Annotated in this window: 32 protein-coding genes; 28 read left to right on the forward strand and 4 right to left on the reverse strand. The window is 58.9% G+C overall.

The features are described from left to right. The first annotated feature begins 213 nt into the window (after positions 1-213). Genes coaE through uvrB form a run of 3 tightly spaced genes read left to right on the forward strand, consistent with a single transcriptional unit; the run spans position 214 to position 3,721 of the window. The gene (coaE, locus tag DW029_RS08960) at positions 214-855 is read left to right on the forward strand and encodes a dephospho-CoA kinase (RefSeq protein ID WP_118345856.1); all 642 of its coding nucleotides are present in this window, start codon (positions 214-216) and stop codon (positions 853-855) included. After that, a complete protein-coding gene (locus DW029_RS08965) occupies positions 848-1,429 on the forward strand; it encodes a lytic transglycosylase domain-containing protein (RefSeq protein WP_117799003.1) in 582 nt (193 codons plus the stop codon). The genes coaE and DW029_RS08965 overlap by 8 nt, the downstream gene beginning before the upstream one ends. Positions 1,430-1,480: 51 nt before the next feature. After that, entirely contained in the window at positions 1,481-3,721 is a 2,241-nt protein-coding gene (gene uvrB / locus DW029_RS08970; RefSeq protein WP_118345857.1) for an excinuclease ABC subunit UvrB, read from the forward strand. Between the two features lie 65 nt (positions 3,722-3,786). Here the strand turns inward: uvrB and DW029_RS08975 are convergent, their stop codons facing one another. The 4 genes from DW029_RS08975 to DW029_RS08990 all read right to left on the reverse strand — a co-directional run bounded on the left by DW029_RS08975 (position 3,787) and on the right by DW029_RS08990 (position 9,909). Then, positions 3,787-5,427, reverse strand: coding sequence for an NAD(P)/FAD-dependent oxidoreductase (locus DW029_RS08975; RefSeq protein WP_118345858.1), 1,641 nt, complete (start codon positions 5,425-5,427; stop codon positions 3,787-3,789). An 80-nt stretch (positions 5,428-5,507) separates the two neighbouring features. Beyond that, a complete protein-coding gene (locus tag DW029_RS08980) occupies positions 5,508-6,779 on the reverse strand; it encodes an NAD(P)/FAD-dependent oxidoreductase (protein ID WP_118345859.1) in 1,272 nt (423 codons plus the stop codon). Next, the gene (locus DW029_RS08985) at positions 6,780-7,610 is read right to left on the reverse strand and encodes an Mrp/NBP35 family ATP-binding protein (RefSeq protein WP_022094864.1); all 831 of its coding nucleotides are present in this window, start codon (positions 7,608-7,610) and stop codon (positions 6,780-6,782) included. Positions 7,611-7,755: 145 nt separating this feature from the next. Continuing rightward, a complete protein-coding gene (locus DW029_RS08990) occupies positions 7,756-9,909 on the reverse strand; it encodes an LTA synthase family protein (protein ID WP_158572654.1) in 2,154 nt (717 codons plus the stop codon). 193 nt (positions 9,910-10,102) lie between these two features. Here DW029_RS08990 and uvrA point away from each other — a divergent pair, with 193 nt between their 5' ends. The 25 genes from uvrA (at position 10,103) to DW029_RS09115 (ending at position 42,064) form a co-directional block, all read left to right on the forward strand. Beyond that, positions 10,103-12,982, forward strand: a complete 2,880-nt coding sequence (gene uvrA, locus DW029_RS08995) for an excinuclease ABC subunit UvrA (protein WP_118345861.1) — start codon at positions 10,103-10,105, stop codon at positions 12,980-12,982. 134 nt (positions 12,983-13,116) lie between these two features. Next, complete coding sequence (ybaK, locus tag DW029_RS09000) at positions 13,117-13,617, forward strand: Cys-tRNA(Pro) deacylase (protein ID WP_117735354.1); 501 nt, start codon at positions 13,117-13,119, stop codon at positions 13,615-13,617. Between the two features lie 3 nt (positions 13,618-13,620). Further along, positions 13,621-15,924: a murein biosynthesis integral membrane protein MurJ gene (gene murJ / locus DW029_RS09005; protein WP_233543846.1), complete on the forward strand. Its 2,304-nt coding sequence runs from the start codon at positions 13,621-13,623 to the stop codon at positions 15,922-15,924. 6 nt (positions 15,925-15,930) lie between these two features. Continuing rightward, the gene (gene uvrC / locus DW029_RS09010) at positions 15,931-17,871 is read left to right on the forward strand and encodes an excinuclease ABC subunit UvrC (RefSeq protein ID WP_370220290.1); all 1,941 of its coding nucleotides are present in this window, start codon (positions 15,931-15,933) and stop codon (positions 17,869-17,871) included. A 364-nt stretch (positions 17,872-18,235) separates the two neighbouring features. Beyond that, positions 18,236-19,849, forward strand: a complete 1,614-nt coding sequence (locus DW029_RS09015; protein WP_117735352.1) for an ABC transporter substrate-binding protein — start codon at positions 18,236-18,238, stop codon at positions 19,847-19,849. A gap of 157 nt (positions 19,850-20,006) precedes the next feature. Next, positions 20,007-20,963, forward strand: coding sequence for an ABC transporter permease (locus DW029_RS09020; protein WP_022094871.1), 957 nt, complete (start codon positions 20,007-20,009; stop codon positions 20,961-20,963). Positions 20,964-20,966: 3 nt separating this feature from the next. Beyond that, on the forward strand, positions 20,967-22,982 hold the full coding sequence (locus tag DW029_RS09025) for a dipeptide/oligopeptide/nickel ABC transporter permease/ATP-binding protein (RefSeq protein ID WP_117735351.1): 2,016 nt from the start codon (positions 20,967-20,969) through the stop codon (positions 22,980-22,982). Continuing rightward, on the forward strand, positions 22,983-23,810 hold the full coding sequence (locus DW029_RS09030) for an ABC transporter ATP-binding protein (RefSeq protein WP_006236159.1): 828 nt from the start codon (positions 22,983-22,985) through the stop codon (positions 23,808-23,810). It begins immediately after the preceding gene. An 80-nt stretch (positions 23,811-23,890) separates the two neighbouring features. After that, the gene (locus DW029_RS09035; protein WP_117763871.1) at positions 23,891-24,868 is read left to right on the forward strand and encodes an acetylxylan esterase; all 978 of its coding nucleotides are present in this window, start codon (positions 23,891-23,893) and stop codon (positions 24,866-24,868) included. Then, complete coding sequence (locus DW029_RS09040; RefSeq protein WP_117743839.1) at positions 24,861-25,712, forward strand: acetylxylan esterase; 852 nt, start codon at positions 24,861-24,863, stop codon at positions 25,710-25,712. The genes DW029_RS09035 and DW029_RS09040 overlap by 8 nt, the downstream gene beginning before the upstream one ends. A 68-nt stretch (positions 25,713-25,780) precedes the next feature. Continuing rightward, positions 25,781-26,701 carry a dihydrodipicolinate synthase family protein gene (locus DW029_RS09045; RefSeq protein WP_117735348.1) on the forward strand — a complete coding sequence of 307 codons (921 nt, stop codon included), beginning with the start codon at positions 25,781-25,783 and terminating at the stop codon, positions 26,699-26,701. Positions 26,702-26,871: 170 nt separating this feature from the next. Further along, positions 26,872-27,837: an ROK family protein gene (locus tag DW029_RS09050; RefSeq protein ID WP_006236155.1), complete on the forward strand. Its 966-nt coding sequence runs from the start codon at positions 26,872-26,874 to the stop codon at positions 27,835-27,837. Between the two features lie 70 nt (positions 27,838-27,907). Continuing rightward, the gene (locus DW029_RS09055) at positions 27,908-28,594 is read left to right on the forward strand and encodes an N-acetylmannosamine-6-phosphate 2-epimerase (RefSeq protein WP_022094877.1); all 687 of its coding nucleotides are present in this window, start codon (positions 27,908-27,910) and stop codon (positions 28,592-28,594) included. A 101-nt stretch (positions 28,595-28,695) separates the two neighbouring features. Then, positions 28,696-29,616: an RNase adapter RapZ gene (gene rapZ / locus DW029_RS09060; protein WP_022094878.1), complete on the forward strand. Its 921-nt coding sequence runs from the start codon at positions 28,696-28,698 to the stop codon at positions 29,614-29,616. A 6-nt stretch (positions 29,617-29,622) separates the two neighbouring features. Beyond that, the gene (gene whiA, locus DW029_RS09065) at positions 29,623-30,552 is read left to right on the forward strand and encodes a DNA-binding protein WhiA (protein WP_117735345.1); all 930 of its coding nucleotides are present in this window, start codon (positions 29,623-29,625) and stop codon (positions 30,550-30,552) included. A 193-nt stretch (positions 30,553-30,745) separates the two neighbouring features. After that, complete coding sequence (gene gap / locus DW029_RS09070) at positions 30,746-31,771, forward strand: type I glyceraldehyde-3-phosphate dehydrogenase (protein WP_117735344.1); 1,026 nt, start codon at positions 30,746-30,748, stop codon at positions 31,769-31,771. A gap of 140 nt (positions 31,772-31,911) precedes the next feature. Further along, positions 31,912-33,102: a phosphoglycerate kinase gene (pgk, locus tag DW029_RS09075; protein WP_117735343.1), complete on the forward strand. Its 1,191-nt coding sequence runs from the start codon at positions 31,912-31,914 to the stop codon at positions 33,100-33,102. Beyond that, positions 33,095-33,862: a triose-phosphate isomerase gene (gene tpiA, locus DW029_RS09080; protein ID WP_118345863.1), complete on the forward strand. Its 768-nt coding sequence runs from the start codon at positions 33,095-33,097 to the stop codon at positions 33,860-33,862. The genes pgk and tpiA overlap by 8 nt, the downstream gene beginning before the upstream one ends. Before the next feature lie 5 nt (positions 33,863-33,867). Next, on the forward strand, positions 33,868-35,421 hold the full coding sequence (gpmI, locus tag DW029_RS09085; protein WP_118345864.1) for a 2,3-bisphosphoglycerate-independent phosphoglycerate mutase: 1,554 nt from the start codon (positions 33,868-33,870) through the stop codon (positions 35,419-35,421). Between the two features lie 156 nt (positions 35,422-35,577). After that, complete coding sequence (gene secG / locus DW029_RS09090; protein WP_117735340.1) at positions 35,578-35,832, forward strand: preprotein translocase subunit SecG; 255 nt, start codon at positions 35,578-35,580, stop codon at positions 35,830-35,832. 290 nt (positions 35,833-36,122) lie between these two features. Next, the gene (locus DW029_RS09095) at positions 36,123-37,799 is read left to right on the forward strand and encodes an ABC transporter substrate-binding protein (RefSeq protein WP_117735339.1); all 1,677 of its coding nucleotides are present in this window, start codon (positions 36,123-36,125) and stop codon (positions 37,797-37,799) included. 155 nt (positions 37,800-37,954) lie between these two features. Then, positions 37,955-38,992, forward strand: a complete 1,038-nt coding sequence (locus tag DW029_RS09100) for an ABC transporter permease (protein ID WP_117735338.1) — start codon at positions 37,955-37,957, stop codon at positions 38,990-38,992. A gap of 14 nt (positions 38,993-39,006) precedes the next feature. After that, a complete protein-coding gene (locus DW029_RS09105; protein WP_117735337.1) occupies positions 39,007-39,942 on the forward strand; it encodes an ABC transporter permease in 936 nt (311 codons plus the stop codon). A 2-nt stretch (positions 39,943-39,944) separates the two neighbouring features. Continuing rightward, entirely contained in the window at positions 39,945-41,036 is a 1,092-nt protein-coding gene (locus DW029_RS09110; RefSeq protein WP_118345865.1) for an ABC transporter ATP-binding protein, read from the forward strand. Further along, entirely contained in the window at positions 41,036-42,064 is a 1,029-nt protein-coding gene (locus DW029_RS09115) for an ABC transporter ATP-binding protein (protein WP_022094888.1), read from the forward strand. Before DW029_RS09110 ends, DW029_RS09115 begins: the two co-directional genes overlap by 1 nt. Positions 42,065-42,198: the final 134 nt, after the last annotated feature.

Consider the following 42,198-nt stretch of genomic DNA (forward strand, 5'->3'; position numbering starts at 1 on the left):
AGGCCAGGGCGCCGCTGACCGGTGGACGGCACCGAGCCGTACGCTTGAACTGAAGAAGGGGGAGGCCTCGCGGCCTCCCTCTTTTTTGCGTTAAAGACACGTTGTGCTTTGGGACCTAGCTCCCTCTTATGCGCTCTTACTGTTTGGCTGTATTTTGAGCCCTTCTAGTGTATTTGAGCGATAATTACTCGCATTGGCGTTAGGGAGGGCTTGATGTTTACCGTATTTGTCTTGGGCAATATTGCTTCGGGTAAGTCGACTGCCTGCCGCTATTTCGAATCTCGTGGCGCTATGCTTATCGATCTGGATGAGCTTGCAAAATCGCTGTATGTTCCGGGCTCTGATATCGTCAATGCTCTCGCGGATGAATTCGGTTGGGACATTTTGGATGAGGAAGGCGCCATTCGCCGCAGCATCCTCGCTTCTCGAGCTTTCGCTTCTCCTGATTCGGCCGCACGGCTCAATGGTATCGTGCATCCCGTTCTCATTGAACAGCTTTCGCTTAGGATTCTCGATCCGGTTTGTTGTACGGTTTCGTCTCCCCGTTATCCCTTTGCGGTAGTCGAGGTTTCTGCTCCGACTGGTTTTGAGGATGCATTTGGCTTGGCTGATGAAATTCTGGTTATCAGCGCTCCTTTGTCAGTTCGTCGCGAGCGTGCTATACAACGTGGCATGGAGCCATCTGATTTCGATGCCCGTTCTGCTTGCCAGCCCGATGAGTCTGCGCTGTGCAATCTTGCTACAACGGTTATTGATAATGCGGCAGGCGATAACTCGCTCTTTGAACAACTGGATGCATGGCTTGCGCGCCATGGGTTCGTGGATGTTGTGGATAAGGAGGAGGCCGATGCCTAAGACACGTTTCCTTACTTGGTATCGCCTTATACCGCTGGCTGCCGTTTTTGTCTTTGGCCTTATCTCATTCGTTTACTCGTATGCTCCTGCTGCTTTCTTTAAACCGCTGTATCCGATTGACTACGAGGCGTATGTAAAGCAATCCAGCATTTCGCATAATTTGGATCCGTATTTGGTGTGTGCTGTCATTAAGTCTGAATCGAATTGGGATCCCGAGGCCGAGTCGAATCAAGGTGCTCAGGGATTGATGCAGCTGATGCCCGAGACTGCTCAGGATATGATCGCCAAGGGCCTTGTCGACGGTGGCGAGTATTCGGCCGACAACCTTAACGATCCGGCTACAAATATCGAGTTTGGCTGTGCGTATCTTTCGTATCTTCTAGCGTATTTTAACGGGTCGACCGACAGTGCCATTGCCGCCTATAACGCTGGCATGGGCAATGTCGACGGATGGGCGCAGCAAAGTACGTCGCTTCATAATGCAATCACCTTTCCCGAGACGCAGGCGTATCTGATTCGTGTCAATAATGCCTGGGTTCGCTATAAGACCCTCTATCCCGATCGGTTCGTATAGGACTATGCCTGCCGCCTGCGTATACTGCAGATATATGAGTTAGGAGTATCCATGGCGGAATTTGAAGTTGAGCGTGTTGGAGGAGAGCTCAAACGTTTTGGCGTTGAGGGCTCTGAGGTGCCGTTTGAGGTCGTGTCTCCATACGAGCCCGCTGGTTCCCAGCCTAAGGCCATTGAGTCGCTTGTGCAGGGTGTGAGGGACGGAGATCGCTATCAGGTTTTGCTGGGCGTGACTGGTTCGGGCAAGACCTTCACGATGGCTAAGACTATTGAGGCCCTGGGGAAGCCGACGCTGGTCATGGCTCCCAATAAAACGCTCGCCGCTCAGCTTGCGAGCGAGCTCAAAGAGTTCTTTCCCAACAACGCTGTGGTCTACTTTGTCTCGTACTACGACTACTATCAGCCCGAGGCGTATGTGCCGCAAAGCGATACATATATCGAGAAAGACTCCTCGATTAACGAAGAGGTCGAGATGCTGCGCCATCAGGCGACCGCGTCACTGCTCTCTCGACGCGATGTGATCGTTGTCGCATCGGTCTCGTGTATCTATGGCATTGGCTCTCCTGAGGACTATGCGGGTCTGGCTCCAAACGTCGACAAGAAGGTGCCGCTCGAGCGCGATGACTTTATCCATGCACTTATCGACATTCAATATGATCGCAATGACTATGACCTGGCGCGTGGCACGTTCCGCGTGCGCGGCGATGTTGTCGACGTGTATCCGCCTTATGCTGAGCATCCGTTGCGGTTTGAGTTCTTTGGCGACGAGGTCGAGCTGATTGCCGAGATCGATGAGGTTACCGGTGAGATGCTTCGTGAGTACGAGGCCATCCCCGTATGGCCGGCATCACACTATGTGACCGAGAAGCCGAAGGTCAAGGCGGCTCTGAAATCGATCAGCGAAGAGTGCGAGAAGCGCGTGGCGGAGCTCAAGGCGACCGACAAGTTGCTCGAGGCGCAGCGTCTGCAGCAGCGCACCGATTATGATCTTGAGATGCTCGAGACGATGGGCTTTTGCAACGGCATCGAGAACTACTCGCGTCATCTGGACGGTCGCAAGCCGGGTGAGCCGCCGTTTACCCTAATCGATTACTTTCCCAAGGATATGCTCTGCATCATCGATGAGAGCCATGTGACGGTGCCGCAGATTCGCGGCATGCACGAAGGTGACCGCTCGCGTAAGGTGACGCTGGTGGAACACGGTTTTCGCCTGCCCTCGGCGCTCGATAACCGCCCGCTTCGTTTCGATGAGTTTGAGGCAAGGATACCCCAGTTCATCTACGTTTCGGCAACACCGGGCGACTATGAGCTGCGGGTTAGCCAGAACGACGTTGAGCAGATTATTCGTCCGACCGGTCTGCTCGATCCCAAGATCGATGTGCGTCCGGTTCGCGGTCAGATTGACGATCTTGAGGACGAGATTCGCGAGCGCGTTGCCCGCAAGGAGCGCGTGCTGGTGACCACGTTGACCAAGCGCATGGCCGAGGACCTGACCGACCATCTGCTCGATGCGGGCATTAAGGTCAATTACATGCATTCTGATACGGCGACAATGGACCGTGTCGAGATCCTGCGAACGCTGCGCGAGGGCAAGATCGATGTTCTCGTTGGCATCAACCTGCTTCGCGAGGGCTTGGATCTTCCCGAGGTCTCACTGGTGGCAATTCTCGATGCCGATAAGGAAGGATTCTTGCGCAACCGCCGTTCGCTGATTCAGACGATTGGCCGCGCGGCCCGTAACGCCGATGGCGAAGTCATCATGTATGCGGACGTTGTGACCGATTCGATGAAAGAGGCCATCGAGGAGACGCAGCGCCGTCGCGAGATTCAGATGGCATATAACGAAGAGCATGGCATTGTGCCCAAGACAGTGCGCAAGGCCATCAACGACATCTCAAGTTTTATTGCCGAGGCCGAAAAAACTGTGGGTTCCAAGGGGCGCTCGAAGGGCGACTCTCTTGGTCATGGCGCATTCTATACGCCCGATGAGTCGGGCGAGGGCGGCGTGCCGGAAACGGTGGCGCCCGAGCAGACACTTGCGGAGCAGTTGGAAGAACTGCCGCATGACGAGCTTGTGCGGATCGTCGAAACCATGGAAGAGGATATGCGCAACGCTTCTGCCGCCATGGACTTTGAGGAGGCGGCGCGCCTGCGCGATGCCGTCGTTCAGATTCGGGCGATGCTCGAGGGCGCGTCTGAGGACGAGACGATCGAGCGCTTACGTTCGCAGGCCCGCAAGGGTTCCACGTTCGCATCGGGCAGAAAACGCCAGGGTACACGGTTTAAGAAATAGCGAACAGGCCCCGAGTTCCCTGTGGAGCTCGGGGCCTGTGTCTTTTGCGCGCAGAAATTCGTGCGTTAGAGGTCCGCGATCAGGGCTTCGGCACAACGGATGCCGTCGGTGGCCGCGCTCATGATGCCGCCGGCATATCCAGCTCCCTCGCCACAAGGGTAGAGGCCCGGGGTCGACACGGCATGGCACGTTCGGTCTCGGGTGACAGTGACCGGTGAGCTCGAACGAGTCTCCACGCCGGTAAGAACGGCATCGGGACGGTCGTAGCCTCGTAGCTTTTTTCCGAGTAGGGGAAGTCCCAGGCGGAGCGACTCGACGATATGCTGCGGTAGGGCTTCGTCAATTGCCGTCCAGGTCACACCGAGCGGATAGGTGGGCTTTACCTTTCCGGGCGCCTTGCTGGCGCGTCCTGCGAGGAAATCTCCGACGAGTTGTGCCGGTGCGTTCCAGTTGGAACCGCCCAGGCGATAGGCGGCCGCCTCGCAGGCACGCTGGAGCTCGATGCCGGCGAGCGGGTCATCGTTGGGAAGGTCCTCAGGCGTGACGTTAACGAGCAGGGCGGCATTTGCGTTGCGTCCGTCGCGGGCATTGAGACTAGCCCCGTTGACGCACAGATGGCACGGTTCTGAAGAGGCGGCAACAACCTGTCCGCCGGGGCACATGCAAAACGAGAACACGCTGCGGCCGTTGGGAAGATGGGCAACAAGTTTGTAGGGGGCCGCCCCGAGCGCTGGATGTCCCGCCGAGGCTCCATATTGGGCTCTGTCGATGTCGCGTTGCGGATGCTCGATGCGAACGCCCATGGCAAAGGTCTTTTGTGTGAGGGCCACGTTGTGGTCCTTAAGGAGCTCAAAAATATCGCGAGCAGAATGCCCGCAGGCGAGGATGAGGTGCTTTGTCTCGATTGGCTCGTAAGCGGCGTCTTGGGACGATTGGACATCAATACCGGTGATGGCGCCAGACGCGTCGATGCGAATGTCGACGAGCTTCGTTCGATAACGGACGACACCTCCGAGCTGCTCGATGCGCTGGGATATAGCGGTGACAACCTTGGGAAGGATGTCGGAGCCAATGTGCGGCTTGGCATCCCACAGAATATCGCGGGGCGCACCCGCCTCGACGAAGGTTTCGAGGATAAGGCGATGGGCGGGATTTTTTGTTCCCGTATTGAGCTTGCCGTCCGAGAAGGTCCCCGCGCCGCCCAGACCAAACTGAATATTGCTCTCGGGGTCGAGGATGCGCTCCTTTAGAAAGAGGTCGATCGTCTGCGAGCGGCGAAATGCCGGGTCGCCGCGCTCGATAAGCAAGGGCTTAAGACCTGCTTTGGCGAGCGTGAGCGCAGCGAAAAGGCCGGCGCATCCGGCGCCGACAACGACAGGGCGTTCTTGAGGTGCGTCGGAGACGGGGGAGGGGAATGAAGGCTCATCGTCTTCTATCGCGCGTACGCGCGAGCGGTCACGCTCGGCAACGCTGTCGACCGCTTCTCGCTCGAGGTGGGGACTAGTCAGCTCAACACGAAAGCTCAGGATAAAATGGACGTCTCGTTTTTTGCGAGCGTCGATTGACTTGCGGTGGAGTTCGATGGACTTGATCTCGGAGTCCTTGCAACGTAGGATGCGCTTGGCGACTCGCTTGCCAACAATGAGGCAGGTATTTTCATCGCCGGCTTCATCGAGCGACGCGTTGACTTGGGTGATTTCGATCATCGAGGTCTCCTTAGAGGCAAGAAAGAGGCCGTCCGGTATCCCAGACGGCCCGAATGCGTTTTTGATTATAGACTGCGCGGCTACAGGCTGCTTGCAGCGCGAATGCCCGAGAGCCAGGCCCACGCAAGGTTAAAGCCTCCGCAATCGGCGTCGATGTCGAGCGCTTCGCCGCAGACGTAAAGCGGGGCGTCGACAACGCTGCGCGCGCGTAGACTGGGTGTTGAGATGCTCTCGACAGATACGCCACCACGCGTGACCTGCGCCGAGCGCTCCTCGGCTGTTCCCTCGACGAGCAACTTAAAGTGCTTGAGGATCGAGACCAGGTGGATGACATCGTTGGAGCCTGGATGGCACTGCTCGAACGCTGTACAGACGACGCGGGAGAGTTGCGGGGCGAGCATGCCGTCGAGCCAACGGGGATCGCGGGGCGAAAAGCCGCCGAGCAGCTCAACGCGCCGGTTGAGCATATCGAGCAGCTCGTCTTTGGAGAGGTCGGGGAAAACGTCGAGCAGGATCGTATCGCCGCGCTGGATACGACGGGAGAGGTTGAAGACAGCGACGCCCGAGATGCCGAAGGCTCGAAACAGTACTTCACCGTCTTCGTGCCAGAGCTCACTATGGTTACGGGTGAGCGTCAAGCGGGCGCGGACGCGCAGACCATCCAACGTCTTGAGTGCCGCCCGATCGCCAACGACCGTTGCCGATACGGGGCAGAGGATGGGGCGCAGCGAAGTGAGGGGGAGGCTAAACGTATCGGCGATACCGGTGGGGTTGCCGCCCGTGGCGATAATTACGGCATGCGCCTGCAGGGCCTCGTTCTTGCGAGGGACATCGGCGAGCGTTTTCCGAAGCGAGCGGAGCTCCGATTTTCGGTCGTCGTGCCTTTTTGCCTTGAGCGCCCGCGCTGGACGGTCTATTTGGAGTGCCCAGCCTTCGGAAACTTTGTGCGCCGAGGCAACGTTGGCTCCGCAGATTAAGGTGATACCTAGGCGGTTGCAAACGTTGAGAAGCGCGTCGCGCACCGATTCGGCGCGAAGGGAGCGCGGGTACAGCCGGCCTTCCTCGGAGGTTGTCATGATGCCCAGCGAGGAGAAGAAACCCATAAGCTCTTGTTCGGGCTGGGGGCCCATGACGGATTCGACGAATGCGGGGTGGTTATACCGCTGAGGATCAATCGATTCGTTGGAGAGGTTGCAGCGGCCGTTACCGGTCGCAAGGAGCTTAAGGCCGCAGGCGACATCGCGCTCAACGATGCAGACGCTTTTGCCAGCACGTGCGGCCGTAATGGCGGCGGCGAGGCCTGAAGCCCCGCCGCCGATTACCAAGACGTCATAGAGGGCGCTCGCGTTCACTTAGGCCTCGTCGGTCTCGTGCGGGGTAATAGCCTCGACGGCAGAGACTGCCTTGGGCAACATGCCATCGGGCAGCGCGGTCTCGACCTCGCCCTTATCGCAGGCCTCGGCGAGTGCCGGATTAATGGGAAGCTGGCCCAAGATGTCGAGGTTATAGCGCTCTGCGACCTCGGGGAGCTTGCTCTTGCCAAAGACCTCGATCTTCTTGCCGCAGTCGGGGCACTCAATATAGCTCATGTTCTCGACAATGCCCAGAATGGGGACGTTCATCTTCTCGGCCATGTTGACCGCCTTGGCGACGATCATCGAGACCAGATCCTGCGGGCTCGTGACGATGACGATGCCGTCGACCGGCAGCGACTGGAAGACGGTGAGCGCGACGTCGCCTGTTCCCGGAGGCATGTCGACCAGTAGGTAGTCGATGGGGCCCCACGAGGTCTCGCTCCAGAACTGCCTAATGGCGCCTGCGATGACCGGACCGCGCCAAAGGACGGGGTCGGTCTCGTTTTGGAGCAGCAGGTTGGAGCTCATGACCTTGACGCCGTGCTCGGAGATTTCGGGCAGCATAAGGTTGCCAAGGGCATGGACGTGGCGTCCACTCATACCGAACATCTTGGGGATAGAGGGACCGGTGATGTCGGCATCGAGGACGCCGACCTTGTGGCCGTGACGGGCAAGCTCGGTGGCGATGGCACCGGTGACAAATGACTTGCCGACACCGCCCTTGCCGGAAAGCACGGCGATGACGCGCTTGACCTCGGACAGCGTGTTCTCCTCAAATTGCGACGGCGACGTTTGTCCGCCGGCGGCCTGTGCGTGTTCGCAACCCATGTATGACTCCTTTGTATATGCTGGGGCCGGGGCCCCGCGATGTGACACGAGCGTCATTGTACCCTCGTTTGCGAGCGGGAGTCATTTGCGATGCGTTTGGGCCGAGCGTGCTTGCAATACGATGGGCCCAAGCGAATGGGCGGGCTTACTGAACTTTGCTGGCGAACTCGAGGTATTGCATGCGCTGCAGCTTGTCGATCGTCGAGGCGTAGGGGCTGTCTTTCGATTCCAAGTCGTAGCGCAGCCCGTCGGCACCGAGATAGCCGGCGACATTGATGGTGGGCACATCTGACCTTGTCGCAAGCAGGGCCTTTTGGTAATTGGTGAGCGGGGCGCCGATCTTATTAAGGGTAATGGCTGCAATCTCGTTTGCCCCGACGGTGTCGTAGACGTTGAGCTCGGTATTGCCGGCGATCTCATAGTTAGCCCAGACGAGATATGTCGACTGATAGATACGGAAAGCGTGGCTTGCCGTATCTTCCTGAGGGTACAGCTCGTCGTTGAGAGTCGTTGCGGCGCTCGGCTGATGGTCGCCAAAAAAGACAAGAACAACCGGTCTGCCGATGTTGCGGAGCTCGTTGATAAAGTACTCGAGGTCCCGGTCGGATGCGTTGATGCAGGTGAGATAGGTGTTGAGCGCGCTGTTGGCGCCTTCGCTGGCTCCCTCGACCCAATAGTTTGTCAGCTCTTCGGCGGGAACGGTGCCATAGTCGTAGCCGCCGTGATTTTGCATCGTGACGTCAAAGATGAACTGCGGCGCTTCGTCGGTTCTAAGCAGGTCGAGTATCTTGTCGTAGGTGACGTAGTCGCATACGCCGGCATGGTAATAGGGCGCACCTTCGAAATCGCCGATTGAAAGAAAGTCTCCAAAGCCCAGCTGCTGATAGATTTTATCTCGATGGTAGTTGACGGGGTTTTGCGGGTGCATAGCGGTAGTGGTATACCCAAGCTCTTTAAGGTCCTTTGCCAGGCTGTTTACGCCATTCATCTGATACAGCTGATAGGGGATCTTGCCTAATCCGACAAAGGCCGTTGTCGCTCCGGTCAAAAATTCGAATTCGGAGTTCGCCGTTCCGCCACCGGCGACCGAAGCGAGCATGGTGCCGCGAACAAGTGTGTCGGGAAGCGAGTTGTAGAATGCGGGGCCGGTGTACCCGGCCGCCTGGAGCTGCTCAAAGCACGAAAGGTCGCTAAAACTCTCATTCATGACGGCAACAATCGTCGGCTTGATTTCATTGAACTGGGCAACGGCCGCCGCGCGCTGCTCGCTCGAGCCATATGTGCTGTCGTAGGCGGCGGCGAGCTTCTGCTCGATGCTCTGCGCCTCATCGGGCGTATAGTCTTCGGGCTTCTCAATGGGCAACTCGTTGACCATTTCGGTGAACGAAGTGATAAAACCCTGAGACGCATACGTGGTGATGGGCTGCCAACGGTCAAATCCAAAATCCAGCGCCTGCTCCAAGTCGATGTTGGAAAAGCCTGAGAGCCCCACAACGGTCACTAGCAGAAAAGCACAGAGGTTAGCGGCGATAGCGGGGAAGACATGGGTGGGCGTACGGAGCTTTCGCGGTCGGATGAGCGAAAGAAGCCCCAGGGAAATCTCCAGCAGGGCGAGAGAGGTTACGATTCCGGCGGTAAAGGTAAACTCGTATCCCTCGCTCACTTCCATTGCGGTGCCAAGGGCCAAGATATCGCTTGGCAGGATGGCTTCGCCTTTAAACGTTATGACGAAGTGCTCGGCAATGCCAAGGATGCAGCAGACGACGGGCACGAGAGCCATGACGCCTCCATGACGCTGTCCCAGCAAATAAAGGGAGAGCAGAACCGTCGCGAGCAGCCCGACGGAAAACCCGAATGAGTTGGCGGGAATGCGATAGAACGTTTCGTTGCAGGCAATTTCGAGTGAAACGAACGAGAGCGCTGAAACAGCGGCGATGACAAGGATGTCACGGCAAATACAGGCAACCGTTCCCGTCGCAAGGTCGGTTTGGTCGATAAGTCCCGAAACCAAGGGCTCGACAAGAAGCATGACGGCGGCAGCACCGAGCGCCGAATAAGAAAGGACCCATAGGGAGCTGCCCTCATTTACGAGCAATTGATTCGTAACCCATGCAGCTACCACGCCGAGCGGGATGAGGAGCGTCGCGCACCAAAAGACGCGGGCAATGGGTGGCTTTTCGTTGCGTTTGATTGAAAAATACACGCGCACGACGACGGCGGCCACGATAAGGACGGCGATGAATATGGGCAGATTGGCCATGTCGCTCGAAGTGATTTCAAGGGGGATATCTTCGGTCATGGACGTTCCTCTGGTACAGCAAATTAAGTTCAGTATTAGATTACTGTAACCTTTCCACGGCATTTCGAGAAACAAAGCGCCCGATACGCAAAGCTAAAGGTCTGCGAATCTTGTATTACGAACATCTGTGCGCGTCGAGTGCGCTAAACTCATCGGCAGTATGATTCGATGCAATAGGAGGCAAGGAGCTTCCATGTCTGATTCTTCTATCGTTATTCGCGGCGCTCGTGAGCACAACCTCCGTGATATCGATGTTTCCATTCCGCGTGACCAACTCGTGGTCATTACCGGTCTTTCTGGCTCGGGCAAGAGTTCGCTGGCATTCGACACTATCTATGCCGAGGGCCAGCGTCGATACGTCGAGAGCCTTTCGAGCTATGCGCGCCAGTTCTTGGGCCAGATGGACAAACCCGACTTGGATTCAATCGACGGCCTTTCGCCGGCGGTGTCGATCGACCAAAAGACGACGTCTAAAAACCCTCGCTCGACGGTTGGCACCGTAACCGAGATTTACGACTATCTGCGCCTGCTGTTCGCCCGTGTGGGCACCCCTCACTGTCCCGAATGCGGCCGCGTCATTGAGCGCCAGACGACCGACCAGGTTGCCGACAAGGTCTTGGCCGCGGGGGAGGGTCGCCGCGCGTTTGTGCTGGCACCGGTGGTGCGCGGGCGAAAAGGCGAGTACACTAAACTGTTTGAGGACCTTCGCGCCGAGGGCTTTAGCCGCGTGCGTGTCGACGGTGAAGTGCGCTCGCTCGACGATCCGATCGATCTGGACAAGAAGTTTAAGCACGATATCGAGGTCGTGGTCGATCGCATCGTGATCCGCGAGAACTCTCTGGGCCGTATCGCCGAGTCTGTTGAGCAGGCGACCGCGCTGGCTCACGGCAATGTAAACGTGTACATGCTGCCCGATCGTGATGCTCCCGAGGGGACCGAGGGCGAGCTGCTGGAGTATTCGTTGGCCTTGGCGTGCCCGGAGCATGGACACTCCATTGACGATCTTCAGCCGCGTGATTTTTCGTTCAACGCGCCCTATGGCGCGTGCCCCGAGTGCGATGGCCTGGGCTTTAAGAAGACGGTCGATGCCGAAGCGCTAATCGAAGACCCCTCGAAGTCGATCGCCGACGGGGTCTTTGGCAGCCTGTTTGGCAACTCTAACTACTATCCGCAGATTTTCGCTGCGGTCTGCAAACACTTTAAGGTGAGCGTCGGTACGCCGTGGGAGGATCTGCCTCCGCGGGTGCGTCGCGCGTTTTTAGACGGCATGGGCGACCAGAAGATTTCGGTCGACTATCAAAAGCTCGATGGGCGTCGCAGCCAGTGGGACACCAAGTTCTCGGGCGTGCGCAATATCCTGTACGAGCGCTATAACGAGACGACGAATGAGAACGCCAGGGCGCGCTTGGAGAAGTACATTCGCGAGGAGCCGTGCTCGAGTTGCCATGGTGCTCGTCTGCGCCCCGAGATGCTCGCTGTTACCGTAGGCGGTAAGTCCATTTACGAGGTCTGCTGCCTGTCGTGCCGCGAGTCGCTCGAGTTTTTTGAGGGCCTGGAGCTTACCGAGCGCCAACAATTTATCGGCGGGCGCATTGTTAAGGAAATCCTGGAGCGCCTGCGCTTTCTGGTCGATGTCGGACTCGACTATCTGACCCTCGACCGTGCCTCGGCGACGCTTTCCGGAGGCGAGGCCCAGCGCATTCGCCTGGCAACGCAGATCGGCGCCGGTCTCATGGGTGTCCTGTACATTTTGGACGAGCCATCGATCGGCCTTCATCAGCGCGATAACGAGCGCCTGATCAAGACACTTGAGCGCCTGCGCGATATCGGCAACACCGTCATCGTCGTCGAGCATGATGAGGATACGATTCGTGCTGCCGACTATGTGATCGACATGGGCCCCGGCGCGGGCGTGAACGGCGGACACGTGGTCGCCGCGGGAACGCCTGCCGATATCATGGCGTGCCCCGATTCGATGACGGGTGCCTACCTGACTGGCAAGCGAATGATTCGGGTTCCCGACAAGCGCCGCAAGCCCGGTCGCGGCTGCCTTAAGATCACGGGCGCCCGTGCCAACAACCTCAAAAACGTTACCGCCAAGATTGAGTTCGGTACGCTTACGGTCGTTACCGGCGTGTCGGGATCGGGCAAGAGCTCCCTGGTTACCGACACCATCGCGCCTGCCCTTACGAATGCCATTCATCGCTCGACGCGTCCCGTGGGCCCGTACAAAAAGCTCGAGGGTATCGAGTGCATCGATAAGGTGATCGACATTGACCAGTCGCCGATCGGCCGCACACCGCGTTCCAATCCCGCTACGTACATTGGCCTGTGGGATGATCTGCGCGCGCTGTTTGCGAGCACACCGGAGTCGAAGGCGCGCGGCTACTCGCCCGGACGTTTCTCCTTTAACGTGAGCGGCGGCCGCTGCGAAGCATGCAAGGGCGACGGACAAATCAAGATCGAGATGCACTTCCTTCCCGATATCTATGTCCCCTGCGAGGTCTGCGGCGGCAAGCGCTATAATCGCGAGACGCTTGAGGTCACCTACCGTGGTAAGACCATCTCTGACGTGCTCGACATGAGCGTCACCGAGGCGCTGGCTTTCTTTGGCAATATTCCTCAGATTAAGCGTAAGCTCCAGACTCTGTATGATGTGGGCTTGGGTTATGTGAGCTTGGGCCAGCCGGCAACGACGCTTTCGGGTGGCGAGGCACAGCGCGTAAAGCTCGCCAAGGAACTCCACCGCCGTCAGACGGGTAAGACGTTCTACATTCTGGATGAGCCGACGACCGGTCTCCATTTTGAGGATGTCCGCCAGCTGCTCGACGTGCTGCAGCGCCTGGTCGATGCGGGCAACACGGTTCTGGTGATCGAGCACAATCTCGATGTCATCAAGGTTGCCGACCGTCTGATCGATATGGGCCCCGAGGGCGGCAATGGCGGCGGAACTGTCGTGGTCTCGGGTACGCCAGAGCAGGTCGCGGCATGTTCACAGAGTTACACGGGCAAGTTCTTGGCCCCGCTGCTCGAGCGCGACCGCGAGCGTCAAGCACAACTCGACGCCCAGTAAAGAGACGCCGTCATGCGAGAAGCGCCACCGATTCCTTTCGATTCGGTGGCGCTTCTGTGTGTCGAGATGACGTATGCGGCTACATTGGACATATACTTAGGCGTTACGTTCGAATGCGAGGGAAGGGACATGCCATGGCAAAGGCTGCAAAGACGCCGAAAACCAATGCGATGCGCGAGCTGGAAAACGCCGGCATCTCCTATATTCTCCATACGTATGAAGACGATGGCGATGAGTCGGCGGGTTTAGGCGTTGCAATTTCGGAACAACTTGGCGAGGAGCCTGGCCAGGGTTTTAAGACCTTGGTTTGCGTGGCGCCGTCCAATGAACACGTTGTGTGCTGTATTCCCGTTGCCGACGAGCTTGACCTAAAGGCCGCCGCGCGCGCCGCTGGCGAAAAGTCGCTGACCATGATGCATGTTAAGGACTTGCTTGCCGCGACGGGGTATGTCCGGGGCGGCTGCAGTCCAGTCGGCATGAAAAAACGCTTTCGGACGCTGATCGATGAGACATGCGTCCTTTGGGATACCATTTTTATCTCAGGCGGTAAGCGTGGCTATCAGCTTGAGCTTGCCCCCGACGACTTAGTTGCATTTTGCGGGGCGACGGTTGCCCCGATCACGAGAGAGGACTGAACGATGCCGCAGGAAGAATCAAAGCGCGGAGCTCACTTTGCAAAAGGGTCGGCTCCTCAGACGCCCGCGCCCGAGGCCGTTTCGTTCGATAACGAGATTCGAAACGCCTGGTCCGCTGCCGCCGACCCGGGCGAGACGGCCGTGTACTTGCGTGCCGCCGGTGCCGGCACGGCACTTCCCCGTGCGGTTCTTTCTTCGGCTCGTCCCGATGAGACGGCTGTCTTTTTGGCCGCCGCTCAATCGAGCGCCAGCGTGATGCCGATCGCCTCCGAGGCTCCTCGTGCGCCGCGTCCCGATGAGACGGCGGTGTTTTTGATGGCAGCCCAGGGAAAGAGCACGCCGCAGATCGCTCCTGCCGCTCGTTCCGCCAAGCCCGCGGCTCATGATGATGGCGAACCGCTTCTTTCGGATGACGAATGGTCGCCGCTTGGTTCGACCGATCCCGTCGAGGGTGTGGCCATCGATGGCGATGACGACTGGGACCCTCTGTCGTTTTCTGCCCGAACCGCCGCCGCCAAAGAAGTTGACACGGTGTTTGGCAACCATGCCATATTCGAAGATGATGCCGTATCCGGCAACAACATGCCGAACAGCGATGACGCCGCACCTGCCGATGAGGCCGTTTTGGTTGACGATCCCTTTGCGATGACCGGCTCCTTTGTCGTCGTGGACGATTTGCTGCCACAAGATGAGGCTCATGAGGACTCTCAGGACGACGTAGACGATATGGGTTCGTCGGACTACTCCACGGTTGGTCGTTCCGCCGGGCTTATGACCATCCTGACCATCGTGTCTCGCGTCACCGGTTTTATCCGCACGTGGGCAATGGCGGCCGCTATCGGCATGTCGCTACTCTCGTCCTCCTATCAGGTCGCCAACAACCTGCCCAATATGCTCTACGAACTCGTGATGGGCGGCATGCTCGTGACGGCTTTTTTGCCCGTGTACATGGGCGTGAGGCGTGAGCAGGGTCGCGAGGCCTCGAACGAGTACGTGGGCAACCTGCTTGGCATTCTGCTTTTGGTGCTGGGTGGCATTTCGTTGCTGGGGACTGTGTTCGCCCCGGGCTTTATCTGGACGCAATCGTTCCTTTCGGGTGACGGCGGCAGCATGGATACCGCTGCGTTCATGTTCCGTTTCTTTGCCATCCAGATTCTGTTTTATGGTTTGGGCTCGGTGTTCTCGGGCGTTCTCAACGCACACCGCGACTACTTCTGGTCGACGTTTGCCCCGGTCCTCAACAATGTGATCGTCATTGCGAGCTTTATGGGTTTTGCGCCCGTGTCCGCACAGTTTGGCGAACGTGCCGGCATCATCTTGATTGCGGCCGGTACGACCCTCGGTGTCTTTGTTCAGATGGCATGTCAGATCCCCGCGCTTGGTAAGCACGGCGTGCATCCCCATATCCATATCGACTTTAAGGACCCCGCACTGCGCCAGACGATTGCGCTCGGTATCCCGACGCTGCTCGCCACGGTGTGCATGTTTGTCTCGACTTCTATCACCAACGCTGCCGCGCTGGTGGTCCAGCCCGAGACTGGTCCTTCCGTCATCGCCTATGCGCGTCTGTGGTACACGCTGCCCTACGCGCTGATTGCCGCCTCGCTTTCGACGGCGCTCTATACCGAGCTTTCTCACGACGCACAGGAGAAGGATTACGACAGCGTTCGCACGGGCATTTCGCGTGGCGTCGCCCAGATGCTGTTCTTCCTGATTCCGTTCACGCTGTACCTGATTGTCTTCGCGCGTCCGCTCAACATGATTTACTGTGCCGGCAAGTTTGATGAGTCCGGCGTGGCGCTGGTGTCCGAGTTCCTTGTCTACCTGGCGTTCTCGCTGCCGCTCTACGGCGTGGTCGTATTGATGCAGAAGAGCTTCTCTGCCTTGCTCGACATGAAGCCCTATAGCCGCTATTGCCTGTATTCCGCCATCGGCCAGGCCGGCTCGGTTCTGCTGTTTGGCGTTGTGCTGGGCTTCGGTATGCCGGCAATCGCGCTTTCGTATGTCGTTGACTACGTGATCTTGGTCGGTTGTTCGCTGTGGTGGCTGCGTCGTCGTCTGCGTGGCCTTCAGGTCAAATCTATCCTGCATGGCGGTTTCTTTGGCCTTTTGCTCGGTGGCCTGGGTGCTGCCGCAGGCGCCGGCGTCATGTGGGCGCTTGAGCACTTTGTCGGGGCACTTGGCGGCTCGATTCTGATTACTCTTGGCTACGTTTGCGTTGCGGGTGTCGTCTCGCTTGCTGTTACCTTTGGCCTTGCCGTCGTTCTTAAGATGCCCGAGGTCTCGGCGCTGCTTCGTCGCAAGTAGGTGCGCGTGGCCGGTCACGACAACATTCCAACGCTTGCCGAGCAGGTTTCGCGCGTTCCCACGCAGCCCGGCTGCTACCTTTGGAAAGACGCCAAGGGCGATGTCATCTACGTGGGCAAGGCGAAAAACCTACGCGCCCGCATGCGTCAATACGTGACACTGCAGGATGAGCGTCAAAAGATCCCGCTGATGATGCAGCTGGTGGCGAGCTTTGACTATATCGTGGTGGAGACCGAGCATGAGGCGTTGGTGCTCGAGCGCAATTTGATTGGTCAGTACCATCCGTACTTTAACGTCGACCTCAAGGACGACAAGAGCTACCCCTTTATCGCCATTACAAAGGGCGACCTGTATCCCGCTATCAAATACACGCGTGAGCGTCATAAGCCGGGAACGCGCTATTTTGGACCCTATACCGATAGCCGTGCGGCACGTGAGACGATAGATACGCTGCGCAAGGTTATTCCCATTTGCTCCGCATCCTGTGCGGAGTGGCGTCGTTGCCGCCGTATCGTCGAGTCCCACAAGGGCGAGGAAGACATCGTCAATATGATTTGCGCGCAAAACGGGCGCCCCTGCTTTGACTACCATGTCGGGCGCGGACCGGGTGCGTGTGTCGGTGCGATTTCCCCGGCAGACTATGCCAAGAACGTCAAGCGTGTCGAGCGCTTTTTGTCGGGCCATCGCAAGGATGTCGTCGATGAGCTGACCTCCGAGATGACGGATGCCGCCGAGGCGCTCGACTTTGAGCGCGCGGCACGCGTCAAACGTCGTTTGGAGGTCATCAGGGGTCTGGACGATCGTCAGCAAGTCGTTTTTCCCTCCAGTGTCGATATCGATGTCATCGGTTTCTATCGCGAAGAGACCATCTCCGCCGCTTGCGTCTTCGTCGTTCGCGAGGGCCGAACAGTTCGCACCTGCGAGTTCATTCTCGACAAGGGTCTTGATGTTGACGAGGAAGAGCTCCAGTCGGGCTTTCTTAAACGCTATTACGATGAGACGGCTGATATTCCAGCTGAGGTCAACCTCTCCGTCGAGCTTGAGGATGCGGAGGCGCTGGGGGAGTGGCTTGCAGGCAAGCGCGAGCGTTCCTGCCATCTCCATAGGCCGCAGCGTGGCGAAAAGCACCGTTTGCTCGCTATGGCATCCAAAAATGCGCGCCATGCCCTCATGCGCTACATGATGCGAACGGGGTACGCTGACGACCGCACCAATCAAGCGCTCCTGGAGCTCGAAAGCGCGCTGGCGCTGCCGGCGCCGCCGATGCGTATCGAGTGCTTCGATATCTCGACGCTGCACGGAACCTTTACCGTCGCCTCGATGGTAGTGTTTACCAACGGGCGCGCTGACAAGAGCCAGTACCGTCGTTTTAAAATTCAGGCCGAATTGGACGAGGCAAACGACTTCGTGTCGATGTCCGAGGTTTTGGGACGACGCTACGCTCCCGAACGCATGGCCGATGAGCGCTTTGGCTCGCGGCCCGATCTGCTTGTTGTCGACGGCGGCAAACCGCAATTGACGGCTGCGATCAAACAACTTGAGGCCCTGGGGCTCGATATACCAGTTTGCGGCTTGGCAAAGGCCGATGAGGAGGTTTTCGTGCCTTGGGACGAGACGCCCGTCGTGCTGCCGACCGGGTCTGCTTCGCTCTATCTAATCAAACAGGTTCGCGATGAATCGCACCGTTTTGCAATTACATTCCATCGCGAGCTGCGCGATAAGGCCATGACGGTTTCGATACTCGATGACGTTCCAGGGGTGGGACCCACCAGAAAACGTGCCATTATGCGTCATTTTGGCTCGATGAAGCGTTTGCGCGCGGCGAGCGAGCAAGAGATCGCGGAAGTTCGAGGCATTCCTGCCGATGTCGCCAAAGCGGTTCACGAGACGCTCGTTGCGTGGGATGCCGAGCGTTCCGGGGCGGCGGCAAAGCAATCCGAAAACTAAACACGAGCCTAAACAGCTGATATACATGATTGCGTCATTTTCAACCATTTATTTCGCCATGATTGCCTGCTGGTTTCGGGTTTTATTAACGCTAAAACGTTTGACTAACCCAAGTGAAAACCCTGCTATCCTGCGGGTTGACGAAGACTGATATCTCACCTCGTCGATACATACTGTCTGGCGAATCATTTGTCAATGAATTCGGTGAACGGTAGTAAATACCGTTCAAGCGGATGTATGTATCGGTCGCCGAGCGCGGCACCTCAGTTGGGTTCGTCGGTAGGTAAGGTATATATCGTCCGCAAGTTGCGCGGGGGCAAGTCTAGGTGCTCCCGAGTAAGATTCTCTACTGATAGGAGAAGACATGGCCATCATCAACAAAGGTATGTCCAGGCGTTCGTTCCTCGGCCTCACCGGCAGCGTCGCTGCTGTCGCCGGCCTTGGTCTCACTGGCTGCGGTGGCAGCTCTAGCGACGAGGGTTCCGCTTCCGGCTCCACCGATTCCGCCAACCGTGGCGGCGGCGTGATCACCGCTGGTTCCGCTTACGCTCCGTCCAGCTTCGATCCCGCCACCACCGGTTCCGCTGTTGGCCTGGGTGCCAACTGGCATGTCATCGAGGGCCTCTACGGCATCGATTACCACGACTACAGCACTTTCAACGAGCTCGCTACTGACGATCCCAAGTCTGTGGATGACACCACCTTCGAGGTCACCATCCGTAAGGGCGCCAAGTTCTCCGATGGCACTGAGGTCACCGCTGACGACGTTGTGGCTTCCTACAACGCTTGCGCCGCTTCCGCTACCTATGCTCCGTTCTTCCAGCCTTTCGAGTCCATCGAGGCCAAGGACGCCAGTACCGTGACGGTCAAGACCAAGGTCCCCAACTTCTCCCTGCTCAAGGATCGTCTGGCCATCATCCGCGTTACCCCGGCCACCCAGGCCGAGGAGGATCGCGCCAAGCAGCCGATCGGCTCCGGCCCCTGGATGTACGATGCCATCTCCGACACCGAGATCACCCTGGTTCCCAACCCCGAGTACAACGGTGAGTATGCTGCCGAGGACGAGAAGATCCAGTACAGCATCCTGACCGACCCCACCGCTCGCGTCACTGCTCAGCAGGAAGGCTCCACGCTCGTCATGGAGCTCGTTACCGCTGACGCCGTCGATCAGCTCGAGAGCGCTGGCTGCAAGATTGACAACGTTCAGGGCTTCGGCACCCGCTTCATCATGTTCAACGTCGCCAAGGCGCCTTGGAACGACGTCAAGGTCCGTCAGGCCGTTATGTATGCGCTCGACACCGAGAAGATGATCAGCAACACCTTCGCCGGCCTTGCTACTGCCGCCAGCTGCTACCTGCCCAAGAGCTTTACCAACTATCATGAGGCCTCCACGGTGTACAAGACCGACGCCAAGAAGGCTAAGAAGCTCATCGAGGAGTCCGGCATCACCCCGGGCGCCATCACCCTGCGCACCACCGATAACGAGCAGATCAAGGGCATGGCTGCCCAGGTCAAGAACGACCTTGACGCTCTCGGCTTCGATGTGACCATCCAGACCGATACCTCGCCGGCAACCTACGCTGCCATCGACGGCGGCGAGGCTTACGATATCCTCCTTGCCCCTGGCGATCCTTCCTGCTTCGGCGCTGACCCCGACCTGCTGCTCAACTGGTGGTTTGGCGACAACGTCTGGATGCAGACCCGTTGCCCGTGGAAGGAGTCCGCTGAGTGGGAGAAGCTCCACGGACTCATGGACGAGGCTCTTGCCGCCGAGGGCGACGAGCAGCAGAAGAAGTGGAACGAGTGCTTCGACATCATCGCCGACAACGCCGTTCTGTACCCCGTTGTCCACGTCAAGACCGTCTCCGCTTCTTGGGACGATCCGTCCACCGCGCCCAACGGCGAGGCCCTCGATGGTTTCAAGGGCATCGGCACGACGAGCATGTCCTTTAAGGGCGTCGCGACCGTCAAGGCGTAAGACTCGCTTGAGTCTATATGCAGGATACCGGTCGTTGAGACCGTATCCTCATAGTTGAAACAAAGACCCGGGCGGCAACGATGTCGCTCGGGTCTTGTAATGAGTATCCGTACTCATATACCAGTTGGTCCTACCGACAAAAGAAAGGGGAGAGAACGTGAACAACTTTCTACGTTTGATTGGAAGGCGTCTTGTCGCGCTGCCGATCATGGCATTGGGCGTCACCGTCCTGGTGTTCTTCCTTATGTCGTTCTCCAAGACCGACCCCGCCTACACGGCGTTGGGTGACGGTGCCTCGCCCGAGGCGGTTGCCGAGTACCATGAGAAGTATGGTCTGGACGACCCCTGGCCCGTGCGTTATGTGCGCTATATGGGCGACTTGATCCACGGCGACATGGGCACCTACGGCGCTGCTCGTAACTCTGTTGCCAAGCGCATCTCCACGGCCCTGCCCGTCACGATGCAGCTGACCTTTATCGGTCTTGCCATCGGCGCGGTCGTTTCGTTTTTGCTCGGCGTCATCGCGGCGCTGTATCGCGATAAATGGCCGGACCAAGTGATCCGCGTCTTTTCCATTGCCGGCTTGGCAACCCCGTCGTTCTGGCTTGCCGTTCTGTTGATTTTGCTGTTCTCTTCCTACCTTAAGGTGCTCCCGGCATCGGGCGCCCTGCCTCACTTCACCACGAATCCGGCTGGTTATCTGGGACGCATGATCATGCCCGCCATCGCCTTGGCATTTCCGCTGACGGGCCAGATGACTCGTATCGTGCGTACCGCCATGGTCGAGGAGCTCGATAAGGACTATGTCCGTATGGCTCGCGGTGCCGGCGTTCCCGAAAAGGTCGTCGTCGGTATCAACGTTCTTCGCAATGCGCTGATTACCCCGGTCACCACCCTCGGCCTTAAGATCGGCTACCTCATGGGCGGTGCCGTCGTCATTGAGGTTATCTTCAACCTCCCGGGCATGGGTACCGCGATTCTGCAGGGCGTTCAGGGCAACGAGGCGAACTTGGTTCAGGGCGTCGTCATCGTCGTTGCTCTTGCCTTCATCATCATCAACATCGTGGTTGACATGCTCTACCTGCTCATCAACCCGCGCATCAGGACGGTGTAGATTATGGTAAAGATTCGAGAGAAGCAAACCGAGCAGCTCGAGAAGGCTGCTTCCAAGGGGCTCAAGCTCGGTGGCTGGAAGAAGATGGCGCTATCTTCTAAGATTGCCGCCGTCGTGCTGGTGCTGGTCGCCCTGACTGCGATCCTGGCACCCCTGCTTGCCCCCTATAGCCCGGTCGATATTTTCACCGCGCGCCAGGCGCCTGGTGGCGGCTTTATCTTCGGTACCGACGACAAGGGCCGCGACATCCTTTCGCGTATGCTCTACGGCGGCCGTTACTCGCTGATCATCGGCTTTGGTGCTACCGCCATGGCTTTGGTCTGCGGCTCTGTTGTCGGCGCTCTTGCGGCGGTTTCGCGCAAGTCTGTCTCTGAGGCGATCATGCGTATCCTGGACATCATCATGTCTATCCCGGGTATCGCCCTCGCAGCCGTCTTCGTTTCCATCCTGGGCAATTCCGTGCCGTCGATCATCTTTGCGATCGGCTTTATGTACACCCCGCAGATCGCCCGTATCGTGCGCGCCAACATCGTGTCCGAGTACGGCGAGGACTATGTCCGCGCGGTCATCGTGTCCGGCGCCAAGGCTCCGTGGATTCTGATCAAGCATGTTCTGCGCAACTGCATCGCCCCGATCATGGTCTTTACCGTCACCCTGGTCGCAGACGCCATCATCTTCGAGGCTTCGCTGACCTTCATCGGCGCTGGCATCCAGGAGCCCACCGCTACGTGGGGCAACATTCTTGCCGACGCCCGCGGTGGCGTGCTCGCCGGCCGTTGGTGGCAGGCGCTGTTCCCGGGCCTGGCCATTATGATCACCTGCCTGGCGCTCAACATCCTGTCCGAGGGCATTACCGACGCTATGGCCGCCGCTCCCTCCGCTGCCCTGGATCCGACCGATTCTTCCAAGCGCCGCGAGGCCGACCTGCTGGTCTCCGACCCTGTTCGTGCCTACAAGGAGCAGGCTCAGTCCCTCTCCGCTCGCCTTGGCGCCCTGCGCGATGTCGAGCTCAAGCGTAACGACCGCCACGTGCCCGATGAGTCTGTCGAGCCGATCCTTTCGGTCCGCGATTTCTGCATCCAGTTTGAGCACCACGGTGATATCAACGTCGTCGACCATGTCAACTTTGATGTTCGCCCCGGTCAGACCATGGGTCTGGTGGGCGAGTCCGGTTGCGGTAAGTCCATCACCACGCTGGCCATCATGGGCCTGACCGATGAGGACGAGCACCTTTCCGGCGAGGTCCTCTGGGAAGGCCGTGACCTGCTCAAGATGAGCAAGAAGGAGTGGTTCGGCCTGCGCGGTACCGATATCGCCATGGTTTATCAGGACGCTCTGTCCTCGCTCAACCCCTCGATGCTCATCTCCGCTCAGATGAAGCAGCTCACCAAGCGCGGCGGCACCCGCAGCGCCGAGGAGCTCCTGGAGCTCGTTGGACTCGATCCCAAGCGTACGCTCGAGAGCTATCCGCACGAGCTTTCCGGCGGCCAGCGTCAGCGCGTCCTGATCGCTATGGCCCTTACCCGCGACCCCAAGCTGGTTATCTGCGACGAGCCCACGACCGCTCTGGACGTTACCGTCCAGAAGCAGGTCATCAAGCTGCTCAACGATCTTCAGGCCAAGCTCGGCTTTGCCATGATCTTCGTCTCGCATGACTTGGCTCTGGTCGCCGAGGTTGCCCATAACATCACGGTTATGTACGCCGGTCAGGTTATCGAGCAGGCGCCCACCAAGGAGCTGCTCACCAACCCGATTCACGAGTACACCCGCGGTCTTCTGGGCTCCGTTCTGTCCATCGAGAGCGGTTCGGGCCGCCTGCACCAGGTGCCCGGCGCCGTTCCGAGCCCGCGCGATTTCCCCAAGGGCGATCGCTTCGCGCCCCGCTCGAGCCATCCGCGCATTGGCCTGGACACCCGTCCGGTCTTCAAGCGCGTGCCTGGCACCGAGCACTTCTATTCCGAGCTCCCCGACGAGGTGCTCAAGGCAAATGGTTTGACCCCTCACGCGGAGGTGATGTAGATGAGCGAGACCGCAGTCAACGGCGTCGAGCCGATCATCTTCCTTGATGATGTTCACGTCACCTTTAGGACCCGTACCGGCTCGATTCTGCACCCCAACCTGGTTCACGCCGTCCAGGGTGTAACGATTAAGCTCATGCCCGGACAGACCATCGGCATCGTCGGCGAGTCCGGTTGCGGCAAGTCCACCACCGCCAACGTCATGTGCGGCCTGCAGGCCCCCACGAGCGGCAAGGTCTACTTTAAGGGCAAGGACGTTACCAAGCGTACCGCCGAGGACCGTCGCCACATGGGTCGCGTCATCTCGGTCGTGTTCCAAAACCCGGCCACGGCGCTCAACCCCCGCATGGTCGTTCGCGAGCAGTTGCTCGACCCCATGCGCGTCCACAACCTGGGCACCGAGGCAGAGCAGGAGAAGCGCGTCAAGGAGCTCCTGGAGCTCACCGGTCTGCCCAGCTCCGCCGCCGAGGTTCTTCCCGGCCAGCTTTCGGGTGGTCAGCGCCAGCGCGTGGCAATTGCCCGTGCCCTGTCGCTGAACCCCGACGCTATCATCGCCGACGAGCCCACCTCGGCTCTGGACGTTTCGGTCCGCGCGCAGATTCTCAACCTGCTGACCGACCTTAAGAAGGAGCTCGGCCTGGCCATGGTGTTCATTAGCCATGACATCCAGACGGTCCGCTATATTTCCGACGACATCATCGTCATGAATGGTGGCAAGATCGTCGAGCAGGGCGAGGCCAAGCAGGTCTTCCAGCACCCCCAGGACCCCTACACCAAGATGCTGCTCGGCGCTGCGCCGTCGCTGCTGCACCCCAAGCTCGGCGAGTAAGTTCGCTTTCCCTCCCGTGCGCCCGGTTCCCTTGCCGGGCGCACCTCCGTTGCGATTTCGAAAGGTTGGGTTCACGAGCCATGCCAAGTGCTCAGGAGCTACAGCAGCAATTTGGTGAATATCGAGGCGCCATGCCCCGTCCATCAGATTTCGATTTCTTTTGGAAAGATCGCATGGCCGAGGCCGACGCCGTTGGGCTTGACTATGCGATTGAGGCGGCATCGGTCGCCGATGCTGTGACTTGCCAGCTTTTCGACCTCTGGTTTACCGGTATGTGCGGCGCCCGCCTGCATGCCAAGTACCTGAAGCCCGTCTCGGACGAGCCCGTGCCATTGGTGCTTCAGTTCCATGGGTATCCGGGTGCAAGCCGCAGCTGGTTTGAGCAGGCGTCGTTTGCTGGTATGGGCATGGCGCTGATCGCTCTCGATTGTCCTGGCCAAGGAGGTCCCTCCGAGGACATTGGTGGATTTGAGGGCACAACGGTCGCGGGCCATATCGTCGCCGGTATCGACGGCGACCCGGCCAACCTCTACTATGTCCGCTTGCATCAGGACATCCGCATCCTATGCCGTATCGTTCGCGAGCTCGAGGGCATCGATTTTGCCCGCGTATTTGTGAATGGCGCATCGCAGGGCGGCGGCTTGGGTATTGCGACCTGCGCGCTTAACAGCGAGCTTATCAATCGCGCCGCCATCCTCTATCCCTTCCTGTCGGATTTCCGCCTGGTCTGGGATTTGGATGCCGATGATATTGCCTACGAGGGCCTTCGCTATTGGTCGCGTTGGTTTGATGAGGACTCGACTCGTATTGATGAAGCCTATGCAAAGCTTGCGTACTTCGACTCCAAGAACTTCGCCCCCATGGTCAAATGCCCCGTGCTGTTTGGCACGGGAACTGCCGATATCGTTTGCCCGCCGGCAACGCAGTTTGCGGTCTACAACAACCTGACCTGCGAGAAGCGCCATGAGTTCTTTGAGGGCTTTGGCCACGAGGAGATTCAGGACTTTGACGATCTGATCATTCCGTTTTTCTGCAAGGGAGGGGAGGCTCATGTCTAAGTGCGAAAGCAATGTCGATGAGCTGATTGTCCCCGAGCTTACGGGGATTCCCGGGACGGTTTCGTCAAAGCTCTCCGATTTCCGGGATTGGCGCGGCGATACTTCGGTGGATATTTCCGATTTGTGTACAGCCGTATCGAATCCTGAGGTTTGCGGGTTGACCGTTACGGCGATTGATTTCGCCAATCCGTGCGCGCGCTACTCCGAGGTCTCCTTTGAGGTCGGCGGGGATGTCGTACACGGCCGCTTGATTGAGCCCGCTGGTCGCGCCCGGACATCCGAGCTTGTGCCGCTGTGCCTGATGTTCCATGACATTGACCGGCCCGTGCGTGGATGGCATCACATGACGAGGTTTGCCGCCATGGGATATGCCGTGCTTGCGCTGGACGATGATGTGATTGGGTGCAGCGATCTGCAGCAGGGGATCACCTCGCCTGCTTTTGTCAAACGCATCCGTTGGGGCTGCGCGTTGTCGAAGGTCGCACGCAATCTTGATAGCGTGGATCCCGACCGCATGTTTGCATGGGGCGAGGGTCTTGGCGGAGGAGTCGCGCTGGCGGTTTGTGCTCTGGACGAGCGGGGCCTTGCCTGCGCGGCAGTTGCCAATCCGCTTCCCGGCGGCCTCGAGGCACTGTCGTCTCGGGTGCGCGGATCGGTACTCATGGGCACATCGCTCATGGATGCCGTGAGTGCTCCCAAGGGCCAGTTTGCCGTATTCAACGGTCTTGAGTGTGACCGGAGGCATATCATCTATGCCAAATACGCTCATGAGCGCATCAATGCGTTCGAAAACGAAGTCGTCGACTTCTTTAACCAAACGTTCTACCCGTGTTCTTTGGCCTAGGCGGCCTGGACACTGCCAACAAGAGTGGGTGGCATAGGGCCGCCCGCCAGACAACTAAGGAGATTCTTGTGGCAACTCAGCAATTCACCGGCGTTATTCCCCCCGTCGTTGTTCCCGATACCGAAGACCATCAGCTCGACGTTGCCTCCTTTGAGCGCAGCATCAACCGCATGATCGACGCCGGCGTCGACGGTCTGTTCTTCTTGGGCTCTTCGGGCGAGGTCGTATTCTCCACCGACGAGCGTCGTCGCCAGATCATCGCCGAGGCCGTCCGTATCGTCGACCACCGTGTGCCTGTCCTGGTCGGCATCATCGATACCGAGACCGAGCGCATGATCGAGCACGGTAAGGTCGCTCAGGAACTGGGCGCCGATGCCCTCGTCGCCACCTGCCCGTTCTATGCCCTGCAGGGCATGACCGAGGTCGAGGAGCACTTCCGCATCCTGCACGAGGAGCTCGACCTGCCCATCTTTGCCTATGACATTCCCGTCTGCGTTCACACCAAGCTCCCCTGGAAGCTCCTTGCCAAGCTCGGCGCCGAGGGCGTCCTTGCTGGCGTTAAGGATTCCTCGGGTGATGACATCTCGTTCCGCTACCTCGTTCAGGAGAACGAGAAGAACGGCCATCCGATGAGCATCCTCACCGGTCACGAGGTTGTTGTCGACGGCGCTTACCTTGGTGGCGCCGACGGTTCCGTCCCGGGTCTCGCCAACGTTGAGCCCGAGGGCTACGTGCGTCAGTGGAAGGCCGCTCAGGCTGGTGACTGGGCTACCGTCAAGGCCGAGCAGGATCGCCTCAATGAGATTTCGCACATCTGGGATGTCACCTCGGGCGTCCAGGGCTATGCCGGTGGCGTCGGCGCCTTCAAGACCGCTATGAACCTCATGGGCATCTTCGACAGCCCGACCATGCCGCGCCCGGTGAAGGCCATGACCGGCGAGAACGTCGAGGCGATTAGGAAGGTTCTCCAGGACAACGGTCTGCTGTAAAGCTTCCCCAGGCACCCGATCTTGGGGCTCAAGTGGTCGGGCGTGACCCATTAGGTCAACGACCGACCACTTTCGCCCCAACCTCGGGCACCTGGGAAACCTTTATCAACCTGTGGCGATAATTCTGCCCTCATTTCCTGTAGTTGTTTTAATCTCCGAAGGAGAGCGACATGGAGAACAAGTACGTTTGCTCCGTCGATATCGGCGGCACCAAGATTGCGACTGCCATTATGGAGTATCCGGCTGATGGCGGCGTGCCCCATCCGGTCTTTGAAGCTGAGGTTCCCACCGAGGCCCAAGAGGGCGGCGAGGCCGTCTTCCAGCGTATCGAGGCGTCCATCAAGGCTGCTCTCGAGGCGAATCCCGATGTCGAGGTTCTTGGCGTCGGTATCGGTGCCGCCGGCGTCGTCGATCCCAAGACGGGCGCCATCGCGTATGCCAATGAGATCATGCCCGGCTGGTCCGGCGTTCAGTTGGGGCCACGTCTGCGCGAGGACCTCGGTCTTCCCGTTGCCGTTGTAGGCGACGTGCAGGCTCATGCTCTGGGCGAGGCCCACTGGGGCGTCGGCAAGGGCAAGTTCTCCGTCTTGTGTCTTGGCATCGGTACGGGCATCGGCGGCGCATATGTCGAGAACGGCCGCGTGATGCAGGGCTTCCATGGTGCTGCTGGCCATATGGGCCACATCGAGTGCTCGGCTGCCGCCGGCATTCCCTGCGCCTGCGGGCGTTCTGGCCATCTGGAGTCGGTTGCTTCGGGCACTTCCATTGGTCGAATGTATGACGAGCGCTTTGGTCGCGTTGACCCCAGCCGTCCTTCGGTCGGCCGCGACGTAAACGACCTGTGCCGTGCGGGCGACGCAAAGGCGACCGAGGTCATCCATGACGCCGGCTTTGCGCTGGGTGCCAGCTTGGGCTCGCTCGCTAACATCCTGGACCCTGAGGTCATCGTGCTTTCGGGCGGCGTGATTCACCAAGGTCCCGATTGGCGTTCGCAGACATGGAAGGATTCGGTGCACGAGGGCTATGCCAGCCAGGCGCTCGATCCGCTTCAGGACACGCCGATCCTCATCGGTTCTCTGGAGGGCGATGCTCCGCTCATCGGTGCCGCTGAGCATCTTCTCGCCTCGTTGAAGTAAACGTATCTGCTGTAGGAGCCTCCCGAGACAACACGCCTCGGGAGGCTGTTCTGAGAAAGGTTGCAGCCTTATGACCGTCGATCCTTTGATTCAATCCCTGAAGGGCAAGCTCGTCGTGAGCGTTCAGGCGTATATGGGCGAGCCGCTTCGTACGCCCGAGACCATGGCGCAAATGTCTCGCGCTTGCGAGCTCGGCGGAGCCGCCGCTATTCGCTGCCAGGGCCTTGCCGACATTGCCGCCATTAAGGGTCGCTGTGAGGTTCCCGTCATCGGCCTGTGGAAGGATGGGCATGAGGGCGTCTACATCACGCCGACGTTGCGTCACGCCCGCGCCTGCGTCGCTGCCGGTGCCGATATCGTGGCGATCGACGCCACCGATCGTCCGCGCCCCGATGGCAAGACGGTCGAGGATACCTTCCGCCCGCTGCACGAGGAGGGTGTGCTCCTGATGGCGGACTGTGCCACCATCGAGGACATTCGCCGTGCGGTTGATATGGGCTTCGACCTGGTATCCACCACGCTCTCTCATGGTGTCGCCGCCATCGACTGCACCATGGCCGATGGCCCCGATCTGCCGCTCCTGCGTCAGGCGACCGAGGAATTCCCCGGCCTTCCCATCATTTGCGAGGGTCGCGTGCATACGCCCGAGGAGGCTCGCGCCGCGATCGATGCTGGCGCCTGGGCCGTTGTCGTCGGCACCGCCATCACGCACCCCACGAGTATTACGAGTTGGTTCAAGGCTGCGCTTGAGGCGTAAGACAGGCCTCGTATCCGCTCGGGGCGGTATACTCAATATAGGCAATTGACCGCGCGGGATCCGGGTTGCTGGGTCCCGCGCTTGTTTTTAGGAGGCAGCACATGCAAAAGGGAGATGCCATGGATGCGGCGGAGCGCTCGGAGCGCATCCCCGATATCGTCATCATCACCGGAATGTCCGGATCGGGCCGAACGCAGGCCATGCATGTGTTCGAGGACATGGGTTACTTTTGCATCGACAACTTGCCTCCGCGTCTGATCGCCCAGCTTGCCGAACTCGTCGGCATCAATACGGGCGTGGGCAGGCATCTTGCCGTCACCTGCGATTTGCGTAGCCAGGGACTGTTTGACGAGTTACTCGATGCGGTCGCTGCGCTCGAAGAGCGCGAGATGAGCTGCGACATCGTGTTCCTGGAGGCTTCTGACGAGGTGCTGATCCGTCGTTATAGCGAAAACCGCCGCCGCCATCCCATTGCCAAGCCGGGGGAGACTACGGCCGACGCGATTCAGCGCGAGCGCCTGCAGCTGCAGGGTGTGCGCGATCGAGCCGATATGATCATCGACACGAGCCGCCTGCGCACCTCTGCCCTGCGCAACAAATTGCGCATGGCGTTCTCCGAGTTGTCCGACCAGCAGCTCATGGACGTTCACGTGTTCTCGTTTGGCTTTAAGCACGGTATGCCCGTCGAGGCGGACATCATGATCGACGTTCGCTTCCTGCCCAATCCGTTCTACGATCCCGAGATGCGCACCATGACCGGTCTCGATAAGAAAGTCTCCGACTTTGTTCTGGACCATCCTAAGACCCAGGAGTTCTGGAAGGCTTGGACGCAGCTGCTCGATACGGTCATGCCCGGCTATATCGCGGAGGGCAAGCCGCAGCTTTCTATTGCCATCGGTTGCACGGGCGGCCAACACCGCAGCGTTGCCATCGCCGAGGCCACGGCACGTTATTTGGAAGGTGCCCAGTATCACGTGAGCATTTCCCATCGCGACCTGTCGCGCGCGAACACGAAAGCATAGGCCTGCATGTCGTTTACCGCGGAGGTGCGTGACGAGCTCGCGCGCTGCGAACCTGAATGTGAATACTGCGATTTGTCGACGCTTGCCGCCCTGACGCGCGTGAGCGGTACACTTTCGCTGGCCGGCTCCGGGCGGTATCGTTTGACGGTCGCGACCGAGACGGGCGCCGTCGCGCGCACGATGATCACACTGACGCATCGCATCCTTAAGCTCAAAACGGAATTCACCGTTCGTAAATCGGTCTTGCATAAGGTCCGTAACTATCTCATTACCCTGCCCGATCAACCCGACCTGGACAAGGCTCTGGTGCTGCTGGGCATTCTCGACCGCAGGGGAGGGCTCGTCGCCGGTGTTCCCCGGCACATCGTTGCCCGTCCCTGCTGCAGGCTTGCCTACATCCGTGGCGCGCTCATCGCTGGCGGTTTCGTGGCCGATCCCCGCGGCGACTTTCATTTGGAGATCGCGGTGCAGGGCGAGCAGTATGCCCGGGGACTCTGCGATCTATTGGAGCAGATCGGGGTCCATGCGCGCGTTAACGCGCGGCGCGGATCCTTTGCTGTCTACATTAAGAGCGCCGAGGAGATCGAGCATCTTTTAAAGCTGATTGGTGCCAAGCGCAGCGTTGCCGAGATTGAGGAAGCGCGCGCGGTCAAGTTGGTTAAGAACGATGTGAACCGTCGCGTGAATGCCGAGCTCGCCAACCAGACCAGAAGCGCCGGTGCTGCCCAACATCAGCTTGCGTTGATCGATGAGCTCGAGCAGCGTGGCCTTCGCGATGAGCTTCCGGATGCATTGGCGGTCTTTTGCGACCTGCGCGAGCGCTACCCCGATCTGTCGCTGCGTGATTTGGGGGAGATGGCTGACCCTCCCTTGTCGAAGTCGGCCCTCTACCATCGAGTTTTGAGGCTTGAAAAGCTCATTGAAGCAAACAGGTAGTTTAAAGTATCGACTTATATACGGATTTAGCTGCTATTTTATTCTTTAAAACGTTTTAACGTAAATTTGATTTTCAATTTCGACCATTCTCGTGAAATTCAAGTCCAAAAAAAGGTATATTAGGCGAGTGGTTAGTTTGTGGGCCTCAACGGCAGGCGCTGTAGCTTGCGGGGGCCTTACGAAAGGAGACACAATGGCAGTAAAGGTTGCTATTAACGGCTTCGGTCGCATCGGTCGTCTGGCCTTCCGTCAGATGTTCGGTCATGAGGGCTCCGAGATCGTCGCTATCAACGACCTCACCTCTCCCGACATGCTCGCTTACCTGCTGAAGTACGACTCCACGCAGGGCAACTACGCTCGCGATCACGAGGTCGTTGCTGGCGAGGATTCCATCACCGTTGACGGCAAGGAGATCAAGATCTACAAGGAGGCCGACGCCAACAACCTGCCTTGGGGCGACCTCGACGTCGACGTCGTTCTCGAGTGCACCGGCTTCTACACCAGCAAGGCTAAGGCTCAGGCCCACATCAACGCTGGCGCCAAGAAGGTCGTCATCTCCGCTCCGGCTGGCAGCGATCTGCCCACCATCGTGTACAACGTCAACCACGAGACGCTGACCGCTGAGGACAACATCATCTCTGCTGCTTCCTGCACCACCAACTGCCTCGCCCCGATGGCCAAGGGTCTGAACGACTTCGCTCCCATCGTGTCCGGCATCATGACCACCATTCACGCCTGGACTGGCGACCAGATGCCGCTCGACGGCCCGCAGCGCAAGGGCAACAAGCGTCGTAGCCGCGCCTGCGCCGTCAACATCGTCCCCAACTCCACCGGTGCTGCCAAGGCTATTGGCCTGGTTCTCCCCGAGCTCAACGGTAAGCTCATCGGTGCCGCTCAGCGCGTCCCGACGCCGACCGGCTCCATCACCAACCTCTACGCTGTCGTTGACAAGAAGGTCACTGTCGACGAGGTCAACGCTGCTATGAAGGCCTACGCTGCCACCATCTCTGAGACCTTCGGTTACAACGAGGACGACATCGTCTCCACCGACATCATCGGCGAGACCCACGGCTCCATCTTCGACGCCACTCAGACCATGTGCTCTGACCTCGGCAACGGCCAGACCCTCGTTCAGGTCACCTCTTGGTACGACAACGAGAACTCTTACACCTCTCAGATGGTCCGCACCATCAAGTACTTCGAGAAGTTCGTTGCTTAATTTAGCTTTTAGCGAATAGCTCGTTGAGCGTCTAAAGAAGGGCGCGGCCTTATAGGGCTTACACCCTAAGGTCGCGCCCTTTTTATAGGAAATCGTCTGCCGTAATGGAAGGCAGACACGTACGAAAGGTAGAAGCAAACATGGCCTTTACCAAGAAGACCGTCCGCGACATCGATGTCGACGGCAAGCGCGTTCTCGTCCGCGTTGACTTCAACGTGCCTATCAAGGATGGCGTCGTTGGCGACACCACCCGCATCAAGGCTGCCCTGCCCACCATCAACTATCTCGTTGAGCACAATGCTCGCGTCATCCTCATGAGCCACCTCGGCCGTCCCGAGGGCACCGGCTTCCAGCCCGAGCTGTCCCTCGAGCCCGTCGCCAAGAAGCTTGCTGAGCTCTCTGGTCTCGACGTTGCCTTTGTCGCCGACACCTACGGCGAGAAGGCTGCTGAGGCTGTCGCCGCCGTCGAGCCGGGCAAGGTCCTCGTTCTCGAGAACGTCCGTTTTGACAAGCGTGAGAAGAAGAACGATCCCGAGATCGCCAAGATCCTCGCTTCCTATGGCGACGTCTTCGTCCTCGATGCCTTCGGTACCGCTCACCGCGCCCAGGGTTCCGTTGTGGGCCCCGCCGCTTACCTGCCCGCAGTCGCTGGCTTCCTGCTCGAGAAGGAGGTCGACACGCTGACCGGCATCTTCGCCGAGCCCGAGCGCCCCTTCGTCGCTATCGTCGGCGGTTCCAAGGTTTCCTCCAAGATTGGCGTTCTCGATCACCTCATCGACTCCGCTGATACCCTGATCATCGGTGGCGGCATGGCCTACACCTTCTTCCTGGCTCAGGGCCTGACCGTCGGTCAGTCCCTCAAGGAAGAGGACTGGGTCGAGCGCGCTGGCGAGATGCTCAAGAAGGCCGAGGAGAAGGGCGTCAAGATCCTGCTCCCCATCGACAACCGCGTTGCCGATCACTTTGGCGAGGACGCTGTCCCCGAGGTTGTCGCTTCCGACGCTATCCCCGATGACCGCGAGGGCATGGACATCGGTCCCAAGACCGAGGAGCTCTACGCCGAGGCCGTCAAGGGCGCCAAGACTGTGTTCTGGAATGGCCCCATGGGCGTCTTCGAGTTCGACAACTTCGCTCACGGCACTCAGGCTATCGCCGAAGCTGTCGCCGAGGCCGACTGCACCTCGATCATCGGCGGCGGCGACTCTGTCGCAGCTGTCAACAAGTTCAACCTGGCCGACAAGATGAGCTGGATCTCCACCGGTGGTGGCGCTTCCATGGAGCTCGTCGAGGGTAAGGCCCTGCCCGGAGTGGAGGCGCTTCTCGATGCCTAATCGCACCCTTCTTATCGCTGGTAACTGGAAGATGAACAACGACGTCGCCGAGGCCGCCAAGCTCGCCGACGAGCTGGCTCAGGCTCTGCCCGAGGTTCCGGCTGGCGTCGAGGTGCTCGTGTGCCCTCCGACCATCGACATCACCACGGTTCATGACCGCATTCAGGCTGCCCCCATTGCCCTCGGTGCACAGAACGTGTACTGGGAGGCCAAGGGTGCCTTCACCGGTGAGTCCTCTTGCGATATGCTCAAGTCCGTTGGCTGCACCTACTGCATCATCGGTCACTCCGAGCGTCGCGACTACTTCCACGAGACCGATGAGGACCAGAACAAGAAGGCCAAGGCTCTCGTTGCCGCTGGTCTTGTTCCCGTCTTCTGCTGCGGCGAGTCCCTCGAGGTCCGCGAGGCTGGCACCTATGTCGAGCACGTCGTGAACCAGGTCAAGGCTGGCCTTGCTGGTCTTGAGATCACCTGCCCCAAGCAGGTCGTCGTCGCTTACGAGCCCATCTGGGCCATCGGCACCGGCAAGACCGCTACCGCTGAGGACGCTCAGGAGGTCTGCGGCGCTATCCGTGAGACCCTCAAGGAGATGTTCGGCGAGGAGCTCGCTAACGGCATCCGCGTTCTCTATGGTGGCTCTGCCAAGCCCGGCAACATCGCCGAGCTCGTCGCCAAGCCCGACGTTGACGGCGCCCTCGTGGGCGGCGCTTCGCTCAAGGCTGCCGACTTCGCCTCTATGGTCGTCAAGGCAGGCGAGTAGGACATATGGCACAGCGTCACCTTCCTGCACTCCTGATCATCATGGATGGCTGTGGCCTGGCTCCGGCCGATGGCGAGAACGCCGTCGCCGCTGCCAAGACGCCCTTCCTTGATAGCCTGTACGAGAAGTATCCTCACACCACGCTCGGCGCTTCGGGCGAGGACGTGGGCCTTCCCGACGGCCAGATGGGCAACTCCGAGGTGGGCCACCTCAACATCGGTGCCGGCCGCATCGTCTTCCAGGAACTTTCGCGCATCAACAACGCCATCAAGGATGGCTCCATCGCTAAGAACGAGGTTTTCGTCAAGGCTATGGACGATGTCAAGGCCGAGGGCAAGACCCTTCACCTTATGGGCCTTATGAGCCCTGGCGGCGTTCACTCCCACATGAACCACGTCGAGGCTCTGGTCAAGATGGCTGCCCAGCATGGGATCAAGACCGTTCGCGTTCACGCCTTTATGGATGGCCGCGACGTCGATCCGCAGTCCGGTGCCGGCTACATGAGCGAGTTCTGCGCCTTCCTGGCTAAGATCTCCGAGGAGACCGGTTGCGACGCTCGCGTTGCCACCGTCTCGGGCCGTTATTGGGCCATGGACCGCGATAATCGTTGGGAGCGCATCCAGCGCGCCTACGACGTCATGGTCAACGCGTCCGATGCCGATACCGACCCCGTTGCCGGTATCAAGGCCTACTACGAGAAGGACCCGCGCGGCGACGAGTTCGTCGAGCCCTTCGCTGCCCACAACGAGGGCATCCACGAGGGCGACGCGGCCATCTTCTTCAACTTCCGTCCCGACCGCGCCCGCCAGATGACCCGCGTTTTCACGGACAAGGAGTTCGACGGCTTTGAGCGTGAGCAGATCAAGCTTTCGCACTTTGTGACGATGACCGAGTACGATCCGACGTTTGACGTTGAGGTCGCCTTCCCCAAGACGTTCCCCGAGAACGTCATGGCCGACGTCATCGCAGCCAATGGCCTGAAGCAGCTGCACACCGCCGAGACCGAGAAGTACGCCCACGTGACGTTCTTCCTCAACGGTGGCATCGAGGAGCCCAAGGAGGGCGAGGAGCGCGTGCTCGTCGCTTCCCCCAAGGTTGCTACCTACGATCTGCAGCCCGAGATGAGCGCTCCCGAGGTTACTGAGAAGCTCGTCTCCGCTATTAACGAGGGTCGCGCTGACTTCTACATCGTGAACTTCGCGAACTGCGACATGGTTGGTCACACCGGCGTGTTCGATGCTGCCGTCAAGGCTGTCGAGGCCGTTGACGAGGCTCTCTCCAAGGTTGTCCCGGCGATTCTCGCCAAGGGCGGCTTTGCGCTGATCACCGCCGACCATGGCAACGCCGACCACATGTTTGACGTCGCTACCGACGGTTCTAAGCATCCGTTTACGGCTCACACCACCAACCGTGTGCCGTTCATCATCGTTGATGAGAAGGCCAAGCTTACCGGTATCGAGGACGGTCGTCTCTCCGATATCGCTCCGACCATGCTCACCATTGCTGGTCTCGAGCCTTCCGCCGAGATGACGGGTCGCGTGCTCGCCACCGAGGCCTAAAGAAAACAACTAACGTTTTCTTGTAAGGGGGGTTGTCCACGTCCGGGCAACCCCCTTTTGCGCTATTTCTACCCCGTCCCCAAATGGCAGATGGGGGAGTGCTTGAGGTTGTGGTACAGTACTGAAGTTCGAATTGTTCTATTAAGGAGCTTATCTATGGGTCCGTTCCAGATTCTTCTGTTTGTCGTTTGGGCTGTGTCTGCCGTGGCGCTGACGATTCTCGTTCTGATGCACTCCGGTAAGGGCACCGGTGTTTCGGATATGATCGCCAGCTCTCTGTATAATTCCACCTCTGCCACGGGCGTTATGGAGCAGAACCTGGACCGCCTGACCGTTATCATGGCTGTCGTGTTTGCCGTGTGCGTCGTGCTGTGCATGTTCTTCTTCCCCCAGGGCATCGTGGGCTACTAAGCTCGAGTTGCATATACGCTTGAAAAGGGTTCCGCAAGTGCGGGACCCTTTTTGTTTACAAGTTTGTAACAGGGTCAAAATATCCCCACATACTTCGCCTAACTAAAGAAATTCTCGACCGTTAACCGGAATCAGCGCCAAATTGTGCATAAAATGCGCTACTGTATTGCAAACGTTGGCCCGCATTGCATAACCAGCCATAACGGCGGACCGCGTTTGAATGGTTCGATCGGGTTGTCTCGACGTTGCCCAATCGAATTCACTTTGTCCTATCTCATAAGGAGGATGGCATGGCTGATTCTATGTTCCACCAGCCCGTTATGGGTCGTCGCGCCTTTGTCGGCGGCACCCTCGCTGCGAGCTCCATGGCTTTTCTTGCCGCATGCGGCAAGAAGGGCGGCGACGCTTCCGGTTCTGAGTCCGGTTCGACGCTGAACTTCTACATTAACAACCCGGTTTGCATCGACCCCTACAACGTCCAGGAGGATCAGGGCACTCAGGTCAACTACCAGCTGTTCGATGCTCTGACCACCTACGACAACGAGAAGGGCGAGATTGTCCCGCTGGCTTGCGAGTCCTTCGAGGCCAACGATGACGCCACCGAGTTCACCTTCAAGATCAAGAAGGCCAAGTTCCACAACGGTGACGACGTTACCTCCAAGTCCTTCAAGCTCGGTTGGGAGCGTCTGGTCAACACCAAGTCGGCCATCGCTACCGAGTATGGTCCTTCCGAGGTCTCCTATCACCTTTCCATGGTCGAGGGCTATGACGATCTGCTTGCCGGTAACGCTACTGAGCTCAGTGGTGTTACTTGCCCCGACGATGAGACCCTCGTCGTCAAGCTGTCTTCCGCTTACGCCGACTTCCCCTTCGTCGCATCTCACCCGGCTCTGGCCCCGGTTCCCGAGTGCGCCGAGTCCGATGTCAAGAGCTTCTACCTCGCCCCGATCGGTAACGGCCCGTTCATGATGGACGGCAAGTGGGAGGATGGTCAGGAGATCAACCTCAAGAAGTTCGACGATTACTATGGCGACAAGGCCAAGATCGATGGCATCCACTTCCAGGTCATCAAGGACATGGAGACCGCTTACAAGGAGTTCCAGGCCGGTAACCTCGATGTCTGCGACGTTCCCGTTGCTCAGATCGACGCCGCCAAGAAGGATCGCGGCGTGTCCAAGGACGGCTACACCATGGGTGACGGCGAGCGCATGCTGCTCGGCGCCGAGCCTTCCACGTACTACCTGACCTGCAACAACACGGCCGAGCCGTTCAACAACGCTGACCTGCGTAGGGGCATCTCCCTGGCCATCAACCGTGAGGCCATCTGCAAGACCATCTTCAAGGGCACCCGTACCCCCGCCGACGGCATCGTTCCTCCGGGAATCGCCGGCTACAAGGAGGGCGCATGGGAGTTCTGCGAGTACAACGTTGATAAGGCCAACGAGTACCTCGACAAGGTTGCTCCAGCCGGCGCCAACGGCGACCGCGGCATCAACGTGACCCTGTCCTACAACCAGGATGGTGGCCATAAGGAGATCATGGAGTCCATCATCGGTGACCTCGCCAAGGTGGGCGTTACCGCTACTTCCGATACCCCTGAGTGGTCTGCCCTGCTCGAGCAGTATCAGAACTTCAACTATCAGTTTGGTCGTCTGGGCTGGATCGCCGACTACCCGATTATGGACAACTTCCTGTACCCGCTGTTCCACTCCGACTCCCTCGGCGGCGACAACCGTTCCGGTTACAGCAACCCCGAGTTCGACGCTAAGGTTGACGAGGCTCGTACCACGGTTGACGACGATGAGCGTATCGCCAAGATGCAGGAGGCCGACGCTATGGTCGCTGCCGACTGCCCGGTCATCCCGGTGATGTTCTACACGCACACCATCGCCGGCTCCGATCGCATCAAGCACCTCTATGTTGATCCGCAGAAGCACGCCGATCTGGGTACCGCTGAGCTCGCCTAAGAGTTGCAGCTTCCGTGAGGGTCAAGTATTTACGTAGACCTCATGGGAAACATACAGTTCCCCCTAACCTGGGGTAAACTGGCTGATGGTAATTTTGGGATGCCGGTCTGGCGATCGGCATCCCATTTAGGTTAATCCCTAGATAGGGGAGTGGTATGGGTAAGTACATCGTTAAACGTGTGCTTCAGTTCATCCCGGTGTTTTTGGGCGTCACGCTGATTCTGTTCGCCCTCCAGAATATCGTGCCGGGAGATCCGATCAAGCTGATCGGTGGAGACAAGGCTCTGTCCCCCGAGGTGGAGCTTCAGCTTCGCGTTCGCTATCACCTGGTCCAGTCGGACGAGGATGGCAACGCGATTCTTGACGAGAACGGCGACCCCGTTCAAACGTCGCTCGTGGACCGTTACTTGTATTACATGAACGGCCTGCTTCATGGCGATCTGGGCAATTCGTATCAGCGCAAGCTGCCGGTTACGGAAATCTTTGCCCAGAAGTATCCGTATACGGTCAAACTTGCCGCGTGCGCCATCGTGCTCGAGGCAATCATGGGTATCGGTGCGGGTATCATTTCGGCAGTAAAGCGTTACTCCTTCTGGGATATTTTGGTAACGCTGACCACGTCGATCCTCGTTGCCGTTCCTGCCTTCTGGCTCGGTATGTTGTTGCAGCTGTTCTTTGGTGTCATCCTCAAGGATGCCACCGGCGGCGCGTTCTCCATGCCGATCTCGGGTGCTGGTGGTTCCAGCTCTCAGTATCAGGATTGGATGCACTATGTGCTTCCGACCATTACGCTGGCTTCGGTTTCGACCGCCTATGCTGCCCGCATCATGCGCTCGCAGCTGCTCGACGTCATGAACCAGGATTACATCCGCACAGCAAAGGCCAAGGGTCTCTCCAATCGTGCGATCATCATCAAGCATGCGCTTAAGAATGCACTCATCCCCGTCGTTACCTATATTGGTGTCGACTTCGGCGCCATGCTTTCGGGCGCCATCCTGACCGAGACGGTCTTTAACTGGCCCGGTATTGGCTATGAGGTCTACCGCGCCATCAGCATGCGCGACTGGCCCATCGTTATGGGCGGCGTTACGCTCATCGTTGTCGTCGTTATGGTGATCAACCTGCTCGTCGACATTAGCTATGCATTCCTCGACCCGCGCATCCGCCTTGGCGGTCCGTCGGATAAGGCTTAAGGGAGGTACGTTTCATGCAGGAAACTGATTCTCAGTCTCAGGGGCAGGCTACCGCCACCAAGGCCGCATCTGCTCCCGCCAAGTCCCGCACGCTGTGGGGCGACGCTTTCAAGCGTCTTCGTAAGAACAAGCTCGCCGTTATCGGTGTCTGCTGGATCATCATCGTTGTTGTGGTTGCCCTGACCGCCGATTTGTGGGCTAAGCCCTGGCTCGGTTCGCCGACGGCCTCCGACTCGACTACCATGGCCGAGACTTCGCTGTTGGCTCCGTGTGCCGAGCACCCGTTTGGCACCGACTCCCTTGGTCGTGACATTCTCGTCCGTGTTATCTACGGTGCACGCGTTTCGCTTTCCGTCGGTATTATGGCCACCGCCATCTCCACGGTGATCGGTCTGGTCATGGGCGCCCTCGCCGGTTTCTATGGTGGCATCTGGGATACGATCATCATGCGCTGCGCGGACATCTTCCTGGCGTTCCCGTACGTCCTATTCGTTGTCGCCATGATCGCCGTTATCGGCCGTGGTCTTCAGAACGTCTTTATCGCCATCGGTATTCTCGGCTGGCCTTCGATTGCGCGCGTCTTCCGATCCGCGATCCTGACGGTCAAAGAGAACGACTATGTTGACGCCGCTCGCGCTATGGGTGCATCCGATGCCCGTATCGTTATGCGCCATATCTTCCCGAACTCCGTTGCTTCTATCGTGGTCTACGCGACCATGAACATTGGTGGCGCTATTCTGACCGAGTCCGCTTTGTCCTTCCTTGGCATGGGCGTTATCCCGCCTACGCCTTCGTGGGGCTCCATGATTCAGGACGGTCAGCAGTATCTTCTGACTGCTCCCTGGATGATGATCATGCCCGGTCTGGCAATTCTCTCGACGGTGCTCGCCTTCACTCTACTTGGTGACGGTCTGCGCGACGCCCTCGACGTCAAGATGAAGGACGCATAAGGATGAAGAAGAACAAGAACTATGTGGACCTGAAGGACCAGCCGGTTCCCGAGGGCCAGCATCTGCTCGAGGTCGATGACCTTAAGATGTATTTCCACACCGAGGATGGCGTCGTTCGCGCCGTCGATGGTGTGTCCTACACGCTCGATCGCGGTGAGACCCTGGGTGTCGTCGGTGAGTCCGGCTCTGGTAAGTCCGTGACCGCCATGACCATCATGGGCCTTATCTCGATGCCTCCGGGAAAGATTGAGGGCGGTGACGTTCGCTATCGCGGTCGTTCCATCCTCGAGATGACCGAGGAAGAGATGCAACACATTCGCGGTAACGATATCGCGATGATCTTCCAGGATCCTATGACCTCCCTTAACCCGGTCTATAAGATCGGTAAGCAGGTGGGCGAGGGCCTTCGTCTGCACCGTGGCTACTCCAAGCAGGAGGCGCTCAAGCGCGCCACCGAGCTTTTGGACCTCGTTGGTATCCCCGAGCCCGAGAAGCGCGTCAACGAGTATCCGCACCAGTTCTCCGGCGGCATGCGTCAGCGTGTCATGATCGCTATGGCTCTTGCCTGCGATCCCGATATTCTGATTGCCGACGAGCCCACGACTGCTCTGGACGTTACCATTCAGGCTCAGATTATCGAGCTCATGCAGGAGATGCAGGAGAAGAACGGCAACGCCATTATCATGATTACCCATGACCTGGGTGTTGTCGCCGATATGGCCGATAAGATTATGGTTATGTACGCCGGTCGTCCCGTCGAGTTCGGTACTGCTGAGGAAATCTTCTACGAGAGCCGCCATCCCTACACCTGGGGTCTTATCCGCTCCATCCCGGAGCAGGCTATCGATGAGAAGAAGCCGCTTACGCCGATTCACGGCAACCCGCCCTCGCTCATGAACCTGCCCGAGGGTTGCGTGTTCTCGCCTCGTTGCCCCTATGCGACGGACAAGTGCCTCAAGCAGCGCCCCGAGCGCGTTGTTACCGAGTCTGGTCATTACTCTGCGTGCCACTACTCCGGTGACCCCGAGTTCCTCAAGAACGCTCCTGAGACGTCCCGTACCCGCAAGGATTCCAAGAAGGGAGGCGAGGCGTAATGGCAGATACCAACGAGCGTACTCCGCTGCTTAAGGTCGAGCATCTCTCTAAGGAGTTCCCCGCTGAGTCCGGCATGTTCGCCAAGCGCTTCTCCAAGCGTGTCGTCTCTGCTGTGAATGACATTTCCTTCGAGATTTATCCGGGCGAGACCTTTGGCCTGGTCGGCGAGTCTGGTTGCGGTAAGTCCACCACGGGCCGCACCATCATGCGCCTGACCAAGCCGACGGCAGGCAAAGTGTTCTTCCAGGGCAAAGACGTTGCCGAGATGAGCAAGCACGAGATCAAGGATATGCGTCGCGAGATGCAGTTCATCTTCCAGGACCCCTATGCTTCGCTCAACCCTCGCATGACCATCGGCGAGATTGTTTCTGAGCCCATGACCATTCATGGCGTGGGTACCAAGGAAGAGCGTATCGAGCGCGTCCGCGAGCTGCTGGACGTCGTCGGTCTGAACCCCGAGCACATTAACCGCTATCCGCACGAGTTCTCGGGCGGCCAGCGCCAGCGTGTCGGCATCGCCCGCGCGTTCGCTCTGAAGCCCAAGCTGATCATCTGCGACGAGCCCGTCTCTGCACTTGACGTATCCATTCAGGCCCAGGTTCTGAACCTTCTCAAGGAGCTCCAGGACAAGTTCGGTACGGCTTATCTCTTCATTGCTCACGACCTCTCTGTCGTGCAGCACATTTCTGATCGCGTTGCCGTTATGTATCTGGGCAAGATGGTCGAGGTTTCGGACTGGAAGACGCTCTACAGTGAGCCGCACCACCCGTACACGCAGTCGCTGCTGTCTGCTGTGCCGGTGCCCGATCCGGATATCCAGAAGACCCGCAAGCGCATCATTCTCGCTGGCGATCCGCCGTCGCCGCTGGATCCGCCGACCGGCTGTCGTTTCCACACGCGCTGCCCGATCGCGCAGGGCATCTGCTCCGAGAAGCTTCCTGAGTTTAAGGAAGTTGCCCCGGGTCACTGCTGCGCGTGCCACTTCGCCGAGCCGTTCCCGATCAAGGAATCGCACATCGACCTGTAGTCGGTTGTTATTGTCCGGGCCCGCCCTGGTGTTACTTTTCAGAACGTCCTCGGACATGTCGGAAGCCCCGCTGCGCGCTACGCGCTGCGGGGCTTCCTCCGTCCTGCGGAGTGTTCTGAAAAGTAACACCAGGG

Source organism: Collinsella sp. AF38-3AC (assembly GCF_003474365.1).
Lineage (GTDB): Bacteria > Actinomycetota > Coriobacteriia > Coriobacteriales > Coriobacteriaceae > Collinsella.

Coding starts and splice junctions, on each gene's coding strand:
- coaE (WP_118345856.1), top strand. CDS start 214: ATGTTTACCGTATTTGTCTTGGGCAATATTGCTTCGGGTAAGTCGACT.
- DW029_RS08965 (WP_117799003.1), top strand. CDS start 848: ATGCCTAAGACACGTTTCCTTACTTGGTATCGCCTTATACCGCTGGCT.
- uvrB (WP_118345857.1), top strand. CDS start 1,481: ATGGCGGAATTTGAAGTTGAGCGTGTTGGAGGAGAGCTCAAACGTTTT.
- DW029_RS08975 (WP_118345858.1), bottom strand. CDS start 5,427: ATGATCGAAATCACCCAAGTCAACGCGTCGCTCGATGAAGCCGGCGAT.
- DW029_RS08985 (WP_022094864.1), bottom strand. CDS start 7,610: ATGGGTTGCGAACACGCACAGGCCGCCGGCGGACAAACGTCGCCGTCG.
- DW029_RS08990 (WP_158572654.1), bottom strand. CDS start 9,909: ATGACCGAAGATATCCCCCTTGAAATCACTTCGAGCGACATGGCCAAT.
- uvrA (WP_118345861.1), top strand. CDS start 10,103: ATGTCTGATTCTTCTATCGTTATTCGCGGCGCTCGTGAGCACAACCTC.
- ybaK (WP_117735354.1), top strand. CDS start 13,117: ATGGCAAAGGCTGCAAAGACGCCGAAAACCAATGCGATGCGCGAGCTG.
- murJ (WP_233543846.1), top strand. CDS start 13,621: ATGCCGCAGGAAGAATCAAAGCGCGGAGCTCACTTTGCAAAAGGGTCG.
- DW029_RS09015 (WP_117735352.1), top strand. CDS start 18,236: ATGGCCATCATCAACAAAGGTATGTCCAGGCGTTCGTTCCTCGGCCTC.
- DW029_RS09025 (WP_117735351.1), top strand. CDS start 20,967: ATGGTAAAGATTCGAGAGAAGCAAACCGAGCAGCTCGAGAAGGCTGCT.
- DW029_RS09030 (WP_006236159.1), top strand. CDS start 22,983: ATGAGCGAGACCGCAGTCAACGGCGTCGAGCCGATCATCTTCCTTGAT.
- DW029_RS09035 (WP_117763871.1), top strand. CDS start 23,891: ATGCCAAGTGCTCAGGAGCTACAGCAGCAATTTGGTGAATATCGAGGC.
- DW029_RS09040 (WP_117743839.1), top strand. CDS start 24,861: ATGTCTAAGTGCGAAAGCAATGTCGATGAGCTGATTGTCCCCGAGCTT.
- DW029_RS09050 (WP_006236155.1), top strand. CDS start 26,872: ATGGAGAACAAGTACGTTTGCTCCGTCGATATCGGCGGCACCAAGATT.
- DW029_RS09055 (WP_022094877.1), top strand. CDS start 27,908: ATGACCGTCGATCCTTTGATTCAATCCCTGAAGGGCAAGCTCGTCGTG.
- rapZ (WP_022094878.1), top strand. CDS start 28,696: ATGCAAAAGGGAGATGCCATGGATGCGGCGGAGCGCTCGGAGCGCATC.
- whiA (WP_117735345.1), top strand. CDS start 29,623: ATGTCGTTTACCGCGGAGGTGCGTGACGAGCTCGCGCGCTGCGAACCT.
- gap (WP_117735344.1), top strand. CDS start 30,746: ATGGCAGTAAAGGTTGCTATTAACGGCTTCGGTCGCATCGGTCGTCTG.
- pgk (WP_117735343.1), top strand. CDS start 31,912: ATGGCCTTTACCAAGAAGACCGTCCGCGACATCGATGTCGACGGCAAG.
- tpiA (WP_118345863.1), top strand. CDS start 33,095: ATGCCTAATCGCACCCTTCTTATCGCTGGTAACTGGAAGATGAACAAC.
- gpmI (WP_118345864.1), top strand. CDS start 33,868: ATGGCACAGCGTCACCTTCCTGCACTCCTGATCATCATGGATGGCTGT.
- secG (WP_117735340.1), top strand. CDS start 35,578: ATGGGTCCGTTCCAGATTCTTCTGTTTGTCGTTTGGGCTGTGTCTGCC.
- DW029_RS09095 (WP_117735339.1), top strand. CDS start 36,123: ATGGCTGATTCTATGTTCCACCAGCCCGTTATGGGTCGTCGCGCCTTT.
- DW029_RS09100 (WP_117735338.1), top strand. CDS start 37,955: ATGGGTAAGTACATCGTTAAACGTGTGCTTCAGTTCATCCCGGTGTTT.
- DW029_RS09105 (WP_117735337.1), top strand. CDS start 39,007: ATGCAGGAAACTGATTCTCAGTCTCAGGGGCAGGCTACCGCCACCAAG.
- DW029_RS09110 (WP_118345865.1), top strand. CDS start 39,945: ATGAAGAAGAACAAGAACTATGTGGACCTGAAGGACCAGCCGGTTCCC.
- DW029_RS09115 (WP_022094888.1), top strand. CDS start 41,036: ATGGCAGATACCAACGAGCGTACTCCGCTGCTTAAGGTCGAGCATCTC.